We start from the raw sequence: 55789 nt of genomic DNA on the forward strand, positions 1-55789 counted from the left end.
CGGAACACGCGGATGTTCTGGAACGTGCGCGCCAGCCCAGCCCGGGTACGCTCATGCGGCGCTTTGCCGGTGATGTCGGTGCCGGCAAAGGCGATGCGGCCCGCGGTCGGGCGGTAGAGACCGGTCAGCACGTTGATGAAGGTGCTCTTGCCGGAGCCGTTCGGCCCGATCAGCGCATGAACCGTGCCGCGACGCACGGCCACGTCGACACCATCCAGTGCCTTCAGCCCGCCGAAATGCTTGGCCAGGCCCTCGATCTTGAGCACGACCTCCGCGGACGCGCCGGCCGTCTGCGACAACAGCGGCAGCGGCGCCACGCTCCCCTCGATACTGCGCGGACGCCGCGCATACCGGGCGGCGAGGCCCCACAGGCCATCGGGCAGGAACACCATGATCAGGATGACAGCGCCGCCGTAGACCGCCAGATAGATGCGCTGCAGGAACCGCAGCCATTCCGGCAGCATCACCAATAGCCCGGTGCCAAGTAGCGCGCCGAATGGCGACTGCACACCGCCCAGCAGTGCCATCGTCAGCAACACGATCGATTCGGCAAAGGAGAATTGATCGGGGCTGATATAGGCGAACGCACCCGCGAACAGGCCGCCGCCCAAGCCGCCCAGCACGGCGGAAATGCCGAACGCCAGCACCTTTGTCCGCAATATGTCGATGCCGCAGGTTCCGGCCGCGATCTCGTTATCACGCACCGCCTGCATCGCGCGGCCCAGGCTGCTGGTTTTCAGCCGCCATGCGTATAGCGTCACCGCAACGAGTGCGACGAGGCACAAGCTGAGATAGCCCGGCCCCGATGTAAGCCCGGCCGGCCGCGCGATGCCGCTGACGCCGTCGGGCCCATGCGTCAGCCCGATCCAGTTCGTGAGCACCAACGTCAGGATTTGCTGGAAGCTGATTGTGACCATGGCCAGGTAATGGCCGCCAAGGCGCAAGCTGGCGAAGCCCAGGATGAGTCCGAACACCCCGGCGATAAAGATGCCGATCAGGAACGCGACGAAGAACGGCAGGTGATAATCCACCACCCCTAGCGCCGTGCCATAAGCGCCCAACCCGAAGAACGCGGCCTGCGCGAGCGAGATCTGCCCGCAATAGCCCAGCACCACGACCAGCCCCGCCACTGCGATCGCATAGGTGACGGCCTGCATCATGATGTTCAGCGAATAACCGGAGCCCGGCGCCATCTGCGCCGCCGCTACCAGAATAATCGCCGCACCGATGGCAGGTACCACGCCGCGCCATGGGCGGGCCTGGGCAATAGCAGGGGCGCTCATGCTTTCTCCGCAATGCGTTCGCCGAAGATGCCCTGCGGGCGAACCAGCAGTACCAATAGTAGAAGGGCGAAGGCGAAGGCGTCTTTATACGGAACGGAGATGTAAGACGCGCCCATCGTCTCTGCCACGCCCAGCGCCAGGCCGCCGATGATGGCGCCCGGAATGCTGCCGAAACCGCCGATGATGTTGGCCGCGAACGCCTTCAACGCCACGACGGCGCCCATCTGCACGCTCACGAACAACACCGGCGCGACCAGAACGCCGGCAATGCCACCCAATGCCGCGCTGTAGGCGAAAGTGAACAGCACCATCAGCGCCACGGGAATTCCCAGCAGACTGGCCATCTCCTTGTCCTGGCTGGTCGCCTGCAGCTTCTTGCCTAGCAAGGTCTTCTCGAACACCAAGTATTGCAGCAGTACCAAGAGTGCCGTGATGACGATGATCGCCAAATACTGGCTGTCGATATAAACCTCGCCGATATCGAACCCGTTGTCGAAGATCGGCGGTAACACTTGCGGGCTGGGACCGTATGTCGCCAGCACGAAGTTGGCCAGGAAGATCGACGCGCCAATCGTGCTGATGATCACCGGCAATTGGCCGCGATGGCGCAGCGGCCAATATACGACGCCCGCAAACAGGATGCCGAACGCTGCCATTAGTATCACTGCAATCGGAATCGCGATGAAATAGGGCACGCCTAAATCATTGGCGAAGATCACCATGATGTACGCGCCCAACATGGAGAATTCGCCCTGGGCGAAGTTCACCACGCTGGCAGCACGGATCAGCAGCACGAACCCTAGGCTTACGAGGGCGTAAATGCTGCCAATCCCAAGCCCCGTGAATAGGAGCTGGAGAAAAAGTGCCAAGGTCTGCTCAGGCCTGGAAGTCTATGTGTTTGTCGAAAACGATCTTGCCGCTGTTGTTCTTCACGACGTTGTAGCCGTGCAGCCCGTCCCCGTTCTGGTCGAAATTATACGTACCCTCCGCCCCTTCCAAACCGCGGATCGCCAGGATGGCGGTGCGCAGCTTGTCGGGATCGGTGGAGCCAGCATCGTTCAGCGCCCTGCCCAGCACCACGACCGCGTCATGCGCCCAGGACGATTGATTGTCCGGCGGGTTCTTGCTCTGCATCTCGAACTTCGTGGCAAAGGTTTTCGCCGCCGGGCTTGAATCCACCGCGTAATCGGCCACACCGAATGTGCCGTAGAGGCTGGCGCCCGCCAGGTTCAGGGCGGAGGTGTTGGTGATGGAGGGCGAGCCGATCCAAGGCACCCGAACGCCGAGTTGGCGCAACTGCCGAGCGAACACACCGAGATCGGTCTCGAAGGTGAAGTAGCTGCCGAGCACATCCGCGCCAGACTGCCGCACGGCCAGCGCCACCGGGGTGAAGTCGGCCTGCTGGTTGGTGTAGCCCTGCACCAGCGAGGGCTCGATCCCGGCAGCCTTCAGGCTTTCGACCAGCGCCTTCATTCCGCCGGTGCCGAACGCGTCCGTGGAGTGGACGATGGCCCACTTCTTCTTGGCCAGCGTTTCAACGCCGTACTGCGCGATGACCTTGGCGGAATAGCTGTCGTTCGGACGGCAGCGAAACAGCCACCGATTGCCCAAATGGGTAAGCGCCGGGTCGGTGCCCCCGATCATCATGGGCTTGCCGATCTTCAGCACATCCGGCGCCATCGCGTGCACCTGGGTCGACCGGACGGAGCCGATGAACGCCACCATGGTCGGGTCGCCGGACATGCGGGAGAAAGCAAGCACAGCGCCGGGGTTGGTGGTCTGATCGTCCTCGATATGGAGTTCGACCTTGCGGCCGAGGACGCCCTTCTCGTTGACCTCCTCCACGCCGATCTTCGCACCGATGGTCATGAAGCCGCCGGACTCCGCTGCGGGGCCGGTGATGGGGACGGTCATGCCAATCTTGATAGGATCGGCGGCACGGGCCACGTAGGGCATGGCGAGCGTGCCGGCGGAAGCGAGTATGAGCGTACGACGGCTTATCGCCACGTGTTATTCTCCCCAGTGTAGCATCCGGATTGTTCCGGCCTCTTGGACGCCGCTATTCCGCGCACATGATCTGAGAAGATTCAAGCCGTTTGAGGATCGTGCGGGTTCTGACGCCTCACCCGGCAGAATTTGCTGGTGTTACAGCACGAGACCCGCTGCCAGGGGGACCAGCAAAGCGATAACGCAGATCACGTCCAGCACGCGGTGCAGGGGGGGAATCGTCCAGCGTACGCCGCCGAACACTGCCGCACCGACAACGAAACCCAGCGCCGCCTGCCAGAATTGCCAGTCATCCGGCAGCCAATCGTCCGTCAGGCTGAAGGAGAATGCTAAGGCCGCCACGATGGCAGCGCCGCCAGCGTACAATGCGATGTTGAACGCCAGCGTGTCGCGCAGCCGGTCGCGATTGCGCGCCCAGAACAGCCCGGTCGCAATCGAGAGGCAGATCCCGATCAGCAGCACTTGGGCTACCGGGTGCGGACCGTAGCTGATGTCCAATTCCGCTTTTAGCGGGCGCAGCGGATCGATCCGGGTTTCCAAAGCATACCAAGCATATTCCACGAGCCCGGTGAGTGCGGCTGCGACGGCACCCAGGCCCAAGATCGGCAGTGGTTCGCGGTCGGGGCCGGAGGGCAATAGGCGCCAGCCCATCATCCAGACGAACAGGCCGCCGATCAACGTCGCTTCCGCCACGTCGGCCTTGGACTGCAGGAAGAAGTGCAGCGTGGCCAGCGCCGCCAGCGCGTAGACGATCCGGTGCAGACGTTTCCAAGCATGCCCAAGCTGGCGCAGCGCCCGGTCGCTGGAGGTGACGCCCAGCACGCCCAGGCCAACCACGACGACGAAACCCACTTCCAGGTAGAAACGGCTCAGGATCTCCATTGCCACGTCGTGCAGGTTCCAGGCCTCGTCCTGCGCATACAGCGTCAGATGTCCCAGCGCGTAGAACAGCGCCGTCAGCCCCAATTGGCGCCGCACCAACACCAGCCGGTGCCAGTTGAAGATCGCCCGCGCCGGGCTGACCAGCAGCGAGATCATCAGGAAGCGGATCGCCCATAGGCCGGTCTGGTGAATGGCCTCGGTCACCGGGCGGGCGCCGAAGCGGTGGGTCAGCAGGGCAAAGACGATCCAGGCGGCGGGCGCCAGCTCCAGCACCAGCACCGCCGATTTCAACGTCGAGAACCGGCCGGAGCGATCATGCCACGGCCAGGGCGTCTTCTGCATCGGATGGGTGGATCGCGCGCGGCGGGGGTTCACCCGCTCCCGCACGGGCGCCGGCTCACTCACGGCCGGTCGCCGGAGACGTGGCGGAACCCGTCAGGCGGGGTGAAGTCCGCCGGGTTCTGGGTGGTGTAGCTGACGGACGACGCCTGGACCAAAACCTTGCCACCTTGGCTGGCGCGCAGCATGACGCCGTCCTCGGTCATGCAGATCAGCGTCTCTTGACCGCCGGCGTCGGCTGTCTGCCAGTCGGTGCAGGGTAGTCCGGCAATCTGGTCGGTGTCGCGGCGCGTGAAGCTGCCGGATTCGGCGCCGGGCAGGCCGGGGCCCGCGGTGGACACGTCCAGCACGGCGTGGTCTGCAACCTTCACCACGGACATCCGCTTCGCCCGGTAGTCGATAATCATGTAGATGCCGCCCGTTGGCGGATCCACCCGCAGCCGCCCGGCGCTCACGGACCAGCGCATTCGCTGGGTCAGCGCCGGGGCGCCTTCCTGTCGCTGCGCCATGGTGTAGGTGATGTCGACGTCGCGCTGCGGCGTCGTGGGCGGCCGGTCGGCGGCCCTGGCAGCGGAGGTCAGCAACAGTGCGGCCAGGACCAGCCGGATCATCGTGCGCCCATCATCGGCAAACGGAAGAACCCCGCGGGCGGGGTGAACTGCCCCGGTGGCACACGCCCCCGCGTCACCGACACCACCTGGAAGCTGCCCTGGCGCCCATCAAACAGCCCCTCCGCCCGCAGCACCACGCCGTCCGGCGTCACGCATCCGGTGCCATCCAGCTTGCGGGAGTGGATGGCCCATTCGGTGCAGTCCATTCCCAGCACCCGGCTTGCCCCCCGCCGGGTGAACCGGACGTCCGATCCGGCCAGCAGGGTCTGCGGATCGCCGACCCGCAGCGGCAGCTCCAGAAACGAGTTCTGGGCGGGAAACACGATATCGGCGACGTGCCGCTGCAGATCGGTGATGGCATACATCGGCCGGCCCACCGGTTCCGTCCGCAGGCGCTGGCCCATCGCGTCCCATTGCAAACGCACGCCATCGGGCGCGCCGCCAGGGATCTGGGTCGCAGCCGCGCCCGCTAGGCGGTAGACCAGGTCGACATCGCCCGATGGAACCAGCCTTGGCTGCGCCCATGCCACAACCGGTGTCGATAACAGGCACAGCAACAGAAGCAGCTTCATGACTCCACTTGGTCTCGCTTCGCCATCGCCTGGATCTCCGCCTGCACCTCGGCGCTATCTGCCTGCCATCGCCCCGGCTCGTCTACCGCCTCGGCCAGCAGAGCCTTGTAACGATCGCGGGGGATCTCCTCCGTGCCGAATTGCTGCAGATGGGATGTGACGAACTGGGTGTCCAGCAGCCGATAGCCGCCCACCCGCAACCGGGCCACCAAATGCACTAGGGCCACCTTGGACGCATCGCGCGCCGTGCTGAACATGCTCTCGCCAAAGAACGCGCCGCCCAGGCTCACGCCATACAGCCCGCCGACCAGCACCCCCTGCTCCCGGCACTCCACGCTATGGGCAAAGCCGGTGGCATGCAGGTCGCCGAACAACCGCTCGATATCACGGTTGATCCAGGTATCCTCCCGGCCCGGCATGGCGGTGGCGCAGGCGGCGATCACGGCGGGGAAATCCTGGTCGACCGCCACCTCATACGGTCCGCGCAGCACGGTGCGCAGCAGGCGGCGGGGCGCGTGGAACCGGTCCAGCGGCAGCACGCCACGGAACTCGGGATCCAGCCAGTATAGCCGATTGCCGCGCCGCGTTTCGGCCATGGGAAACAGGCCGACGCGATAGGCGCGGAGCAATAGCTCGGGCGTGACCTCGACAGTGCGGCGCGACATTGATGCGGACGGTATCATGGCTCGCCGCCGGGTTCACGCGTCAAACAGTATCCTAGACATCCAGCGTGACGGATACCGGCACGTGGTCGGACGTTTGAGGCCAGTCCCGTGCATCCTTGAGCACCGTCATGCTGCGCAGCCCGGCAGTCAGATCCGGCGTGACCCACACATGGTCCAACCGGCGGCCACGGTTGGACAGCCGCCAGTCCTTGTTGCGGTAGGACCACCAGGTGAACAACTTCTCCTCCGGCGGCACGAAGTGGCGTAGCGCGTCATACCAGCCGGCCTTCTGCCAGGCGACCATGTGCTCCACCTCAATCGGAGTATGGCTCACCACGCTCAGTAACTGCTTGTGGCTCCACACATCCTGCTCTAGCGGGGCGATGTTCAAATCGCCCACAAGCACTGCCCGGCGCAATCCGGTACGGGCGGCGAACCAGTCGGTTGCTTGCGACACGAAGGCGAGCTTGTGGGCGAATTTCGGGTTTGCCTCGGTATCGGGAATGTCGCCGCCGGCCGGCACGTAGAAATCGTGCAACTCCAGGGGGCCAGACGGTAATAGCAAAGCGACCTGCAAATGCCGGCAATCGCCCTTTTCGCACCAATCCGGCGCGTCCCAATCGGTCACCAACGGGATGCGGGACAGAATTGCCACGCCATTATAGCCCTTCATCCCCTTTCGCGCGACGTAGGGATACCCCAGCGCAGGCGGCCCGGCGTCCGGAAACAGCTCGTCCGGCACCTTGGTCTCCTGCAGGCATATGACGTCGGGGTCCAGCGCCGCCACCAGCCGTTCCAGCAACGGCAGGCGCAGGCGGAGGGAGTTGATGTTCCAGGTCGCGATTCGGAGGGAGGCCATGCGGCAATATGTCCCGCCCTGCCATCCCGACCAACCCGGCCCCGCTTGACCAACCTTATCGTTGGGATAGAAGTCCGGTCCAAGTCGAACCCCCGGGGATAGGAAATACCATGAATCGCAGGCACTTCGTCGCAGCCATGGCCGGCGTAATGGCACTGGCCGGAGCGGCCCGCGCGCAGGAGCCAGTGCAGCTCGGCTCGATTGAAATCCTGTCCGGGCCGAATGCCGCCTATGGCGTCGCCATCAAGGCCGGGCTGGAACTGGCGCTGGACGAGGTGAACGCCAAGGGCGTGCTGGGCGGCCGCAAGATCAACCTCATCGTGGAGGACAGCGCGGCCAATAAGGACCAGGCGATCAACGCCGCCCGCAAGCTGATCGGGCGCGACAAGGTCGTCGCCATCATCGGGCCAACCTTGTCCAACGAGATGTTCGCCGTCGGCCCCGTCGCCAACGAGCGCAAGATTCCCATCCTCGGCACGTCCACCACCGCCAACGGCATCACCGCCATGGGCGATTACGTGTTCCGCACCTCCCTGCCCGAAAGCGACGTCATCCCCGTCACGCTCAAGAAGGCGATGGACCGCGGCGTGAAGACCATCGCGCTGATGTATGCCAATGACGACGCGTTCTCGAAGTCCGGCTACGACGTGATGAAGTCTGCCGCCGAGAAGGCCGGGCTGAAGATCGTCGATATCGAGAGCTTCGGCAGCAAAGACAGCGACTTCTCGGCCCAACTGACCAAGATCAAGCAGTTGAAGCCGGACGCCGTCGGCATTTCCGCCCTGGTAGAACCAGTGTCTGGTGTGCTGCTGGCGGCGCGCCAACTTGGCTTCGGGCCAGAGACGCTGTTCATCGGCGGCAACGGCAGCAACTCGCCCAAGCTGGGGGAGATCGCTGGCAAGGCGGCGGATGGCCTGCTGGTCGGCAGCCCCTGGTTCGTGGGCAAGCCCACTGCGGTAAACACCAAGTTCGTGGCCGATTTCCAAAAGAAGTACAGCAAGGAACCGGACCAGTTCGCCGCCCAGGCTTATGACGCGATGAAGATCATGGCCGCCGCGATCGACCGTGCCGGGGCTGCCGAGCCAGCCATGGTGCGGGATGCATTGATGCAGACCAAATTCGAGGGCGTGATGGGCCCCTTCTCCTTCACCACCGGCCGCGACCCTGCGTCCGCTGAGGGCGTGGTGGTGCTGGTGATGCAAAATGGCAAGTTTGGTATCGCTCCGTAATACGAAAACGTCGGATTACGCCCTGGTCGAGCAATGAAGGGTTGACCAGGGGGGCCTCGCCGCCGCATTTCCGGGCGTCATATTCGTAGAGGCGACGTGAATGGCCGCGCCCGCTCGTGGCCATGACGGCTAGTTCGGAACCCAATGTTAGCCCAACAACTCGTCAACGGCGTCCTGCTTGGGGCGACCTACGCCTTGTTCGCCCTCGGCTTTACGCTGATGTTCGGCGTGCTGAAGGTCATCAATCTCACCTACGGCTTCTACTTCTCGGCCGGTGCCCTCGTGGCGTTGTGGCTGGTGCGTACGCTCGGTTTCGGCATTTGGACCGCCCTACCCGTCGCAGCCATGGCCGCCGGGCTGATCGCGGTGGTGGTGGATTGGCTACTGCTGACCCGGCTGCGCAGTGCCAAAGCGCCGGAACTTGCATCCCTCATGGTAACGTTGGGCGCGGTGCTGGCGCTGTATTCGGCGCTGACCGCCTGGCTCGGCTCCGACATCCGCCGTCTGCCGCCGGACGTGATCAGTGGCGAGGCCCTGCAGATCGGCTCCGTCCGGGTGACGCTTGCACAGTTGCTCATCCTGGGCGCCGTCGCCATCCTGATTGCGGCGCTGATCTGGCTGCTGCGCGGCACGAAGCTCGGCCTGGCGATCCGCGCTATGGCCGACCGGCCGGATGCTGCCGAGCTCATGGGCATCAACACCCTGCGTGCCGCCGCCATCGTCTCGTTCATATCCGGGTGCCTCGCCGGCGCTGGCGGCGTGCTAATCGGCCTGCAGCGCAACGCCATCCAGCCATATATGGGTGAGGAGATGATGCTTCGCGGCTTCGTCGTTATCATCGTTGGCGGCCTAGGCGACATTCGTGGCGCGGTGATTGCCGGCATGCTGCTGGGCCTGCTGGAGGTAATGACCGCCGGCTACGTCAGCTCGAACCTAAAGGAGGCAGTGGCTTTCCTGGTGCTGGTCGTCGTGTTGTGGACCCGGCCTTCCGGTCTGTTCGGCCGCGCCATGACCCGGCGTGCATAGGCAATCATGACCATCCCTCCCTGGCTGGACGATTTCCTGTGGACGTATGGCAACCTGGTACACGCATTGGGCGTCAACGGGCTGCTGGCGCTGTCCATGTATGTGGTGCTCGCTGTCGGCCAGCTTTCCCTGGGCCAGGCGGCATTCATGGGGCTAGGCGCCTATTCCTCCGTGCTGATGACGCAGCAGCTCGGCCTGCCGTTCTGGGCGGTGCTGCCGCTATCGGTGCTGGCGCCGGTGGTGTTCGCCCTGGTGATCGGCCTGCCGACGCTGCGGCTATCGGGCGTATACCTCGCCATTGCCACCATCGGGTTGGGCGAGGTGCTGCGTGCCGTTTACCTCAACGTCGATTTGTTCGGCGGCGCGCTGGGGCTGTCCGGCATCCCGGAGCGCGCCGACAACACCATGATCTACGGCCTGCTGCTCGCGGCCATCCTGGCGCTGTGGCTGGTCGGCCGCAGCGGCATCGGGCGCGCGATGGAGGCGATGCGGGAGGATGAAACCGCGGCCGCCGTCATGGGCGTGAACCTGCTGCGCTATAAAATGGGCGCGCTCGTTGCCTCCGCCGCATTGGCCGGGCTCGCAGGGTGCCTGAACGCCCACGTCTCCTCTTTCATCGGCCCGGGCGAATATGGGTTCGAGCCCGCGGTCACCATTCTGTCCTACGCCCTATTGGGCGGCATCGGGACGCCGATCGCCTCCGTGGTGGGTGCGTTCATTCTGACCCTGCTGCCCGAGTTGCTGCGGGAGCTGTCGGACCTACGGCTGGTGCTGAACGGCGTCATCATCGTGGTGGCCGTGCTGTTCCTGCCCGGCGGCGTACTCCCCTTCCGCTTGCGGCGGCGCGCGGCGTGACCAACCTGCTGGAGGTGTCGGGCCTGACCCGGAAATTTGCCGGCCTGGTCGCGGTGGACAATCTGGACATGCAGGTAGCAGCCGGCGGCATCCACGCCGTCATCGGGCCGAATGGCGCCGGCAAGACCACGCTGTTCAACCTCATCTCCGGACTGCTGCCGCCAACGTCCGGCCGTATCATCCTGGCCGGCCAGGATGTCACAAGGCTGCCCGCACATCGCCGTGCTGCCTTGGGCGTGGCGCGGACATTCCAGAATATACGGATCTTCGGCGCCATGACCGTGCTGGAGAACGTCCTTACCGGCCTGCACACGACCGCCCGCGCCACCCTGCCGGAGGTGATCTTCCGCCTGCCGCGTTTCCGCCGCCAGGAACGCGACGCGGTGGCGCAGGCGATGGCCGCGCTGGACCTGGTGGGGCTGCGCGACCAGGCGAACAGCCGGGCCGCCTCCCTCTCCTACGGCGACGCCCGCCGGCTGGAGATCGCCCGCGCCATGGCCGCGCGCCCCCGCTTGCTGCTACTGGACGAGCCGGCTGCCGGGCTGAACCCCGCCGAGACCACGCGCCTGGCCGACTTGGTGCGCACCATCCGCAGCGCCGGCACCACGGTGCTGCTGGTGGAGCACGACATGGGCTTCGTGATGGATATTTCGGAGGACGTCACCGTGCTCAGCTTCGGCCGTCGCATCTTCGGTGGGCCACCTTTGGCCGTCCGGCAGGATCCGGCAGTCATCGAGGCCTATCTGGGCCACAAGGTCGCCGCCAAACTTGCGGCCGGCGCCACCACCGGGGTGCGCGGCGCGTGAGCGGACTGAGGATCGAAGGGCTGGTCGTCGCCTACGGTCGCACCGTGGCGGTCAAGGGCATCGACCTGGTGGTCGAACCCGGACAGGTGGTGACGTTGATCGGCGCAAACGGCGCGGGCAAAACAACGGTCATGCGCGCCGTTTCCGGCCTGATCCGCGCGAAATCCGGCCGGGTGATCTTCGATGGCGTGGATATCGCCGGCCGCCGGGCACACGCCATTGCTGCCCTCGGGCTGCGCCAGGTGCCGGAGGGGCGGCAGGTCTTCGCCGACCTCACCGTGGCGGATAACCTCGCCCTCGGCGCCTACACCCTGTCCGATCGCGCCGAACTGGCCCGGCGGCGCGATGCGGTGCTCACCCGGTTCCCCCGCCTGCGGGAGCGACTGACGCAGTTGGCCGGCTCGATGTCCGGCGGGGAGCAGCAGATGCTCGCCTTCGGCCGCGCACTGATGGGCGCTCCACGGCTGTTGCTGATGGACGAGCCCTCCATGGGCCTTGCGCCGCTATTCGTGGAAGAGATCTTCAACGCCATCGCGGATCTACGCCGGGAAGGTATCACGATCTTACTGGTCGAACAGAACGCCTCGGCGGCGTTGGACGTGGCGGATTACGCCTATGTGCTGGAGACGGGACACATTGTTCTACAGGGCGAGGCTTCGGTCCTAGCGAACGATCCGGCGGTGACCGCAGCCTATCTCGGTGGGCACTGAGCGCGGGAATGTGATCGTGCGGCAAGTCCCCTTGCCGCAAAGATGCCATGGTCGACGCGTATATATGGTCACACGGTAAGTGAACGCGTCGTTTACACCGGATGTTTTTTGAGGAGCCCATCAATGAGCCCGAAACTCGGTTTGCTTGTTGCTGTTCCGGTGGCGATCGGCCTGCTTGCGGCCTCTACGCCGGCTAATGCGTATTGGAATCGCGGTGGATATCGCGGCGGCGGATACTACCGCGGTGGTGGCGTCGGCCCTGGCATTGCAGGCGCGATCGTTGGTCTGGGTGTCGGCGCGGCGATCGCGGGTGCCTATGCGCCCCGCTACTACGCGCCCCCAGTCTATTACGCCCCGCCGCCACCGGTCTACTACGCGCCGCCCCCGGCCTATTACGCTTACCCGGGCTACTACCGTTAAATTTGCAACCCAACGCCCTCTCCCATCCAGGAGAGGGCGTTGTCGTTTCTGCCTAGATGATCGTCGTTTTAACGATACCGACGCCGTCCAATGACCCTTCCAACACGTCGCCCTTGACGCAGGCCGCGACGCCCTCCGGCGTTCCGGTGAAGATGAGGTCGCCGGGCTGCAGTTCCACAAGCTTCGACAGGTAGGAAATGACTTCCGGCACGCTCCAGATCAGCATGTTGAGGTCGGAGGTCTGACGAATCTTGCCATTCACCTTCAGCTCGATATGACCCTTGCCGGGGTCGATATCGAAAGCCGGCACCAGATCGCTGATCGGGGCGGATTTATCGAATCCCTTCGCCATGTCCCAAGGACGGCCGAGCTTCTTGGCCTCGGCCTGCATGTCGCGCCGGGTCATGTCCAGGCCGCAGCCATAGCCCCAGACGTGGCTCATCGCCTCTGACTCGGCGATGTGCGAGCCTCCTTTGCCGATCGCGACGACTTGCTCCATCTCGTGGTGCAGGTCGGATGTCATGGTCGGATAAGGCATGTCGGCGCCGCCGGTGATCAGCGCATCGGCGGGTTTGGTGAAGAAGAATGGCGCTTCACGGTCCGGGTCGTGCCCCATCTCGCGCGCATGAGCGGCGTAGTTGCGGCCGACGCAGAAGATCCGGCGAACCGGGAACGTGCCGCCGCCGACGACGGGCACGGTGACGGGGGGAACGGGCGGGATAACGCTTTCGGCCATTTCGAACATCCTTCGGATCGACGACCCGCAACCTATCCCCGGCGCGGGGCCACGGCCACCCTTAGCCGGATGCCAGCCTCAACGGGCGCCGGCCCTAGTCGGCCACCGCGCCCAGCGCGCCAACGCGGGCGCGCACCGCATCACCAAACGAGGCAAGGATGGCGCGGGACACGGCGTCCGTCATCCAGTCGTATTCCGGGTGCCACTGCACCCCCACGGCGAAGCCCCGGGCAGTGGCGACCCGAACCGCCTCGACCGTGCCATCCGGGGCCGTGCCCTCCACCACCAGACCGGGCGCCAATCGGTCCATTCCCTGGTTGTGCAGCGAGTTGATGCCAATCGTCGTGGCGCCGGCTACGCGATGCAGCCAACTGCCGGGGACGACGCTGACAGAATGTGCCTTGCCGGTGCGCACCTTGCCGTTCGGCTGCATCGGCGTCGAATGATCCATGCGGCCGGGTAGATCCTGCAGCCGCTGATGCAGGGAGCCGCCCAGCGCCACGTTGAGTTCCTGCATGCCGCGACAGATCGCCAACACCGGCGTGCCGTTGCGAATGGCCGCGCGGATCAGCGGCAAGGTCATGCTGTCCCGTGCCGGATCTTCAGGCGTCCCCTCCGCATGGGGCGGACCGTCGTACAGACTCGGCTGGACGTTGGACCGGCTGCCCGTGAGGATGATGCCATCCAGTCGCGATAGGATCGTGTCGATGTCGCAGGCGTCGCCATTGGCGGGGATCAGCACCGGAACGGCGTTCACCACCTCATGGGTCGCGCGAATGTAGGTGTCGGATGCGGCATGATTCACCATGCCGAACGTGCCGAACAATTTGGTGCAGCAGGAAATCCCGACCAGCGGCTTCATGCTGCGATAATGGTCAGTCTGTGCGACGTTTTGAAGTCAATTCCGCGCCTATTGGCTGTTGTTCTGGAAAAACTTCGGATCGATGAAGGTGAACAGTTTCTGGTCGAACGTGCCGCCTAGCTGGACGTCGAACAGGGTGATCCGCGTCTCCTGCCGCTGCGCATCCACCACGGTCCAGGATCGCAGCGTCATCGGCTTATCAGCGAAAATCAGCGTCAGCGAGCCTTCCGATGGCGATGCGGTGCGCAAAAGCGTCACCTGGACTTGGCCTGGGAAGCGGGTGACCTTGGTCACCGTCACGTCGCCGGACAGGCGCAGATTGTCCTGTAACAGCAATCCCAGCGGGGTGCGCCCAAGTGGAATGTTGCTGGTCTGCTGCAATTGCGAGTCGTTGAACACCAGCAGGCCGTGCCCGGCGACCAAGAGGAACGGCGCCGGCGCATCGTATTGGAACCGCATACGGCCGGGCCGGTCCAGCCAGGCAGTTCCGCCGCTGATGCTGCCATTTGGCGCGATCTGCTGGAATCGTGCCTTCAGCGTATGGATGGCGTTCAGCGCGACCTCGGCCTGGGCGATATCCGCCTGATCTTGCGGGCTGAGCGCCTGGGCGTGCGCAAACGCGGGCAGCAGGAGCAACGGGGAAGCCAGGAACGAGCGACGATTCATGCCGCCGATATGCCCCCGCCAGCGCCCGGGTGAAACCCCTGCCCCGCGTTCGGCACCAGGTCGATGGCCACCGTCTTCACCAGCGCCAGAACCGGCGCCTCTGGGACGAGCGCCAGCCGCTGGATCGCATCCGGCAACCTGATGTTCCATCGGCACATCACCCCCTTGGATATCATCACTGCCCTAGCACTGTTGGTTGGACGGCGGCGTTGACCAGGCCATGCCCATAGAACCGGGTTTGTGGCAGCACACCCGCCACGAGTACCGCCAGTGGCAGGCTGAAGCCCACGGCATGCACCGCGACATCCAAGGTGAGCCAAATCGCCTGCCTGTCGTCGGGTGAAAGGCTCAGCACCGGGCAGGCAAGCCCAACTCAGCCGCCCTTGTCGTCCGAATTGACGCCCAATTGCTTCAGCTTGCGATGCAGCGCGCTGCGCTCCATCCCGACGAAGCCGGCGGTGCGGCTGATGTTGCCGCCGAATCGAACCAGTTGCGCCTGCAGATACTGCGTCTCGAACAAGTCACGCGCCTCCCGCAATGGCAGGGCCATGATGTCGGCGGTGGGGTCGAAATTCAGCAGCGCCGGGGCGCCCTGCCCAATTTCCGGCGGCAACATGTCGGCCCGTACGGCGTCGCTGGCGCCGCCAGGGGCCATGATCAACAGCCAGTCCATCAGGTTGCGCAACTGCCGCACATTGCCGGGCCAATCGTAAGCCTGCAGCGCCGCCAGCGTGTCCGCCGACAGCTCACGCGGGGACATGCCGGAGTTTTCCGCCGACCGAGTCATGAAGTGCCGGGCCAACTCGGGAATGTCCTCGCGCCGCTCACGCAGGCTGGGCATGCGCAGAGGGACGACGGCAAGGCGGTAGTAGAGATCCTCGCGGAACCGGCCGGCCGCGATCTCGGCCTGCAGATCCTTGTTGGTAATGGCGAGCACACGGACATCGACCTTCACCCGCGCATTGCCGCCCAGCCGCTCGAACGTCTGATCCTGGAGGGCGCGCACGATCTTGCCCTGGGTTTCCAGCGGCATGTCGGACACCTCGTCCAGCAGCAGCGTGCCGCCGTGCGCACGTTCCAGAACGCCCGCGCGCCGTGGCGAGGCGCTGGCGTCCGACCCGGCCTCGACTCCGAACAACTCCTCCTCGAACCGTCCCGGAGCGAGCGTCGCGCAGTTCAGCGCCACGAATGGCCCGTCGGACCGGCGAGAACGCGCGTGGATCATGCGCGCCGCCACTTCCTTGCCCGACCCGGCCGGCCCGTGGATCAGCACGCGGGAGCCGGTGGGCGCCACCCGCTCCACCCCGGCGCGCAGGGTCACGATCGCGCTGCTCTCGCCGGTTAGCGCCGTCTCGGCACCGACTCGCAGTCGCAACTCGGCATTTTCGCGTGCCAGTCGGGACGCTTCCAGCGCCCGACGGGCCTGCAGCAGCAATCGGTCGGACTTGAACGGCTTCTCCAGGAAATCGTATGCGCCGTGCTGGATGGCCGTGACTGCCATCTCAATCGTGCCGTGGCCCGAGATCATGACGACCGGAATATGCGGTTCCTCGACATGGAGGGCCTGGAGAATCCCCAACCCGTCGAGCTTCGAGTTCATCAACCAAACGTCCAGGATCACCATGGACGGGCGGCGCGCCCGGAACGCGGCTAACGCGCCGTCCGAATCGGCCGCCATGCGAGTCTCGTAGCCCTCGTCTCGTAGAATCCCCTCTATCAGCATCCGGATGTCGGGTTCGTCGTCGACGATCAGTATCTCATGCGCCATGCAGGGGTCTTTATACGTTAAGTCGAACGGGCGGAACCGGTCAGCTAATGCCGGCGGCTATGGGCAGAATGAGGCTTGCGACGGCGCCCGGGCCTCCAACCCGATCCTCCAACAACAGGCGACCTCCGTGATCTTCCATGATCTTCTTGACGATGGCGAGGCCGAGGCCAGTGCCTTTGGGCTTATGGGTGACATAAGGCTCCGTCAATCGATCACGATCTTCGGCTGGTAGCCCTACGCCGTCATCCGTGACAGATAGCGTCACGGTGTCGTGATCTGTGGCGACGGCTACCGTGATTGCGCCACTCCCCTCGCCTTCTTCTCGCGGACGCATGCCGGCGGCGTCGGCTGCGTTCATCAACAGATTGGTCAGCGCCTGCGTGATCAGCCGCCGGTCGCATGATGCCATCGGGCCCTGGTCCGGCAGGTTGATCGTCCACGCGATCTCCGAGTGCGCCTGCCGCTGCAGGACCAGCGACTCCCGCGCGATCCGGCCGATATCCTCTGGCTTGATTACCGGCTGCGGCATGCGGGCGAAGGCGCTGAACTCATCCACCATGCGGCCGATATCACCGACATGGCGCACTATGGTGTCCGCGCACTGGGCGAAGGTGACGGGGTCGGACTGAATCTCCTTGGTGAACCGCCGCTTCAGCCGTTCCGCCGCGAGTTGGATGGGGGTCAGCGGATTCTTGATCTCGTGCGCGATACGCCGGGCGACATCGGACCAGGCGGCCTTGCGCTGGGCCGCCACCAATTCGGTGACGTCGTCAAAGGTGACGACGAAGCCGTCGACTCCCTCGCCCTTCATCTCCGTCCCAATCCGCACCAGCAGGGTGCGGCGGTTGCCCGGCGGTCCAACCTGCACCTCCGCCGTTTTGGGCTTCTCTGGCGCTGCCTGCGCCTCCGCCAGCAACGTGGCGAATTCCGGCACGACCTGGGCGAGCGGCAGGCCGCTGGACGCCATGAGGTCGGTGCCCATCAGCTCGCTGGCCGCACGGTTCGGCAGGTCCACCCTGGTTTCACGATCCAGCCCAATCACTCCGGCGGAAACCCCTGCCAACACCGTCTCGGTGAAGCGCCGCCGCTCATCGATCTGGGAGTAGGCGTCCATCAGTTCCGCGCGTTGGGCGCTCAACTGGCCGGTCATGCGGTTGAATGCGCGGGACAATCCCGCGACCTCGTCCTCGCTGCGAACCTCCGGCACACGTACCGCCAGATCGCCAGCCCGCACCCGCTCCGCCGCATGGATCAACCGCCCCACAGGCCGGGCGATCTGGTTGGCGAGCACCAGCCCGGTCAGGACCGCTGCAAACAGCACCAGCAATGCCACCAGGGCGAAGATGACGGCGAAGGTGACCTGCAATTTCGTCCGGTTGTCGTCAAGCCGATGGTATTCGGCGACCAAGTTCTCCGTCCGTTGCACGGCGGCGATGATCTGCGTGTCCACCGGGCGGTCGACCATCAGCATCAGTTCGGGCGTGGAGCCCAGTTTCACCACGGCGCGCACGTGGTTGTCGCTGCCGCCGCCGATCACCGCGACGTCACCGCGCCGGGCCGGCTCGATCTCCTCATCGGTCGGCAACTCGACGAAATTCCCGCTAAGCACACCGGAGGACACAACGATTTCATGTGTGTAGGGGTCGTAGATCACGGCCTGGATCAGCCCGTGAAACGTGGTTTCCTGGTCCAGCACCTGCTGGAACAATTGCGGCCGATTGGCCAGGAACGCGCCGGCACGGTTCAGCGTGATGGCAACGCCCAGCGCGTCCGCCTTGATATTGTTGCGATGCTCCTCCAGCGAGGACCGGGCGGACGATAGGCTGGCATCCAACGCGTTGCGGATGCGGTCATCGAACCAGCTCTGGATGCCCAGGTTGAAGAACGCGACCGCGAACACCGCCACCACGATGGACGGGGTGACCGCGACCACGCCGAACATCAGCACCAGCCGCACATGCAACCGTGACCCGGCGGAGCCGCGCCGACGCTCGACCCAAACCCGCGTCAGCCGGCCCGCCAGCACCGCGCCCAGCAGCAGCAGCACCGCCGCGCTGGCCAGGATGGACACGAACACGACGTTCGGCCGCAACGTGATCGGCGCGCCGCCCGACAGCAAAACGAAGGTTGCGATGGCCAGCACCAAGGCCACCGCCGCCAATATCAGCGTCACGACCTTGCCCAGCAGGATGTCCATCACCCGACCGAGACGCGAGCGCGTCGGCACCGGGGGCTGCAGCGACATCAGGTTGGGCGTGCTGTCCATGGATTAGCCGATGCCACGGACGACCGGGATCTCCAGATCGCGGATCTTCTTGCGCAACGTATTTCGATTGAGGCCCAGCATGGCCGCGGCCTTGATCTGATTGCCCCGTGTTGCCGACAGAGTCATCTGGATCAGCGGACGCTCCACCTCGGCGATCACCCGGTCGTAGATGTCGCGCATTGGCATCCCGTCACCGGCCGTGGCCAGAAACCGGCGAATATGCCGCTCCACCGCGGCGGCAAGCGGCTCGGCATGGCTCGACTCGACCGGGGTCTCCATCTCCTCCCCGCTGTGGGACAACTCGGCGGCGATCACCTCCTCGCCGATCACCTCCTGCGGATACAGGGCGGCCAGGCGGCGCATGAGGTTTTCCAATTCGCGCACATTGCCGGGCCAGCGATAGGCACGCAGCCGGTCGAGCGCGCCCTGGTCCAGCGACTTGCCGGGCAGCCCCATTTCCTTCGCGCGATCCAGGAAGTGCCGGGCGAGCACGGGGATATCCTCCGTCCGCTCCCGCAGCGCCGGAAGGCGGATCGGCACGACGTTGAGGCGATAGAACAAATCTTCGCGGAACTGCCCGGCGCGAATCGCCTGGCGCAGGTCGCGGTGGGTGGCCGCGACGATGCGGACGTTGGCCTTGATGGGCTGGCGACCGCCGACGGTGGTGAATTCACCCTCCTGCAGCACCCGTAGCAGCCGCGTCTGCGCCTCGTGCGGCATGTCGCCGATCTCGTCCAGGAACAGCGTGCCGCCATGCGCCTGTTCGAACCGTCCCTGGTTGCGGTTGTGGGCACCGGTGAAGGCGCCGCGCTCGTGCCCAAACAGCTCGCTTTCGATCAATTCCCGTGGGATAGCGGCCATGTTGATGGCGACGAACGGGGCGGCGCGGCGGCGGCCGTAATCGTGCAGTGCGCGGGCCACCAGTTCCTTGCCGGTGCCGGACTCGCCGGTCACCATCACCGTCAAATCCGCCGTGGTCAGCCGGGCAATGCTGCGATAGATCTCCTGCATCGCGACCGAGCGGCCGATCAGCGGCAGCTTCTCCTCTTTCTCCACCGGGTCGGTTTCGGGCGGCAGTGGCGGCGGGGCGGCCAAGGCCCGGCCGACCACCGCGAGAAGTTCCTTCAGGTCGAATGGCTTGGGCAGGTATTCGAATGCCCCACGCTGGGCCGCCTTCACCGCCGTCATCAGCGTGGATTGGGCGCTCATCACCACCACGCGCAGATCCGGCCGGATGCGGCGGATGCGCGGGATCAGGTCCAGCCCGTTCTCGTCCGGCATCACCACGTCGGTGATGACCAGGTCGCCCTCCCCGTCTTCCACCCATCGCCACAGGGTGGCGGCATTGGAGCAGGAGCGGACCTGATAGCCGGATCGGCCCAACGCCTGGGTCAAGACGGTTCGGATGGAACGGTCGTCATCGGCAATCAGGACGGTCGGTATGGTCATGCACTACCTCGAAAAGACCGGGGCGCTGCCCCAAATCTGGCAAGGGACGGTCGTCCCTTGAAATGCGTCTTGGTGGCGGGGCTATTCCCCGTCGACGTCTTCGCTGATCACCGGCAAATGCAGCGCGAATTCGGTCCGCCCCGGCACGCTGTCAACCTCGATCAGCCCGCCATGGTCGGCGACGATTTTCGCCACCAATGCCAGCCCCAGCCCGCTACCGGACGGTTTCGACGTCACGAACGGCTCGAACAGATGCTGGCGCATATCCTCGGTGATACCGGGGCCATTATCCCGCACCGTCACCACCAATGGCAGATGCACCCGCTGCGTCGACCCGGGAATGGCCAAGCGAACGCCGTGCCGATAGGCAGTGGTTAACGTGATCTCGCCGTCATGCTCGTTGGCGGTGATCGATTCCGCAGCATTTTTTACCAGGTTCAGCAGCACCTGAACCAACTGATCCCGGTTGGCATACACCGGCGGCAACGACGGATCGTATGATTCGTTGAACCTCAAATGCGCGGCGAACCCGGTCTGCGCCAGACGCCGCACGTGTTCTAGAACGCGATGAATGTTCACCGCCCGGCGCTCGATCGGCTTCTCGCCGAACGCCTCCATCCGATCGACCAGCGCGCGGATGCGATCGGCCTCGTCGCGGATCAAAACCGCCAACTCCCGGTCGGCCTCGCTCACGCTGCCCTCCAGTAACTGGGCAGCGCCGCGAATGCCGGAGAGCGGGTTCTTCACCTCATGCGCCAGGATCGCGGCCATCCCGCTCACCGAGCGGGCGGCCGAGCGGAACACGGTTTGCCGGTCTAGCGCCCGGGCGGCCGAGGCGTCCTGCAGCGATAGCACGACGTTGCCGGGTTCCTCGTTCAACGGGGTGGCTTGAACGGCGATCGCCTGCTTGTGCAGCCGCGGGCTTTCCAGCGACAGATCGTGGTCGGCGATCGTGATGCCGTGCTGGCGCACCTGGCCGATCAGGTCGAATAGCGGGTGATCCTCGGGCAGCAGGTCTTTCAGCCCCATATGGGACAGTTGCTGCATCGACAGGCCAAGGAACTGCTCCGCCGCGTGGTTGGCAAAGCGGAAGCGATTGTCGGCGTCCAGCAGCACGACGGGCACCGGCAGCGCGCCCAGCATGGCGGCAGCGTCGATCTCTGGGCCGCGGGCGGGGGATTTACCGATGATTCGCAGGCCGCTGCGCGCCACCATTCCCATCATGCCGCAAGCGCCTCCGGCGCCTGCATCCGGCGGTCGTAGAACTCGTCGATCAAGCTGCGAACGGCGGACACTTCGTCGCACCGCATGACGGCGGCGCGAAATTCGGCGGATCCGTGCAAGCCGCGGGAATACCAGGCGACGTGCTTGCGCCCCAGCCGAAGCCCCGGCTGCACGCCAAAATGGGCGAGCATCGCCTCATAATGCTCGATCAGAATGGCTTTTTGCGTCGCCAGCGAGGGGTCCGCCAGGCGCCTGCCGCTGCGCAGGAACGCGGCCACTTGGGCCGGAAACCACGGCCGGCCGTAGCAGCCACGCCCGACCATCACACCATCGGCGCCGGACCTGGCCCGCGCCTCGGCCGCTTCCTCGACCGTGGTGATGTCGCCATTAGCAATCACCGGGATCGATACCGCTGCCTTCACGGTGGCAATGAAGTCCCAATCCGCGGTGCCTGTGTAGAATTGCTGCCGGGTGCGGCCATGCACTGTCACCATGGTGATGCCTGATTCCTCGGCAATCTTTGACAATCTAGGCGCGTTCAGCGTCGTGTGATCCCACCCCATACGCATCTTCAGGGTTACGGGAACAGGCACCGCGCGAACAGTTGCCTCCAGAATGCGGGCCGCACCTACCTCATCCCGCATCAGGGCGGAACCGGCGCTTTGGCCGACTGCGACTTTTTTTACCGGGCAGCCAAAATTAATGTCGATCAGATCGGCACCGCGGCCTTCGGCGATCCTGGCTGCCTCCGCCATGGCTGCTGGATCGCATCCGGCCAGTTGAATGGAGTTCGGACCAGCCGCCTCATCCACGCTCGCCATCCGCATCGTCGCCTGATTTTCGCGCACCATTGCCCACGATGCGATCATCTCCGACACGACAAGGCCGGTGCCTAACCGTTTGGCAAGACGACGAAATGGCAGATCGGTCACCCCGGACATCGGGGCAAGTATAACCGGCGTCTCGATCGTGACTGCCCGCGAACCGGCGCCCAAAGTCAAAGCTGGAAGATCATTGCCCATCATTTGAGCAAATTACGCGGAGGGCGGCAGCATAGCAATCGCGCGATCCTACTCATTGACGGGAGTGTCGCCGCCGCGCATTTCTCCGCCCCATGCGAATTGCCGCCATCTTGGTCGCTGCGGGCAGCGGCAGCCGCTTCGGCGGCGACATCCCCAAACAGTTCATCTTCCTCGCTGGAAAGCCAGTGATCCGCCACGCGGCGGAGGCGCTACTGGCCCATGTCTCCATCATCCAGCCCGTCGGCGATGCCGAGCCGATCGCCAACGCGTTGCGAGGCCTGGCCATTCTGCCTGCCGTGCCGGGTGGGACGACGCGGCAGGCGAGCGTGAATGCCGGGCTTCATGCCCTGGTGCCGCATGCGCCGGACATCGTGCTGGTGCATGACGCCGCGCGGCCGTTCGTGCCGGCAACCGTTATTCCGGCCCTGCTGATCGCCCTCCGCACACATGACGGCGCCATCCCCGCCGTGCCAGTCGCCGACACGCTGAAGCGCGTGCAATCCGGACGTATCGTCGCGACGGTGCCGCGGGACGGGCTGTATCGGGCACAGACCCCTCAGGGCTTCCGCTACCACCTGCTGCGCGCCCTGCATGCCACCGGCGACCGCGGCGCCACCGACGACGCCGCCCTGCTGGAAGCCGCGGGCCATCCGGTGGCGATCGTTCCCGGCGCTGACGACAACATCAAGCTGACCTTTCCGGAGGATATCGTGCGTCTGGAAAATGCTTTGGCCCCCGGGCTGATACCGCGTGTCGGCACCGGCTTCGACGTGCATGCGGTGGAGGCCGGGCGCCCGCTGGTGCTATGTGGCATTACCGTGCCGCATGATTGGGGCCTCGCGGGGCACTCTGATGCCGATGTCGGCATTCACGCTCTGTGCGATGCCATCTACGGCGCGTTGGCCGAGGGCGATATCGGACGCCATTTCCCCCCGAGCGAATCGGAGTGGAAAGATGCCGACAGCGCGCGCTTCCTGCGCCACGCAGCGGAGCGGATCGCCGCCCGCGGCGGCATGTTGGCGAATGCCGATGTCACGCTCATCTGCGAGCGTCCGAAGATCACCCCCCATGCCCCGGCGATGATCGCGCGCCTGGCCGAACTGATGGGTGTCGATATCGGCCGCATTTCCGTCAAGGCCACTACCACCGAGCGGCTGGGCTTTCCGGGCCGTGGCGAAGGCATCGCGGCGCAAGCCGTCGCGACGATCCTGCTGCCCGCGTAGCGCCCCCTTGCACGCCAGGTCCCAACGAATCAGGGTGGTGGCAAAGGAGACTTGCATGAACCGCATCGTGCCCGCTTTGGTCGCAACCATGCTCGTCGGCGCCTGCACCGCCCACGTCGCGTCCGCATACCCCGTTCCGCCGGCGCTTCCGGCAGAGACGATGCCGTTGCCGCCGGTGAGCAGCGAAACACTGGTCTGGCAGCCTGGCGATTGGGTCTTCACTGGTGGTTCGTATCGCTACGATGCCGGTCGCTACATTCCGGCTGCGGGGCACGGCCCGAACTGGGTGTTCGGTCACTGGATCGGCACGGACGGCAATTACGCTTGGGTGCCCGGCGGCTGGAACTAACCAGAGTCGCGCGGAGCACTTAGCTGACCGGTATTCAAATGGTATTCTCAACAACGCTTGAGGCCGTTAGAAGACGCCCATGAATGCACGCAAGAATGAGACTGTCAGCGACCGACTAACCTCCGCGGCGAAAGCCAAGCAGGCGATGCTGGAGAGGTTCAAGTCCCGACCCGGTCTAGATGACCCGGCGGTTCAAGAGCGGCTGGAGGCACAGAAGGCGATCATCGCCGCCCGTGAAGCCCGCGCCGCCGAGCGCAAGGCCGCTGCGGAAGCCGAAGAAGCCCGCATCGCCGCTGAAAAGGCCGAGCAGGCACGGCTGGCAGCGCTCGAGGCCCAGGCCGAGGCAGAACGCGAAGCCCGTCGTGCCGAAGAAGTCGCCGCCGCGGATGCCGATTACAAATCCCGCGCCCTTGCTTTGGCTGCCGAGCAGAAGGCCGCCCGCGACGCCCGCTACGCCCGCCGCAAGGCGCGCTGATCCGCCTGACGATACGCGGGGCGACTTGTGCGCCCCGCTTGCCGCCGCTTCTGGGGTACTGGCGGCCCCCGCTCCACACCAATGATCCACGCGGCATGTGGCCCCACGGTCGACCGTAGCCGCCGGTGCCGGAACACCCGGCGCGCCTTGGCCGCTACGGCCGCCAGGATGAATTCCGCCAGATCGGCCGCCTGAAACGGCACTGGCAGATCGAACTCCAGCACCAGTTCATCGGTGGCGACGTTGCGCCCGACGATATGGAACCCGAACCGGTTATAAAGATGCAGCGCCCGACTGTTCTCGGGCGCCACCAGGAGCCGTATGCGGCGGCAACCCTCCACGCCACGGAGCCGGGCCATTGCCGCCAGCAAGGCGCTGCGGCCGTAACCGCCTCCCTCCTGCCGACGGTCGATCGCGAGCCAGCCAAGCCACCAGCAGGCGCCGTCGCGCCGGTCGGGGTGAACGACATAGAACCCGATCAAACCCTCGCTCGCCTCGATGGCGATCAGGGAAGAGGCCGGGTTGCGTTTGACACTTGTGAGAATGTCGCCGATCGGCCCGATGAACCGGTCCGCCCGCGAAGGGTCGAATTCGATTTGGCGAATGGCATCCAATTCGGACGATAGCAGTCGTCGGTAAGATGGGGGCGCGAAGCCCCTAAGGGATAGCATGAAACTCTCTGATTTGGAGAAACGGGAGCGAACGCTCTGCTGCCGGGTAAACCGGCCAACAACCGCTTTAGGTGCACGCCCGGATACTATCCGGGCTAAAAACCTCTCTCATGGGCACACAGTAGTCTTTGTGCCCCCGGGCCAGCAAGCGAATTGCGATGAGGTAGACGCCGAGGTTGCAAACGCTTGGTCGCCAGAATCGGGCAGGCGGGATTCGAACCCACGACCCTCAGTCCCCCAGACTGATGCGCTACCAGGCTGCGCTACTGCCCGCTACTCTGATGATCCGGGATCGAGATCCACGGGTAGTGCGCCTCGACCGGGGAAGCCGATGCGCCGCGTTGCGATACTGCTCTGCGATGCGGCACCGTGTAGCAGTCGGTTCGTCGCACCGCAACGCCGCAGGTGCAGATCAGCGCGGCAACAACGCGCGCAAGGCCTCCAGTTCCTCCAGCGCATGATGCAACAGTGCCCGCAGCCGCTGGATCTCGACACCGTCGGACGGGTCGTTGCGCTGGATGGGTGCGGGTGGCATCGGCATGATGCCGGGCAGTGACAACAGGGTCGGCTGCTCCGCCTGCGTCGCGCGCTCGGCAGCGGCGGCGGCACGCTCGGCCTCCGTGGCCGGCGGGATGTCGTCGGACAGCTTGCCACCGCCTTCCCGCAACAAGCGCTGGACGCCCTTGATCGTGTAGCCCTGGATATACAGCAGGTCGGAAATGCGCCGCAGCAGCGAGATGTCGTCCGGGCGATAGTAGCGCCGTCCGCCCCCGCGCTTCAGCGGCTTCACCTGGGGAAACTTGGTTTCCCAAAATCGCAGAACATGCTGTGGTATGTGCAGTTCATCCGCCACCTCGCTGATTGTGCGAAATGCGTTCGGGGCTTTCTTCGGCTTCGCGCGGGCCTCCGCCAACTCATCCATGGGCGCGCCCGCAAGCATCATTCTTCATCGCCTGCGAACTCATCACCAGTGGGGACTGCGGTGCCATTGACGTGGGCCTTCAGCACTTGGCTCGGCCGAAACACCAGCACCCGGCGGGGCAGGATAGGCACTTCGATACCGGTTTTGGGGTTGCGCCCGATACGACGACCCTTTTGTCGGACCGAAAACGTTCCGAACCCACTGATTTTCACGGATTCTCCGCTCTCCAGAGAGCGTGCCAGGCGGTCCAAGACCGTTTCCAGCAGATCCGCAGACTCGTTCCGGGAAAGCCCAACCTGGGTATAGATACGTTCGGCCAGGTGCGCGCGGGTTACTGTGTTCATCCGCCGCACGCTATGCGGCGACGCTTGGAAGCGTCAAGCAAACGCCCTGGAATTAAACAAAACCTGGTCGGCTGTGGCGCTAGAGTCGCACCAGAGCGGATCCCCATGTCAACCCGCCACCCAGGGCCTCCAGCACCAGCAGGTCGCCACGCTGCATGCGGCCACTATGCCAGGCCTCCGACAAGGCCAGCGGGATAGACGCGGCCGAGGTGTTGGCGTGCCGATCGACCGTGACGACCACCCGATCCGGCGCCAGGCCCAGCTTGCGGCCCATGGCGTCGATGATGCGCAAATTGGCCTGATGCGGCACCAGCCAATTGACATCGGCACTGTGCATGCCATTGGCCGCCAGCGCTTCGTCCACCGCAGAAGCGAGCTTGCTGACCGCATGGCGAAAGATCTCCCGCCCATTCATCTTCAAATGGCCGCTGAGTTCCGGCCGGCCAACGGCGCCATCCACATACAAGAGCGGCCCCAGCGAGCCCTGGGAATGCAGATGGGTCGATAGGATGCCACGCCCGGCGGAACCCTCCGGCTGCTCCTCTGCTCGCAGGAACACCGCGCCCGCTCCGTCCCCGAACAGGACGCAGGTGCCGCGGTCGTTCCAGTCGAGGATGCGGGAATAGACCTCCGACCCTATCACCAGCGCACCGCGGACCTGGCCGCTGCGGATCATCGCATCGGCGATGCTCAGCCCGTAGACGAAGCCGCTGCAGGCTGCCGAAACGTCGAAGCCAAACCCGCCTGTGCCCAACTCGGCTTGCACGGCGACGGCCGTCGCCGGGAATGCCTGGTCCGGCGTGCTGGTGCCGAGAATGATGACGTCCACATCCGAGGCCTTGGCGCCGGCATGAGCCAGCGCAGCCGCAGCGGCGCGCGTGCCCATATACGCCGCGGTCTCATGCGGGCCGGCAATATGGCGCTGGCGGATGCCGGTGCGCTCGATGATCCATTCGTCGGATGTGTCGATCCGATCGGCCAGTTCGGCATTGGTGACGATGCGTTCCGGCAGATACGACCCGGCGCCCGCCAAAACGGCACGCAGCGTCATCAACGGGCCGCCGCCAATTGGGGGCCAGTTGCAGCAGGCAGGGCGATTTTGCTGAGGCCATCGCGGATGCGATCGTTGAACCGGTGCTCGACCATGTCGATGGCCACGTCGGTCGCATAGGCGAACTGCTCTGCATCGGTGCCGCCATGGGATTTCACCACGACGCCGTTCAGACCCAACATGATTGCTCCGTTATATCGCCGCGGATCAACCCACTCGCGCAGACGCTCCAATGCCGGGCGTGCCAATAAATACGCGACACGGCCGGCCCAGCTACTGCTGAACACCTGCTTCAGCATGGTGAAGACGAGCTTCAACGCGCCCTCCCCCATCTTCAGCGCGACATTGCCGGTAAAGCCGTCGGTGACGACCACGTCGGTCTTGCCGCCGGGGATGTCGTCACCCTCAACGAAGCCGTGGAACTGAGGTCCGAGGTAGCTGGCACGCAGCGTTTCCGCAGCCTTCTGCACGCGCTCGTCGCCCTTCAGCTCCTCCGACCCGATATTCACCAGGCCGATCGTGGGGAATGGCAGCCCCAACACGGCGCGCGCGAAGACATCGCCCATCACCGCGAATTCGACCAGGTTGCGCGAGTCGCACTGCGTGTTGGCGCCCAGGTCCAACATGATGACATCACCCTTCGCCGATGGGCAGAGCGCCGCTAGCGCAGGCCGATCGATCCCGGGCAGAGTCTTGATGACGATCTTTGCCAGCGCCAGTAGCGCGCCGGTGTTACCAGCCGAGATCACGCCGGCCGCCTCTCCAGTAGCGACCGCGTCGATCGCCACCCGCATGGACGCATTGCGGAGCCGCAGGGCCGCAGTCGGCTTCATCTCACCGCTGATGACGTCGGGTGCGTGCCGCAACGTGCAGGACGTCGACAATCTCTTGGCAGCCATCAAAGGCGCCAGGCGGGCTTCGTCGCCCACGACAAGAAATCGAGCTGCTGGATGGCGCTCGACCGCTATTGCCAGCCCGTCGATCACCACCTCAGGTGCCCGATCGCCGCCCATGGCATCGACGGCAAGCGTAAACACCCCCGGCGCCGTGCCAGATACGGCTGGCTTGGAGGTGCTTGTGCTCATGTCGGCATTGCTCGTCCGGCGGGGAGCCGGCAGATCAGACGCGGACAGCGCCCTTCAGGGGCTTGCCGGCGGCGATGACTTCACGGCCGTCGTAATGGCCGCAATGCGCGCACACATTGTGCGGGCGCTTCAGCTCACCGCAATTCTTGCAATCCGCGAACGCTTGGATGGTCAAAGCATGGTGGCTCCGACGCATGCCCATACGGGATTGCGAGGTCTTCTTCTTAGGAACGGCCATGGGCAGGTGCCCTCCGACTGTGGTGACGCCGGCTGCGGCCGGAAGCCGGCTCGGCACAGCATCACATATTGCAATAGCTTAGGGCGCGCCCTCTAGCAGACGCACCAATCCCCCGCAAGCGCTACAAGGATTACTCTTCCGGCTTCCATTTTGCTAGCGCGGCGAACGGGTTGACCGGGGCGTCACCGGCCTCCTCCGGCAATACGGCGCCCGGCTTGCGGGGGTAGGGATCCAACGCCAGGGCCAGTTGCTCGACTGTTGCCTCGCCGAGTTCGAGCGAGTCGTTCAGCATCACCAATTCGTCCGGTTCATCAGGGTCTTCGGAGGGTTCGCCTTCCCGGCCGGGCGGCACGAAGCGGACGGCAAACTCCTCCACCATCTCCACGACAAACGCATCTAGCGATACGACACACTCCTGGTGCAGCCGCGCGGTGAGCGAGCCCTCGGCTTCCACAACTCCGCCCCGCGCTGGACGCAGGGCCCAGCGACAGTGCACGCTCTGGACGGAGGGGATCAGCAATCGCTTGGCAATGGCCTCGCATTCGGCCGGAGTCGCATCCACCGTCACGACCAGCCCGCCGCCCACCCGGTCGGCTGGTATCGGGCGCATCATCTCGAGGTCGGTCATGCCAACACCGGCGAAGCGAACCGAAAATGGCCGGCAAGCAGCTCGGCCGCGGGCGCGGCCTGCAGAGCCGCAAGTTGGGTGCGGGTGTAGTTAGCCAGCTGCGCCGCACCCGGCGCCTCTCCGCCGCGCCACACGTTGCGCGCCAGGGCCATCTGCAACGCCGCCGGGTCCGGATCGTCGATCGCGGCCTCGTAGGCGGTCGCCCGGCCATGGAAGGCTTCCCACATGGCACGAACGTTGCGGGCGACGGTCATATCGCCGACGCCCAACTCTCGAAGATTGATATCCATGTCGGAGAACATGGCATCAAACAACGCCTGTGCCACTGCCTGGCCCGGCGCAGGCAGGGTGCGCAGCCGGCGGATCAGCAGACATGCATGCAGGCCCACCAGGTCGAACCGGCCATCCAGCGTGTCCGGCACCCCCAATTCGGCATAGAAATACGGCGACCGCGCCGCGGCGACTGCGCCGTTGTAGAGTTCGAAACCCCGTCGCTCGTAGCGACTGCGCCCCAACAAGCCGAAGAAGGCCATGTTTCGTCCTAATCCCCAACCATTGACATCCAATCGTTGACACCAGCCCGTCCGGCGTGACACCCCCACGCCATGCGAACCCGGTGCCCCGGCGCCATTCTACCCCGGCACATAACGCGGCAGGCCGCCGGGTCAATGTACCCGCCGCTATCCAGGATCTTTCACGTGCGACGTTACGCTCCTGCCCTGCTCCTCGCCGCAAGCCTTCTCGGTGCCTGCTCCGTGCTGGAGGCGCCACCCCAGGTGCGCGGCAACAAGGTCGACGCCGACCAACTGAAAGAATTGATCCCTGGCACCGCCACCCGGGCGGACGTGACCAGCTTGCTGGGCTCGCCCACGGCGAAGGCAACGTTCGACGACAATACCTGGATCTACATCAGTGAGGTAACGCAGCCCCGGGTCGGGCGCGTGCAGGGCATTAACAGCCAGGATGTGGTGACGGCCGTGTTCGACGATCGCGGCGTGCTGCAATCGCTGACGCACAAGACCAAGGACGACGCCAAGTCCGTCAGCGTGGTAGCGCGGGCGACCCCTTCGCCGGGCAGCGACAGCACGTTCATGCAGCAGCTTCTGGGCAACGTCGGCAAGTTCACGGCTGGCCCGACCGCAGGCGGCAATTCTTCGGGCGGCGACAGCGGCGCCACCTTCGGCGCGAAATAACTAGCGAAATCAGCCCTCCCACACGGGGAGGGCTGACCGGTCGCGTTAGGCGTGGGGCATTCCAGTTTCGATCGGCAGCGCCGGGTCGCGGCTCCACTCGTTCCATGAGCCGAAATACATCCGCACGTCCTTGATCCCGGCTTCGTGCAACGCGACCAGGGAGTTGGAGGCGCGAGCTCCCTTGAAGCAGTAGAGGTAAACCGGCGTCTCCGGCTTCACCCCGACCGTATGCAACTCAGCCAACAGCTCGTCCTTCGACTTGAACATCGGCCCGGCGGCGGTCGGCTTCATAAGGCGATACCACTCCAGCCATTTGGCGCCGGGGATCCGGCCTTTGCGCGGCGCGAAATCTGGCCCGTAGGGGGAGGACGACGTGCCGATCCACTCGTCCACGTCCCGCACATCCAGCTTGACGATTGCTGCATTCTCAAGCGCCTGCAGCATATCCTCCTTGTCAAGCATCATGTGCTCGCCTGCGGTGGACTCCGGGAACGACTTTGCCGCCGGGGACGGCACCTCCGTCGTCACCTCTAACCCGGCCGCCTGCCACGCCGCCAGCCCGCCGTGCAGGATATGCGCCTTGGAGTAGCCCAGGAAGCTCAGCAAGTAGTAACCGCGGCACGACATCCCGAAGCCCGAGTTCATTGAGCCCTCGTAGAACACCACCGTCTCGTCCCCGCCAATCCCGGCGGCACCAAAAGCGGCGGTGAACTTGTCCTTCAGTTCGGCCATGCCCTCCTTCGTGGACATCGCCAGGTAGGTGAAGATGTCGAACATGTTCACCGCGCCCGCAATGTGCCCGGCGGCGTAGTTCTCTGGCGACCGCGTGTCGATCAACACGGTGCCACCGGCGGCAATCAGGTCCGTCAGCTCGGCCGGCGAAATCAGGATCTTGTCGGGCATTGTGCTCGCTCCGGTTGGAAGTGGGGGCCTAGTTCGCAGCCACCCGGCTTAGTTCTTGGGTTAGGTGCCGGCTGGAAGGTGTTATCATCGCGACGAAATATCCCTCGCGAAGGCGACGCTGAACTGGCGCGCCGACGATGAAGGCGCGGGCGCCGGTGTGCAGCATCGCCGCCTCGGTCGCTTGCAGGGTCAGCTCGCCGACGCGCAGCCGCGCCTCCAGCACCAGCCGCACGTAATCGGGCGAGCCGTCTCGGGGCGTGGCGGCAAGCGTCAGGATGGCGTCCTGCTGGCTGGCCAACTCGGCCTCGAAATAGTCAGGCCGCCGAGGCAGGAAGCGATTGGTGGCGGCATGGGTCTGGTCGGCCTGCACCATCGCATCGATGCTGGCGCGGATGACGCCGAGGCCCATCCCGGTCTGCAGCAGCACGAAGCCCGGGCGTATGCGCGCGACCATGTCGCCCAGCGGCTCGGCCAGCATCATCTCATCCGCGATGAACGCCCGGCGGAACCGCACCGAGTAGGTGCCGGTGCCCTCCAGCGTGGAGAACTTCACGTTCTGGCGAATTTCAACGCCGGGCTGGCCGCATTGCACCATCGCCATCATGCGGTGCGCAGGGTTATCGGCATCCTCGAACACGGTGCCCAGCCAATGCCCGTCGCTCAAATTGCTCACCCAGGGGAGCACACCGGTCACGCTGAAGCCGCCCGACACTCGGGTGGCGCGCAGGGCAAATCGCTCCATGCCCGCCAGCGCCTTGATCGGGTTCGACAGCCCTGTACCGCCCAACAGGGCGCCGGTGGCGATGCCGGGCTGCAGGCGATCGCGCAGCGCTGTATTGTCGGTGTTCTCCAGATACCAGCCGCATGCGTCCTGGCACCAGGTGCAGAAGGCGGTCGACATGCAGACCGCAGCCACCTCCGCCATGGCGGTAATTGCGCCCGCTAAATCCTGTCCGCCAGACCGGGCAAGGTGGTGGCTGAACACCCCCGCCTCGCCCAACCGGCGCATCGCGTCGGCCGGATACAATCCCTCGTCGATCTGGTTCACCAGGGGCGCCAGCTCCGCAGCCAATACACCGGGCAGATCCGGGGTGGCGGCAGCGGGGTGGGCGACGTCGAGCAATTGGCTCATGCGGGCGCTCCCTGGTGAATGGTGGATCAGACCGTCTCGCAGTTGACGGGAACGGGCTTGCTGAAGGTGTTGGCGACCGGCGACCAGGTGCGCGCATGGGCAACGAGTTCGTCCAACTCTGCCTTTGGGGCGTCGGCATCCAGATGCACCTTCACCCGCACCGCATCGAAGCCGACCGGCTTGGGGCTGGTATCACCGGTCCCCCAAACGGCGGTGATGTTGATGTCCGCCTCCAACTCCAACTCCAGCGAGCGAACGGTGATCCCGCGGGCCACTGCGTTGGCGTGGATGCCGACTGCCAGGCACGAGCCGAGTGCCGCCAAGGATGCCTCGGACGGGTTGGGTGCGGTGTCGTCACCCAGTAGGCCCGGCGGCTCGTCGACGATGTAGGGCGGCAGGTCACGGATCATATTCAGATGGCGGAAGCGGCCTTCCGCGATGGTCTTGCACTTCAGCGTCTTGATTGCCTGCGGATTGGCGCGGCCCTTCGCGATTAGGTCGTCCAGCCCATTTTTGTCGATTGGGGCGAGGCATCCAGTCATGGCGCCGGGGCCGGCGGCTGGCTTGATGACGGTGGCGCTCATTGGCGGTCTCCTTGGTTCTTGACGGACCGGGCGATGGCTCGGCCGCTTAGATCAGGGCATATACAGAATGGTCTGTCTATCTGAACGCCACTGAAGCAAAGAATGTGCCACGCTGTAGCGGGTTGCGAATATATCCGCTGACTGCGAGACTCCGCCTGTGAGCAACGCTGCCCTTCATTCCCCCAAGCCGCACCCTGCGCATGAACGGATCGTGGAGGCGGCGCGTGACCTCTTCTGCCGCCAGGGCATCCACGCCACGGGGATCGACACCATTCTCGCCGCCGCCGGGGCGTCGAAGATGACTCTCTACGGCCGGTTTGGATCGAAAGACGCTTTGCTGCGCGAAGTGCTGTCGCGTGAGGGAGCCGATTGGCGGGAGGTATTCTTTGCCGCCGTTACCGCTGCGGCCGACAACCCACTGGCGCAGCTCACCGCGATCCCCGCTGCGTTGGACCACTGGTATCAGGGCGGTCGCCTGTATGGCTGCGCCTTCATGAACGCGATCGCAGAGCATGATAAGACCGAGCAATGGCTGCGGCAGATCACCGCCGACCATCACCGCATGGTGCTCGCATTTTTCGCCGGGCTCGCGACCCAGGCTCAGTTTGCCGAACCCGAAATCCTGGCCCGCCAACTGCTTCTGCTCATAGACGGGGCAAATGCTGCCCTAATGGTCACCAACGACCCATCGGTTCTGGAAATCACCCAGCGCAATTTGGATGCTGTCTTGGCCATGGCCCGACGGACCTGCCAGGGCTAGGTCGCGGGAGACGCGGCGATCAACCGTTCGATCGGATCCCACGCGTAGGCGGTCTGCGGCACCGAAACCCCAGCGACCCTCGTATCCGACTCGGCGACCGGCCGGCCGCCGAGGCGTTGATAGAACCAGCGGCTGGGATTATTCCGCAGCACCCACAGAAACGCCGTCCGGCTGCCCGCCGCCGCGAGATGCGCCGCGCCAGTGCGGATCAGGCGCCGGCCGACGCCACGCTCCCGCCAGTCATCCAGAACGTAGAGCGTTTCGATCTCGCCATCGGCCTGCAAGCCGCTTGGTAACGTGGCGTCTGTGCTGCGTCCAACGGTGGTGTAGCCGACCACGCGCGGTCCATCGCCGCGCGGCACGTCCTGGCCGGATGCGATGGCGACATACACCCCTGCGCCCGCCCGAATCTGCCGGTCGTAGAACGCAGCCTGCCGGGTGACGGACAGGCCGGCCAGATAATCCTCCGGCAAGATCCCGGGATAGGCGCTGCGCCAGGCCGCAACGTGGACCGCTCCGATCAGCGGCGCGTCCGACGGGCGGGCCCGGCGCACCGCGATCATTCGACCGTTGCCCGCCGCTCCAGCACGGCGCCGAAGAACCCATCCGTCCCGTGTGTCCGTGGCGTCAGCGACAAATAGGGGCCAGGACCTGGCGGCGAGCCTGGCAATGTCCAGGCCCGATCCAACGGGACGACGACGAACTCCGGGTGACGCGCCACGAACGCTTCCACTTGGGCCTCGTTCTCTTCCGACAGCAGCGAACAAGTGGCGAACACCAGCCGACCGCCAGCGCGCACCAGACGAGACGCATCGTCCAAGATCGCGGCCTGTTTGGGAAGCAACTCTTGTAGGTCGATCGGTCGCAATCGCGCACGTGCATCCGGGTTGCGCCGCCAGGTTCCTGTGCCCGTGCAGGGGGCATCCACCAGCACCCGGTCGAACGTGCCGGCCCGGCGCTTCGCCCATTTGTCGCCCACCGCAATCAGGTGGCGCTCCACGTTATGCACCCCGGCCCGGCGTAGACGACGCACCGCGCCCTCCAGCCGTTTATCGTGTACATCGCAGGCGACGATGTGGCCGTGGTTCTCCATCGTCATCGCGATTGCCAGCGTCTTGCCGCCCGCGCCGGCGCACCAATCCGCCACCCGCATCTGCGGCCCGGCGCCAACAAGCGCGGCCACCAATTGGCTGCCCTCGTCCTGAATCTCGACCAGGCCGGACTGGAACGCGGCGCCGGTCGTCACCGCCCGCCGCCCCTCGATCCGGAGCCCCCAGGGCGAAATCGGCGTCGGTTCGGAGGGAATGCCCTCCGCCAGCAGCGCCACCCGGGCTTGCTCCCGCGTGCCACGCAGCAGGTTCACCCGCAAATCCAGCGGGGCTTCCTCCTCCATGGCGAGCAATTCGGGATCCAGGGCGTTACCGAATCGCGCCGCGACATGCGGCAGCAGCCAGTCCGGCATTTCCAGCCGCACGGCGTCCGGCATTTGCGGGTGGTCCAGCGTGTGACCGGCCAGTTGCCCAGCAGCCTCGATCTCCTGCGCCAACATCGGCGCCGGGCCGTACTGGCCGCCGGAATAGGATTGCTGAACGCCGGGTACGGTCCACCCTTCCAGCAGCAGCGACGCGGCGACCAGCATGCGCGGGGTCGGCGCCGTGCCAGCCCGCTCCAACCACCAGGACAGGCGGCGCCGGGTGCGCAGGATGCGCCACGCCCGCTCGGACACGGCTCGGCGGTCACCCGACCCGATGAAGCGGCGGTTGCGGAAAAACTCGTTGGCGACGGCGTCGGCGGGGCGGCGCGGAAACGTGTCCACCTCCACCAAAAGCTCGATTGCGGCAGCAAGCCGTGCGGCTGGTGTCACGCTCGGGTTGTCATCTCGGCCATCGTCTCGAAGGACACTTCAGCCCTCCTGACGGTAATTCGGCGCTTCGCGGGTGATTGCGACGTCGTGCACGTGGCTCTCCCGTAGGCCGGCGCCGGTGATGCGGCGGAAGCGGGTGTTCACCTGCAGATCCTCCACGGTGGCGCTGCCGGTGTAACCCATGCCGGCGCGTAGCCCGCCGACCAACTGGTGCACGACCGCGGACACCGGCCCTTTATAGCCGACCCGGCCCTCGATCCCCTCCGGCACCAGCTTCAGCGTGTCCTTGATCTCCTGCTGGAAATACCGGTCCGCCGACCCGCGCGCCATCGCGCCGATGCTGCCCATGCCGCGATAGGATTTGTAGCTGCGCCCCTGGTACAGGAACACCTCGCCAGGCGCCTCGTCGGTGCCGGCCAGCAGGCTGCCCACCATCACCGCATCCGCGCCGGCGCCGATCGCCTTGACGATGTCGCCGCTGGTGCGCACGCCGCCATCGGCGATCGCGGGCACGCCATGCTCCCGGCACGCCGCCGCCGTTTCCAGCACCGCCGTGAATTGCGGCACGCCGACGCCCGCCACCACACGGGTGGTGCAGATGCTGCCCGGTCCGATGCCGATCTTCACCGCGTCGGCCCCAGCCTCGATCAGCGCCAGCGCGCCCTCGGGCGTCGCCACGTTGCCCGCCACGACCTGCACCGAGTTCGACATCTGCTTGATCTTCTCGACCGCGGCCATGACGCCGGCGGAGTGGCCGTGCGCCGTATCCACCACCAATACGTCGATCTCCGCATCGATCAGCGCGCGGGAGCGGATGAGTCCGTCCTCCCCCACACCTACGGCAGCGGCAACCCGCAGCCGCCCCAGCTCGTCCTTGTTGGCGATCGGGTGGGCCTGGGCCTTCTCCATATCCTTTACGGTGATCAGCCCGACGCAGCGGTATTCGCTATCCACCACCAGCAGTTTTTCCAGCCGATGCTTGTGCAGCAGTCGCTTCGCCTCGGTCGGCGGCACGCCACTCTGCACCGTCACCAGGTCTTCCCGGGTCATCAGTTCGAACACCTTGACCGACGGATCGGTGGCGAACCGGACGTCGCGGTTGGTGAGGATGCCGACCAGCCGCCCCGTCCCCCGCTCCACCACCGGCACGCCGCTAATGTGGTGCGCGTCCATCAGCACCCGCGCATCCGCCAGCGTCTGGTCCGGGTGGATCGTCAGCGGGTTCACCACCATGCCCGATTCGAACTTCTTCACCCGGCGAACCTGCAGGGCCTGCTCCTGCGGGGTGAGGTTCTTGTGGATCACCCCGATCCCGCCGAGTTGCGCCATGGCGATCGCCATCGCCCCCTCCGTCACCGTATCCATCGCGGACGACACCAGCGGGATGTTCAGCGAAATGGTGCGGGTGAACCGTGTGAGCGTGTTCGCCGCGTGCGGCAAAACCTCGGAGAAGCCCGGGACCACCAGGACGTCGTCAAAGGTCAGCGCCTCGCGGATGATCGAGTCACCACGGGTGGATCGTATTGCAAGGGGGGTTGTGTCGGGTGCCATGGCGATGATCTCTCCGGCGGGAGCGGGTCCCGCGCCTTGGCAACTCGACATAGGGCGCAGTGCCACAGGAAGCAAGTTACGTGCGCACGACACTGCCCGGCGTGTGGCGAAAGCCTTTGGCAACGACGTACATCTCGCTGGAGTCCTTGCGACTCGCCGGCGGCTTGGCGTGGCGCACGCTGGCAAAGGCCCGCTTCATCGGGTCCAGCAACTGCTTTTCCGACCCGCCCTGCAGCACCTTGGCAATGAAGCTGCCGCCGGGCGCCAGGGTCTGCAGTGCAAAGTCCAGCGCCAGTTCCGCCAGTGCCACGATGCGGACGTGGTCGGTCATCGTGTGACCGGTGGTGTTCGGCGCCATGTCCGACATCACCAGATCCGCCGGGCCGCCCAGTTCGGCGCGCAGCCGGTCGGGCATGTCTGGATCCATGAAGTCGCCATGGATGAACCGGACCCCGGTAACGCTGGGGATCTCCAGCAAGTCCACACCGACGATCGCGCCGCAGCCGCGCTTCACCGCAACCTGGCTCCACCCGCCAGGGGCCGCGCCCAGATCGATGATGCGTGAGCCGCGATGGATCAACGAATAGCGGTCGTCCAACTCCATCAGCTTGAACGCGGCGCGCGACCGCCAGCCCTGCGCCTGGGCGGCGCGAACATACGGATCGTTCAACTGCCGCTGCAGCCAGCCTTGCTGCGTAGTGGTTCGCCCGCGGGCGGTCCGCAGCCGGACCTCCAAGCCACGGGGAGCGGCCGGGGTCTTGCTGCCCGGGCCTTTCGTCGTCTTCGTCAAAATACTTCGCCTACGAACGAGCGGCGCGGTGCCGGGCGTGCCGGATCAGCCGGAGCAACATCCCTTCCCGCAGGCCGCGGTCGGCGACGGTCACTTCCGGCACCGACCACATGGTGTGGATTGCAGTATATATGGCGCAACCCGCCAGCACGAAATCCGCCCGCTCCGGGCCGACGCACGGATGCGCCGCCAAACCATCCCGGCCCATCCGCCGCAGCGCCGCCACCGCACCGGCCGCAGCCTCCCGCGACAGAACCTGACCATCCACATACACCCGGCGATACCGCTCCAGCGCCAACACTTCACCCGCCAACGTCGTGACGGTGCCGCTGGTGCCCAGCAGCCGCACCCCACCATGGCGCAGTTCCTGGGTAATGCGATGGATTCCCTCGAACCCATGCAGACGGGCGGTCACGTCCGCCACCATGGTGGTGAACCCGCGCTCCGTGAACGCGGCGGCGCCGTATTGCTCAGACAGGCCGACGACGCCGACGGGCATCGACATCGTGCCGATCAGTTCAGGCCGCTGGTCCTGCGCCAGGCGCACCCACACAAGTTCGGTCGAGCCCCCGCCAATATCGAACAGCAGCGCCCGCCGCCCCTCGCCCGCCAGCAGCGGCGCGCAGCTTTCCAGCGCTAGCGTGGCCTCTTCCCGGGTGGAGATCACGTCCAACTGTAAACCGGTTTGCCGGGCGACGCGGGCCACGAACTCGCCGCTATTGGTCGCCTGACGGCAAGCCTCGGTGGCGATGGCGCGCATACCGCTCATCCGGCGGCGGGCCAGACGGTCGGCGCAGGCCTGCAGCGCCTCGACCGCCCGATCCATCGCCTGCGGGCTCAAACACCCGGATTGGCGCAGGCCTTCGCCCAGGCGAACCACGCGGCTGAAGCTCTCCAGCACGCGAAACCCCTCAGCCGTCGGGGTCCCAACGAGCAGCCGGCAATTATTCGTGCCGAGATCGAGCGCCGCGTAGGTCATGGACCCGGAATGCCGGGCCGAGGTGCTGTCCGCCAGTTGCATTGCAACATCACTGTCAACCGAGCGGGCGGGAATGGGAAGTCTTTTACGCGCGAGTCGGTCACATCAGCGCGGAGAGGCTGGTTGGGGCGGGAGGGATCGAACCTCCGAATGGCGGAATCAAAATCCGCTGCCTTACCGCTTGGCGACGCCCCAGCTAGCTGCCTGTCAATACGGTGTGGGTCGAGGGTTCGTAAAGGGGGCCGGCACTGCGCCACCACGAGGCCGGCAATGCATCGGCGCCCGCTTGCGCCATCGCCGGGTCGGCAAACAGGCCGAAACAGGTGGCGCCGGAGCCGCTCATTCGCGCCAGCAGGCAACCTGGCAGCATCCGGATCGCGCCCAGCACGTCGCCGATCGAGGGTGCGACCGTCAGCGCCGGCGCCTCCAGATCATTGCCGAGCGCCGCCAGTGCCGCCGCCAACGCCGCCACATCCGGCCACGACTCCGGCAGCGCGGCCGGGGACGAGAACGCGGCCTTGCGAGCACGAAATACGTCGGCTGTCGCCACCGCGATGCCTTGGTTCACCAGCAGCAACCCGCAACTCGGAATCACTGGCAGCGGCGATAGCGCCTCTCCCACCCCCTGCATGCGCGCCGGCCGGCTTGCAACGCACACTGGCACATCGGCGCCCAACCCCAGCGCCAGCCCGGCAAGCACCTCGGCAGACGGCGTCAGCCCCCATAACCGGGATAACACTCGCAGCGCCGCTGCCGCATCGGCCGACCCGCCGCCAATGCCGGACGCAACTGGCAAATTCTTTTCCAGCACCAATGCCGCCACGGCCGGGCGCCCAGCCCAATCCGCCAGCCCCCGCGCGGCACGAAGCACCAGGTTATCCGGCTCTGCCGTCAGTCCTGCCGCGAACGGACCCTCGACGCACAGCGAGAGCCGATCCGCCGGGCTGGCATGAAGCCGGTCCGCGGCGGGTCCGAACACGACCAGACTATCCAACAGATGATAGCCGTCGGCCCGGCGCCCCGTGACGAGAAGGCTCAGATTGACTTTGGCCGGCGCAGTCTCGGTCAGCCTCACTCCACCCGATGCTCCGGCGTGGCGCTGGCTGCAGCGGGCGCAGCGGGCGTGGTGGCCGCCGATAGTTTGGATTGCAGGCCGGGAATTTCCTGTGGGTCGGGATTCAGGATCAGTGCCCGGCGCCACTGCACCTCCGCCTCCCGCCGCCGCCCCACAGCCATGTAGGCGTCGCCGAGGTGGCCGTTCACGGTGGCATCTTCGGGCAGCAATTCCACCGCCCGTTCCAGAAAGCGCACCGCCCCCGCCTTGTCGCCCTGCCGCAGCAGCACCCAACCGAGGCTATCCACGATCGAGCCCTCATTCGGCTGCTGTTCCACCGCCTGTTCGATCATTTGGCGGGCGCGCGCCAGGTTGCGCCCTTGCTCGGTCCAAGCGTAGCCGAGGTAGTTCAGCACATAGGGCTGGTTCGGCGACAACTCCAGCGCGCGGAGCAGATCGGCCTCCGCATGCGGCCAATCATGGGCTCGGTCGTAGGCCATGCCACGCTGGTAGAACAGGCTCCAATTGGCCGCTGTCGGCTGCGAAATCCGGTCGATGGCGCGGCCATAGGTCTCCGCCGCCTCGCTGAAATGGTTGGCGGAGCGCTGCATGTTCGCCAGCAACGCCAAGGGCTCCGGCCGCTGCTTATACTGGTCGGCCAGTTGCTCCAGTTGCCTCTGCGCCTCCTGCAGGTGACCTTCGCGGTCGGCGTATTGCGCCCGGCGCAACTGCACCACCGCGATCAGAGGATCGCTGTTCGCCACCGCGGCCAGCGTCGCCGTAGCGGCGTCTGGCTGGTGATTCGCGGTTTGGATCTCCGCCATCAGCAAACGTGCAGCCGTGAAGTCGGGCCGCAGGTCCAGCGCCAAGCGCAGTAGCAGTAGCGAGAAATCCGAAGCGTCCTGCCGCTGCAGCGTTGCCGCCAGGGCCAAATAGGCCTCCGCCACGCCGTCCGCGGCCGAGGAGATTTGCGGCGTCGACACTGCCAGTTGCATCGCTGGTTCCGCGATCGACAGATCGGGACTGGCCTGGGCGGTGGCGCGGACCGTTGCGCGCGCCTCCGCCTCCTGCCCGCTGCGGGCCTGCCAACTGCCGATGACCATGCCCAGGCGCAAGTTCAGCGCACCATACTCTACCGTCGCGATCCGGTAGAGCCGGGCAGCGTCGGCGGTGCGGCCGGCAAGGTCGTTGATCATGGCGGCATGCAGCGCGAAGACGCCGCGATAGCGCGTTCCCTCCACGAACGGACGCAGCGTGTTCAGCGCTTCATCGGTAGCGCCGGCACCCTGCTCGGCCCAGGCGCGCAACAGGGGCTGTAGCACCTGGGTGGCGCCGATGGTGGGAAGACTGGCGAATTTCGCCTCCGCAGCCCGCCAATTACCGGCCTTCACGTCCGTATTGCCCAGCACCAAGATCGCCGCCGGGCTGGATGGCAGATCGGTGGCCAGCGCCACCGATTCCGGCCGCCCGGCCATGACCGTCGCGATAAAGGCTTGCTGTTGGAGATCGGCGTTTTGCGGATCGGATTTTAGCGCCGCGATAAAGTCATCGGATGCGGTCGTCACATCCGTCTGCGCCATCGCGAATCGCCCGACCAGGATTTGCCCGGACGTACCCGCCAACGGCCGGGACTCGGGCCCGGGAATTTCGGCCGGGTCTGCCGCGGCGCAGGCCGATAGCAGACAAAGGACAAGCAAGGTGGCGTGCGGGCGCTGCAACATAGGCCAGTATTATCGCCCGCACGTCCTCAATGCCAGAGCGTAGAATTACATGCCGCCGGGGTAGTTCGGCCCGCCGCCACCCTCCGGCACCGCCCAGTCGATATTCTGCGTCGGGTCCTTGATGTCGCAGGTCTTGCAGTGGACGCAGTTCTGCGCGTTGATCTGCAACCTCGGTTCACCCTCCTCCACACCCACCGCTTCATAGACGCCGGCAGGGCAATAACGGCTTTCCGGGCTGCGATACTCGTCCCAGTTAACACCCTTCCACAGCGAAGGATCCCGCAGGCGCAGATGCACTGGTTGGTTTTCCTCGTGGTTGGTGTTGCTGATGAACACGGAAGACAGGCGATCGAAGGTCAGCTTCCCGTCCGGCTTCGGGTAGGCGATAGGCCGCACCTTCGCTGCATCCACCAGCGTCTCGTTATCATTGTGCCTGTGGCGCATCGTCCACGGCGCCTTGCCCCGCAGGATGAACGTGTCCAATGCCGAATACGCGATGCCGCCATACAAGCCGAACTTGCTGAACGCCGGGCGGATGTTGCGGCAGGCGCTCAACTCCTCCCACACCCAGCTCGCCTTGATCTTGTCGGTGAATGCGGTGGGTTCGATCGGCTTGTTGCCCGCCAGCGCTTCTGCCAAGGCCTCCGCCGCGACCATGCCGGACTTCATCGCCGTGTGGGTGCCCTTGATCTTGGGCACGTTCAAGAACCCGGCGCTGTCGCCGATCAACGCGCCACCCGGGAAGGTCAGTTTCGGGATCGACTGAAACCCGCCTTCGCTCAGCGCCCGCGCACCGTAACTGATCCGCCGGCCGCCTTCGAAATGTTTGCGCACGTCAGGATGGGTCTTGAATCGCTGCATCTCGTCGAACGGGGATAGCCATGGGTTCTTATAGTCCAATCCTACGACGAAACCGTAGGACACCATCCGGTCACCCCAATGATACAGCCAGGATCCGCCATACGTACCGGCGTTCAAAGGCCAGCCAACACTGTGCTCGATTAGGCCAGGCCTATGCACCTCGGCTGGCACTTCCCACAGTTCCTTGATCCCGAGCCCATAGGTCGGCGGGTCACTTTCGGCCCGTAGGTCGAAGCGTTCGATCAGCTTCTTCGTCAGCGACCCACGGCAGCCTTCGCCGAACAGCGTATAGGTTGCGCGTAATTCCATGCCGGGCTGATAGTTCGGTCCGGGTTCTCCGCCTTTTTCAACACCCATATCGCCGGTGGCGACGCCGACGATGCGGCCGTCTTCTTCCAGCAATTCGGCTGCTGCGAAGCCGGGGTAGATTTCCACGCCCAACTCCTCCGCCTGCTGCCCCAGCCAACGCACCACGTTGCCGAGCGAGACGATGTAGTTGCCCTGGTTGTGCATCTGCGGCGGCGTGGGCAGACGGATGGATCGCGTGGCGGTCAGGAAGATGAACCGGTCTTCGCCGGCCGGAGTGGTCAACGGTGCCCCGCGCTCTTGCCAATCGGGCAGCAATTCGGCCAGGGCCCGCGGCTCGATCACAGCGCCGGACAGGATGTGCGCCCCGACTTCGCCGCCCTTCTCCACCACGCAAACGGTCGCTTCCGGCGCGAGCTGCTTCAGTCGGATCGCCGCGGCGAGGCCGGCCGGCCCTGCCCCCACGATCACCACATCGAATTCCATCGCCTCGCGTTCAGACATCGATATCCTCCCTGTGTGGGTTAAAGTAGGAACGATTTGCGGGGCACGCCACCCATGGCAGCGTTGCACCCGGCTCGAATGCGGCGGAGAACCACGCCATGGACGCGCTAGGATGGCTGAAACTTCAGATCGAATGGGGCGCCGACGAGGCGCTAGCTGACGACCCGATCGACCGCCGGTCGTCCCTGGCAATGCCGGATGCGCCGCCGCCACCCCCGGCGACGCCCGCGATCGTCCAGCCCCTGCCCGTCATCAAGCCCGCAGGCCCGGTGCGGGTTCCGCCGGTCGCCGGGCCAGGCGGGGTGGCCGACGCCCAGGCGCTTGCCCAAGCAGCGACCACCATCGCCGAACTCCAGGCCGCGGTGGCTGCGTTCGAGGGCTGCGCCCTATGTGCCACCGCCACCAACATGGTCTTCGGCGAAGGCGACCACTCTGCCCATTTGGTGCTGATCGGCGACGTGCCCGGCGCGGCAGAGGACCGGGCTGGAACGCCCTTCGCCGGCCCTGCCGGGCTATTCCTGGACCGGATGCTGGTGTCCGCCGGGCTGGACCGCGGCGGTTGGCGCTCCACCAGCCTGCTGCCCTGGCGCCCCCCCGGTGACCGAAAGCCCACGGAGGCGGAGATTCAGCTGTGCCTGCCCTTCCTGCACCGCCATCTGCAATTGCTGCGGCCCGTTCGCGCGGTGCTGCTGGGCAACCTTGCCGCGCGTACTCTGTTGTCTGGCGGCACTCGGCGCCCCCGCGGCGTGTGGCATATGATGGTCGTTCCGGGGATAGATGCGCCGATCCCGACCCTTGCCCTACCATCACCGGGACATATCCAAGTCACCGCTTCAGCAAAACGCGATGCTTGGGCCGACCTACTGCGACTCCGACGCGCTCTTTCTGAATAAATTTATCATCACAATTTGTTTATACGATATGTAACCTCCGCAACTTAACCGTGATTCTGCTCATACGACATTAACTAAACTCTTTCTTAGTGATTGCCACCGCGATCCTTAGCGTGTAGCCGCCCCTCCCATGCGAGGAGTCGGCCATACGCTCTCCCGCCTTCCCGCCGCCACGGCCTTGATTGCCGGGGCCGCGATCCTGTCGGGGACAGTACCGACGGGAGACGTGCGCGCGGCGGCGGTGAGCGAGGACACAGCGTTCGCGAACCCGAGGATTGGCCCGGCGATTCCTGGCGGCGGTCTCGACGGATCCGGGCTACCGCAACCACTGACGCCCAGCGACGCCTCCAGCCTGCGGCGGATCTTTGGCCTGCAGGATGCCGGGAAAATCGAGGCCGCTTTGGCCCAGATGGGCTCGGTGCTGGACCCGGTGCTGAATGGCCATGTCCTGGCGCAGCGCTATCTCGGCCCGCACACACAGGCGCCGGCCGCCGATCTGGCCAGTTGGCTCGCCCGATATCCCGACCATCCGGACAGCGCTGCGATCCACAAGCTGCTGCTCTCCCGCCTCGCCATCGGCGCCACGCCGCCGCCAGAGCCGGCAGTGACCATGCTGCCGCCCGACGCTCCCGCGGCTGCCGCGCCCGAGGAGGCTGAGCCCGCCCAACGCCGCTTGTCGCGCAATCCGCTGCTGGATCGAACCATCCACGAACGCGCACGCGCCGGAAATGCCGATAGCGCGCTGCACTTGTTGACCCGTACCAAGGGGCTCGATGCGCTCTACGGCAGCCAACTCCGGGCGGAGATCGCCCAGACGCTTTTCACCCAGGGCCGCGACGAGCAGGCGCTGCGGCTTGCCCAGGGCGCGTTGCGCCAATCCGGCGACCGGATCGGCCTTGCCGGTTACATCGGCGGCCTGGCCGCCTGGCGGCTGCAACGGACCGAAGACGCCCAAACCTTGTTCGAGGCAGCGAGCCGGTCGGAGATCGCCTCCACCAGCCTGCGCAGCGCCGCGTCGTTCTGGGCTGCCCGCGCGCATCTGCGCAACGGCGATCCGGCAGGCTACCGCCCCTGGATGCGCCAGGCCGCCAACGCCCAACGCACTTTCTACGGGCTGCTGGCGCGTCGCATCCTCGGCCTCGGCACCGCCACGCAGGACGGCCGGGAAACCCTGGGCGCCGCCGACACCGACGCGCTGATGGTCAACCCGCACGGTCGCCGCGCCTTCGCCCTATTGCAGATCGGCCAAACCCGGCGGGCAGAGGCGGAGCTACGCTGCCTATGGCCCGAAATCGCATCCGACCCGGCGCTGCGGGGTGCAACTTTGCGCGTCGCCGAAGCTGCGGGGCTGGTGGATCTGTCGGCCCAGCTCGCCGGACTGATCGAGACCGCAGAAGGCCGGCCGCATGACGACGCGCGCTTCCCCATTCCCCCCTTGAAGCCGACTGGCGGGTTCCGGATGGACCCTTCCATGGTCTACGCATTGACCCGGCTGGAATCGAACTTCGACAGCACCGCCGTCTCCGCCGTGGGGGCGCGAGGGCTGATGCAGGTGATGCCGATGACTGCCAGCTACATGACTGGCCACGGCGACGCCGCCACCGATCTCTATACCCGCCGGCTGCACGACCCAGCCACAAACCTGTCGATTGGCCAAAGCTACGTGATGTATCTTGCCAAGATGGATGGGGTCGATAATGACCTGATCCGCCTGCTGGCCAGCTACAACGCCGGCCCGACCAGCTTCGCTCGCATGGCCGGCGCCATTCCGCAATCCGATGACCCATTGTTGTTCATCGAAAGCATCCCCAATGAGGAGACACGCGGGTTCGTTCCCCGCGCGCTCACTTACACCTGGATCTACGCCGCTCGCCTGCACCTGCCCGCCCCGAGCCTGGACGAACTCGCTGCGGGCGCCTGGCCGGTCTTCCACGCGCAGTTTTCGCGGCGGGAGGCCGTGCCCCGACTGCATTGAAGGAGGCCCGCTTGGCTATCGACCAGACCCGCCGCTTCGTTCCCGTCTCCATTGCCGTGCTCACCGTGTCCGACACGCGCACCGCCGCCAACGACACCTCCGGCGACACGCTGGCCGCCCGGGTGCAAGCCGCCGGTCACACACTGGCCGACCGTGCCATCGCCCGTGATGACGTTCCGGCCATCGAGGCCTATCTGCGCCGCTGGATCGCCGACCCGGCGGTCGATGTCGTCATCACCACCGGCGGGACCGGCATCACCGGCCGCGACGTAACCCCCGAAGCATTCGAGCGCGTGATGGAAAAGCGGATCGAGGGGTTCGGTGAGTTGTTCCGCATGATCAGCTTCAGCAAGATCGGCACCTCTACCATGCAATCCCGCGCGATCGGTGGCGTGGCCGGTGGGACGTATTTGTTTGCGCTACCCGGCAGCACCGGGGCGGTAAAGGATGGTTGGGACGATATCCTCGTCTCTCAACTCGACAGCCGCTTCCGCCCCTGCAACCTGGTGGAACTCATGCCCCGGTTGCAGGAACATCTGAACGCGGCCGAGTAGAAGGTCAGCCGGGCACGGACAGATCCGTCAGCCGCCGATGCTCGTCCACGGCGAAGCGATCGGTCATCCCGGCGATGTAATCCCCCACCGTCAGCGCCGCTCGCCGTGGGTCCGACTCACCAGCCCGGCCGCGCCATTCATCCGGCAGGGTTGATACGTCCTCCACCAGGAGGTGGAACAGATGCTCGGTGACCCGGCGCGCCTTCGCGGTCATCCGGTTCACTCGCCAATGCCGGTACATCCGCGCCAGCAAAAAATCCTTGATCGCCCGGTTGGCATCCCCCATCGCCGGGCTGAAGGCGACCACGGGGTGCTTGGACCGGCGCACCGCGTTGCAATCTGCCGGGTCCAGCTTAGTCAGCCGACGCTTCGTCTCGGTCGCGAGGTCGGTCGCTAGCTGGTTGATCACCCGGCGGATCGTCTCGTGCCGCAGCCGGGGCGGCGGGACGTCCAGGCTGGACAGCCGGGCCTCCCGCAGCGCGTCGCCCACGATCGGCAGGTGACTGATCTCCTCCGGCCCGAACAGCCCGGCGCGCATGCCGTCGTCCAGATCGTGGCTGTGATACGCGATGTCGTCTGCCGCGGCGGCAATCTGCGCCTCGACCCCCGGCTGGGTGTGCAAATCCAGCTTATGGCGAGCGTCGTACTCGACGATGTAAGGCGGCGGCTTGGACAGCGGGCCGTTATGCTTGGCCAGCCCCTCGAGCGTCTCCCACGTCAGGTTCAGCCCGTCGAACGCGGCGTAGCGGCTTTCCAGCAAGGTCACGATCCGCATCGCCTGGGCGTTGTGGTCGAACCCGCCCCAGGCCTTCATGCCCCGGTTCAGCCCTTCCTCCCCCGCATGGCCAAACGGCGGATGGCCGAGGTCGTGCGCCAAGGCCAGCGCTTCCGTCAGGTCCTCATCGACCTGTAATTCCCGCGCCAGCGACCGTGCGATCTGCGCCACCTCGATCGTGTGCGTCAGCCGGGTGCGAAAATAATCGCCCTCGTGATTGACGAAGACCTGCGTCTTATATTGCAGCTTGCGGAAGGCGGACGAGTGGATGATCCGGTCGCGATCCCGCTGCCAGGGGCTGCGCGTTGGCGCCTCCGGTTCCGGGTGCAGCCGCCCACGGGCGGTTTCGGGCCGAACGGCGTAGGGTGCGAGGGCCATGCTCCGGCGTAGCACTCGCATCGGTGCCTCTTCAATCGGGGGCGCGGTTACCCTATGTTCACGCCATGGAACAAGCATTCGCCGTCAGCGCCCGAGCCGCCGAGCAGATCGCCGCAATCGTGGCCGCACAAGCCCGCCCCGCCGCCCTGCGCGTGGCGGTGCTGGCCGGCGGGTGCAGTGGCTTCCAATACAAGTTCGAACTGGACGAAATCGTCCAGCCGGACGATCTGATCGTCGAATCCGGCACCGCCCGCGTCCTGGTCGACCCGGCCAGCCTGGACCTGCTCGCTGGTTCGCAACTCGACTACACCGACGAGCTGATGGGCAGCCACTTCACCGTGCGCAACCCGAACGCCACCAGCGCCTGCGGCTGCGGGACCAGCTTCGCCGTCGACTGATCCCAGACCGTGAAGATCGCCACCTGGAACGTCAACTCGGTCCGTATACGCGAGCCGCATGTGTGTCGCTGGCTGCAACGCGTCGAACCCGACGTGCTGTTGCTGCAAGAGATCAAGTGCGAGGAAAAGCAATTCCCCGCCCCGGCGTTCAAGGCGCTCGGCTACGATAGCGTGGTCGCCGGGCAGAAATCCTACAATGGCGTCGCCATCCTCAGCCGCATCCCGCTGGACGTGCACCACGTTACCCTGCCGGGCTTGCCGCCCGAGGATGCGCAGGCGCGGTATCTGGAGATCGCGGCCGCGGGCGTGACGATCGGCAATTTATACCTGCCGAACGGTAATTCGGGCGGCGAGGCTGGATTTGCCTACAAAATGGCCTGGATGGATCGGCTGGCCGACCGCGCGCAGGCGCTGTTGGATTCGGACACGCCGTTCGTGCTGGCCGGCGATTACAACGTGGCGCCAGCCGACGTGGACTACGCCACGGGCACGCTGCCCACCGACGACGCGCTGGTCCGGCCGGAAACCCGGGCCCGCTTCCGCCGCATGCTGTGGGCCGGGCTGACGGACGCGGTGCGCGTCACCACCCCAACCGGACCGATCTATACCTTCTGGGACTATCAGGGCGGCGCCTTCCAGCGCGATCGCGGCCTACGGATAGACCACGCTCTGCTGTCCCCCGTCATGGCCGACCGTTTGATTTCGGCGGCACCCGACAAGAATGTACGTGCGGAGGACCAACCCTCCGACCATGTGCCGGTACTCGTCACGTTCGAGGATTAGCTGGTTCGTGACGATGGTTCGATCGCTTCTGCACGGCCTGCTGGGCCTGATGGCGCTGCCCGCGGCGGCGCTTGCCGCCACCCCATCGGCTCCGCCCCCGCCGAATTGGCTGCAAGTACAGAGCGCGCAGTGCGAGGCTGCCATCTCGGCTGCCGAGACGAAGTATGGCTTGCCCCACGCCCTGCTGGGCAGCATCGCCAAGGTGGAAAGCGGCCGGCCAATCACCGGCATGGGCGACATACGCGCTTGGCCATGGACCATCAATGCGGACGGCACGGGGTTGTTCCTGGACAGCAAAGCCGCCGCGATTGCGTGGGTGAACCATGCCCAGGCGACCGGGCAGCATCACTTCATCGATGTCGGTTGCATGCAGGTGGATCTGCCGATGCATCCCACCGCATTCCACAACCTGGACGAGGCGTTCGACCCGGTGATCAACGCCGATTATGCCGCGCGCTACCTGCGGTCCCTGCAGACCGAGGCGAAGGGCGATTGGAACGTTGCAGTCGGCCTGTATCACTCGCACACGCCGGATCTTGCGGCAGATTACCGCAACCGCGTGGCGGCAGTGGGCGCTGGAATTTTGACGGGGATCGGAGGACCCGAACCGCTCTACGCCCGTGCCATCCGGCAGGGCAATCTACGCCTAGCGTTGGCCGGCGGCGGTATTCTGCAGATAAACGTGCGTCGCCAGCCACGGCTGCGCCCACAAAGGGTGATGTCGCGCTGTCAAATCGCTGCGGTTTTGAACCCGCTGCTGGCTCGCAAGGTCACAGGCTGCGGCCAGCGGGGTTGATCCCCGCGGCGCAGCAGCATCGAATTCGCCGAGACTACTTGATCTTGGCTTCCTTGAACGGCACGTGCTTGCGAACGACCGGGTCGTACTTGCTCAGTTCGAGCTTGCCGGTCGCGGAGCGGGCATTCTTCTTCGTGACGTAGAAATAGCCCGTGTCGGCGGTGGAGACGAGACGGATCTGGACGACGTTGGACTTGGCCATAGTGCTTCTCTGCTGGTAGGCGATATGCCGTAGCCGCGGAAAATGCGCATGCCGGGCCGCCGGGTCAAGTCCGACGTGCCCCTGCCATTGGGGAAACCCGTTCTCAGATCCTTAACAGATCACTGCCTACCCTGCCCCGATCGTTTCAGCAGGAGGCTGAACTGCGTACCCAAAATGGGGCTGCGGCCCAACAGACCTACCGTCAGGCCTCGCCGATCCAGGGCTTCCTGCGAGCCAAATACCAGGAAGGCTGCGCGCTACAGGCCAAGGGCCGGCATGAGGATGCAGCTGCCGCCTTCACCGCCGCCATCGCCGCCGCCCCCGATTTCGCCGACGCGCTGCAGAACCTTGGTTTCTGCATGTTCTCCCTCGGCCGATTCGGCGAGGCCGCTAGAGCCTCGGCCAAGCTAACGCAGCTGCGTCCGCGCGACGCCGGGGCACATTTCAACCTCGGTATGGCCCTGCTGTCGAATAACCGGCCGGAGGAAGCAGTGTCTGTCCTGCAAACCGCTATCCGGCTGGATAGCAAGCAAGCCAAGCACCACCACGCCCTAGGCCGTGCCCTGTCGGTCACGAACCGCAAGCCGGAAGCCGCCGCCGCCATGATTAAGGCGACGGAACTGGACCCCGAGGACGTCGCATCCCTCCTCGCCCTGTCAGCCATCCTGATCGAGACGGGCGAACTGAACGCAGCCGTCGGCGCGGCGCTGACGGCAATCCAGAAGCAGCCCGAGAATGGCCGCGCCCACGGCAACCTGGCCAGCGCGCTGCACGAGTTAGGCAAGACGGCAGAGGCATTGCCGCCCGCTCGCGCTTGCGTGCGTCTATCCCCTGGTAATGCCGGTGCATTCGCCACGCTGGGCGCTATTCTGTACACGCTGGGGCACCATGCGGAGGCGCTGGAGCGATCCCGTCAGGCTCTCCGCATCACCCCGTCGCTGTATCAGGCACGGATGAATGAGGCTCTGGCGCTCGAAGCATTGGGCCAGCTGGAGGAGGCCGAGATCGCCGGTAGAGCCGCCATTGAACTGGCCCCGGCCGACAACCCCGACACCCGGCATAACTTGGCCGCGATGCTGCTCGCATCCGGCCGCTTGGGCGATGAGACCTGGGCGCTATACGATTGCCGGCTGCGCCTGAACGCGAATCTGCGCCGCCTGGCCGACAAGCCGCGGTGGCAGGGCGAGGACATCGCCGGCAAGACCATCCTAATCCATTGCGAACAAGGCTTCGGCGACACTATCCAGTTCCTGCGCTACGCCCCGATGGTCACCGCGCTTGGGGCCCGGGTCATCCTGGTGGTCCAGCCCGAGCTGCACAGCCTGCTGAAAGATCTGCCCGGGGTGCACGCTGTCATCCCCGCCGGCACGGACATGCCGCCGCACGATGCATTCTGCCCGTTGTTGAGCGTACCGCGCGCCTTTGGCACGACGCTGGACACGATCCCATCCGGCGCCGCCTATATTCAGCCACCCGCCGACCGTATCGCGCAGTGGCAATTGCCGGACGCGCCGGGTTTGAAAGTGGGCCTGGTTTGGGCCGGCAGCACCGTCTTCGTCCACGACACCGCCCGCTCGGTCGCGCCGGAGCTCCTGGCTCCGCTGGCGACCGTCCCCGGCGTCGAATTCCACAGCCTGCAGAAGCCCGTACGCGACATCGACAGCCTTCCCGTGATCGACCGCATGGCAGAGGCGAAGGATTTCGCCGATACGGCTGCCATCATCGCCGGGCTGGACTTGGTGATTTCCGTGGATTCCGGCGTGGCGCATCTGGCTGCCGCTATGGGAAAGGAAGTCTGGTTGCTGTCCCGCTTCGTCGGTTGCTGGCGCTGGCTGCGCAATCGGGCTGACTCCCCGTGGTATCCGACCATGCGGGTCTTCGGGCAATCCGCGCCGAACGACTGGACCGGCGTGATCGACCGCGTGCGCATCGCCCTGGCCGAACGCGTGGGCCAGCCCATGCCGCACCAACCCGCCGCCACGGTCCGCCAACCGGTCCCGAACGCGCTGGCTGGCCTGTGTCTACCCGCCGACGCCCCTCGCACCATCGTCGCCATCGTCGGCGACAACGAGAACGGCACACTGCGCACCGTCTCGCAGGATTTCATGGGTCTACTGCCGGCCCACGGCTTCGACCCGCATGTGATCGAGCTCTCGGACCCAATCTGGCTGGATAGGTTGGGTAGCCTGCTGCAAAACGGTGTGCTGTTCGCCTGGGGCGCGGCTGGCGCAGGCGCCCGGCTGCCGCACCCGGAGGGGCTGCTCTGGGAGACGCTTCGCGTGCCGTTCATCTCGGTGCTGGCCGACTCGCCATGCTGGATGCCGGCGAACCATCACGTGCCATCCCGCTACATCGCCAACGGCTACGTCTATCGCGACTGGCTGACCATGCAGCGCCGCCTGATTCAATCGCCGCAGATCTCCAGCCTGCTGCCGCATGGCGTACTGCCCAACCCGGACCGCGACACGGTGCCGTGGTCGAGGCGGCGCAATCGCATGGTGTTCGTCAAAACCGGCTGCGACCCCGCGCAGCACGAGGCGGAATGGGCCGCCCTGCCCGCACGCTTCCGCACCGTCGTAGCCGAGTCAGCCACCGCCTGCCTCAAACAACCCGTGGGCGACATCAGCGAAACGGTGCTGCGTTGCATGGCGGCGCATGATCTCTACGTGGAAAAGCGGCCGGACATCCTGTTCGCCCTCATGCGCCATGTGGACGTCTACGTGCGCGACGTCCGCTCAAGCAATCTGGTGACGGCACTGCTCGACCTACCTGTGGACATCTTGGGCCGTGGCTGGGACCATCTGGCAGCCAAGGGCGGCCGGGCGGAGTTCCACGCCCCGGTCGATGCCTCCGCCCTGCCCGGCATCTACGCCGACACGCAATTCCTGCTAAACACCATGCCGAACGTCTCCGCCGGCACGCACGAGCGGGTGGCCGCCGGGTTCGACGCAAAATGCTGCGTGGTGACGAATGAGAACGCCGAGATGAAGGCCCGCTTCAGCGCACTGCCCAGCTATTTCGGCATCGATACCGAAGCTGCCAACCTGCCCGATCGCCTAGCCGCGCTGTTCCACGACACACATTGCTACGACGACGATCTGGAACCGGCCGTCGAGATCGCGCGCACTGAGTTCAGCCCGGAGGGCTTCATGCGTGGCCTGATCGATCTGGCGCTGGAAATGCGCAGCGCCGCCTCGTTCGCGGCGTTCGGATACTGACCGTGGGGCGTTAGGCAACACCATATTTGCGGAACCAGGCGTGCATCTTCTCCCACCCATCCATGGCGGCATCGCGCACGTAGCTGGGGCGATAATCGGCGTGAAAGGCGTGGGCGGCGGTGGGATATTCGATGATCTCGACCGCATTGCCGCTGGTGCGGGCGACGGCCGCCGCAGCCTCCACCGCAGGGGGCGGAATGCCCGGGTCCCTCGCGCCGTACAGGCCTAGCACCGGGCACTTGATGGTGGCGGCCACGTCCATCACGGATTGCGGCTGCAATGGGTTTGGATCCCCGCCGACCGGGCCATACCAAGCCACCGCCGCCTTCAGTTTCGGGTTGTGCGTGGCATACAGCCACACCGCCCGGCCGCCGCGGCAAAACCCGGTAATGCCCAGCCGGTTGGAATCACCGGCATTGTCGTAGGCCCAGGATGCCAGCGCATCGATGTCGGTCATCACGGTCGCATCCGGCGCACGACCGACGATGGCCATGATGTCCTTCATGTCGGTCACCTTCGACAGATCACCTTGGCGGGCATACAATTCCACCGTCACGGCGCAGTAGCCGAGCTTAGCCAGCCGGCGGCAAGTGTCTTTGATGTATTCGTGCACGCCGAACACTTCCTCCACCACGACCACGGTGGGAAATGGGCCGTTGCCGACCGGCCTTGCGAAATAGCCGGGCAGCGTGCCGTCGGAAACCGGCACCTGCATTTCGCCGGCAACAAGGCCATCGGAATTGGTGTGGATCGCCTGCGCCTCCACCCGTTCAGTCGCCATGGTGAAGCCGGCGATCAGGCTCGTCATCATGAAGCCACGCCGGGCGAGCGGTGCCGGCATCAGTCCCTGCAGACCATCCATTCTACCACTCCCCCGCGTGTTGTCGGCATAGGCTCAGGCCATTGCAACCTTCAGATTCGCGTCGACCTTGGACAGGATGGTTTGGGTACTGAGGTAAGGCTGATCCTTGCCGATCAGCACCGCCAGGTCCTTGGTCATAAACCCGCTGTCGACGGTCGCAATGCAAATCTTTTCCAGCGTCTCGGCGAAGGCGATCACGTCGGGCGTTTTCACCTTGATCTTGGCCACAAGCGTCCTCGGATAGTTGTTTTTGCCCACCTACCGCGCGCTGGACCATCGCACCAGCACCTTGCCGCAGCAAGCCACCAGGGCATATTCGCTCGCATCCCTCACCCCTTCGGCGCTACGTGAAGGGGAAAGGATCCGCTGTGGCAGCCCAAGGCCGGACACTCAGAAGCAAAACCCTGAAGGGCGTCGTGATCGCCGCAGCCATCATCATGGCGATGGCGGCATGGATCGCAGTCCTAGTGGTCACCGACCTGGATCGCGAACAGCAGTTCCGCCAAGCGCAGTCCCGGGCCAGTAACCTGGCCCTGGCGTTCGAGGAACAGGTTTACAGGCAGATCCTGGCGGTCGACCAGAACCTGCGCGTGTTGAAATCGGATTGGGAGCGCGACCCCGCGAAGTTCGACTACACGGCCCTACAACGTCGCGCGACCTCGGTCTCGGACGTGATTTCCCAACTGATGATGATCGATTCACGCGGCAAAGTGGTGGCGACGACCCGGCGTGAACAGAACGAAAGTGACATGTCCGGTCGCCGCTATTTCGAGGCGCATCGCAGCACCAGGATTGCCGGGCCGCTGCTGACTGGACCGTTCCAATACAATGGCGCCTGGTTCCTGAATTTCTCACGCCGGCTGGATCTGCCAGGCGGTGGGTTCGGTGGTGTCGTGGCGGCGTCCTACGACCTCAATACCCTCACCCAAGACATGTCACAGGCAGATCTGGGGCCTCGCGGCATGATCATGCTGGTGGGCCGCGACGGCATCATCCGGGCGCTTTCCATCCGCGGCAAGCTGGATCCAGGGGGTGATATCCGCAACACCGACCTGTATCACGCCATGTTCGACGGAGAGGCCGAGGGCTGGGTCGGTGTGTCCGGCCCCGACCGGGACACCCGCATCCATGCCTGGCGGATGATACCGGGCCAGAGCATGGCTCTGGTGGTGGGCCTGGACCGGGACGCCGCGCTCACTGCTGCGGCTACTCGCAAGAACCAGGCTGTACTGGGGGCGACAGCCGTCACCCTGCTGGTGCTGATCCTGGCCGCTGGCGTCGCCAGCACCATTTCCGCCGCCGCCACCCGGGAGCAACGACTGGCCGCGGACCGCGCGATCTTGGAGGCGGCGAACCGCCAATTGGACGAGGCGCGCGAGCGTGCCGACGAAAAGAGCCTCCAATTGGGCATGACCCTCGCCGGCATGTCGGACGGCATTTCCATGTTCGACGCCGATCTGCGCCTGGTGCAATGGAACGATCGCTATGCCGACCTCAATGGGCTGCCGCG

59 protein-coding genes, 2 tRNA genes and 1 pseudogene (1 of these 62 cut by a window edge) are annotated in these 55789 nt (G+C 65.6%); 19 read left to right on the forward strand and 43 right to left on the reverse strand.

The features are described from left to right. The 8 genes from GSQ76_RS14415 to GSQ76_RS14450 all read right to left on the reverse strand — a co-directional run. Positions 1-1283 (reverse strand): ABC transporter permease subunit (locus tag GSQ76_RS14415; protein WP_216851063.1); only part of this gene is annotated, 1283 nt, incomplete at its 3' end. Next, complete coding sequence (locus GSQ76_RS14420) at positions 1280-2152, reverse strand: branched-chain amino acid ABC transporter permease (RefSeq protein ID WP_158744606.1); 873 nt, start codon at positions 2150-2152, stop codon at positions 1280-1282. The genes GSQ76_RS14415 and GSQ76_RS14420, both read right to left, overlap by 4 nt. 7 nt (positions 2153-2159) lie before the next feature. Further along, on the reverse strand, positions 2160-3290 hold the full coding sequence (locus GSQ76_RS14425; protein ID WP_216851064.1) for an ABC transporter substrate-binding protein: 1131 nt from the start codon (positions 3288-3290) through the stop codon (positions 2160-2162). A gap of 138 nt (positions 3291-3428) precedes the next feature. Further along, the gene (locus GSQ76_RS14430) at positions 3429-4577 is read right to left on the reverse strand and encodes a sulfite oxidase heme-binding subunit YedZ (RefSeq protein ID WP_216851065.1); all 1149 of its coding nucleotides are present in this window, start codon (positions 4575-4577) and stop codon (positions 3429-3431) included. Further along, positions 4574-5122, reverse strand: a complete 549-nt coding sequence (locus GSQ76_RS14435) for a hypothetical protein (protein WP_158744607.1) — start codon at positions 5120-5122, stop codon at positions 4574-4576. Before GSQ76_RS14435 ends, GSQ76_RS14430 begins: the two co-directional genes overlap by 4 nt. Beyond that, positions 5119-5694 (reverse strand): hypothetical protein, encoded by a 576-nt coding sequence (locus tag GSQ76_RS14440; RefSeq protein WP_158744608.1) that lies wholly within the window; start codon positions 5692-5694, stop codon positions 5119-5121. Before GSQ76_RS14440 ends, GSQ76_RS14435 begins: the two co-directional genes overlap by 4 nt. Further along, positions 5691-6359, reverse strand: a complete 669-nt coding sequence (aat, locus tag GSQ76_RS14445) for a leucyl/phenylalanyl-tRNA--protein transferase (protein ID WP_158744609.1) — start codon at positions 6357-6359, stop codon at positions 5691-5693. Before aat ends, GSQ76_RS14440 begins: the two co-directional genes overlap by 4 nt. 52 nt (positions 6360-6411) lie before the next feature. Further along, on the reverse strand, positions 6412-7218 hold the full coding sequence (locus GSQ76_RS14450) for an exodeoxyribonuclease III (protein WP_158744610.1): 807 nt from the start codon (positions 7216-7218) through the stop codon (positions 6412-6414). Positions 7219-7328: 110 nt separating this feature from the next. On the opposite strand from GSQ76_RS14450, the gene GSQ76_RS14455 reads away from it, so the two are divergent. The 6 genes from GSQ76_RS14455 (at position 7329) to GSQ76_RS14480 (ending at position 12264) form a co-directional block, all read left to right on the forward strand. Continuing rightward, positions 7329-8447, forward strand: coding sequence for an ABC transporter substrate-binding protein (locus GSQ76_RS14455; protein WP_158744611.1), 1119 nt, complete (start codon positions 7329-7331; stop codon positions 8445-8447). 144 nt (positions 8448-8591) lie between these two features. Further along, positions 8592-9473 (forward strand): branched-chain amino acid ABC transporter permease, encoded by an 882-nt coding sequence (locus GSQ76_RS14460; protein WP_158744612.1) that lies wholly within the window; start codon positions 8592-8594, stop codon positions 9471-9473. Between the two features lie 6 nt (positions 9474-9479). Continuing rightward, positions 9480-10328 (forward strand): branched-chain amino acid ABC transporter permease, encoded by an 849-nt coding sequence (locus tag GSQ76_RS14465; protein ID WP_158744613.1) that lies wholly within the window; start codon positions 9480-9482, stop codon positions 10326-10328. Then, positions 10325-11134, forward strand: coding sequence for an ABC transporter ATP-binding protein (locus GSQ76_RS14470; RefSeq protein ID WP_254070412.1), 810 nt, complete (start codon positions 10325-10327; stop codon positions 11132-11134). Before GSQ76_RS14465 ends, GSQ76_RS14470 begins: the two co-directional genes overlap by 4 nt. Continuing rightward, the gene (locus GSQ76_RS14475) at positions 11131-11844 is read left to right on the forward strand and encodes an ABC transporter ATP-binding protein (protein ID WP_158744614.1); all 714 of its coding nucleotides are present in this window, start codon (positions 11131-11133) and stop codon (positions 11842-11844) included. The genes GSQ76_RS14470 and GSQ76_RS14475 overlap by 4 nt, the downstream gene beginning before the upstream one ends. 123 nt (positions 11845-11967) lie before the next feature. Next, positions 11968-12264 carry a hypothetical protein gene (locus tag GSQ76_RS14480; RefSeq protein ID WP_158744615.1) on the forward strand — a complete coding sequence of 99 codons (297 nt, stop codon included), beginning with the start codon at positions 11968-11970 and terminating at the stop codon, positions 12262-12264. Between the two features lie 52 nt (positions 12265-12316). On the opposite strand, the gene GSQ76_RS14485 is transcribed toward GSQ76_RS14480, so the two are convergent. The 10 genes from GSQ76_RS14485 to dusB all read right to left on the reverse strand — a co-directional run bounded on the left by GSQ76_RS14485 (position 12317) and on the right by dusB (position 22260). Further along, positions 12317-13000 carry a fumarylacetoacetate hydrolase family protein gene (locus GSQ76_RS14485; protein ID WP_158744616.1) on the reverse strand — a complete coding sequence of 228 codons (684 nt, stop codon included), beginning with the start codon at positions 12998-13000 and terminating at the stop codon, positions 12317-12319. Positions 13001-13094: 94 nt separating this feature from the next. After that, positions 13095-13862, reverse strand: coding sequence for a gamma-glutamyl-gamma-aminobutyrate hydrolase family protein (locus GSQ76_RS14490; RefSeq protein ID WP_158744617.1), 768 nt, complete (start codon positions 13860-13862; stop codon positions 13095-13097). Between the two features lie 48 nt (positions 13863-13910). Continuing rightward, a complete protein-coding gene (locus tag GSQ76_RS14495) occupies positions 13911-14528 on the reverse strand; it encodes an outer membrane lipoprotein carrier protein LolA (RefSeq protein ID WP_158744618.1) in 618 nt (205 codons plus the stop codon). Then, entirely contained in the window at positions 14525-14665 is a 141-nt protein-coding gene (locus GSQ76_RS14500; protein ID WP_158744619.1) for a hypothetical protein, read from the reverse strand. Before GSQ76_RS14500 ends, GSQ76_RS14495 begins: the two co-directional genes overlap by 4 nt. 38 nt (positions 14666-14703) lie before the next feature. Next, the gene (locus GSQ76_RS14505; protein ID WP_158744620.1) at positions 14704-14883 is read right to left on the reverse strand and encodes a hypothetical protein; all 180 of its coding nucleotides are present in this window, start codon (positions 14881-14883) and stop codon (positions 14704-14706) included. Between the two features lie 18 nt (positions 14884-14901). Then, positions 14902-16296: a sigma-54 dependent transcriptional regulator gene (locus tag GSQ76_RS14510; RefSeq protein WP_158744621.1), complete on the reverse strand. Its 1395-nt coding sequence runs from the start codon at positions 16294-16296 to the stop codon at positions 14902-14904. A 40-nt stretch (positions 16297-16336) separates the two neighbouring features. Beyond that, positions 16337-18562: an ATP-binding protein gene (locus GSQ76_RS14515; protein WP_408836644.1), complete on the reverse strand. Its 2226-nt coding sequence runs from the start codon at positions 18560-18562 to the stop codon at positions 16337-16339. Between the two features lie 3 nt (positions 18563-18565). Then, positions 18566-20011 carry a nitrogen regulation protein NR(I) gene (ntrC, locus tag GSQ76_RS14520; RefSeq protein ID WP_158744622.1) on the reverse strand — a complete coding sequence of 482 codons (1446 nt, stop codon included), beginning with the start codon at positions 20009-20011 and terminating at the stop codon, positions 18566-18568. An 81-nt stretch (positions 20012-20092) separates the two neighbouring features. Next, positions 20093-21235, reverse strand: coding sequence for a two-component system sensor histidine kinase NtrB (locus GSQ76_RS14525; RefSeq protein WP_408836646.1), 1143 nt, complete (start codon positions 21233-21235; stop codon positions 20093-20095). Beyond that, the gene (dusB, locus tag GSQ76_RS14530) at positions 21232-22260 is read right to left on the reverse strand and encodes a tRNA dihydrouridine synthase DusB (RefSeq protein ID WP_158744623.1); all 1029 of its coding nucleotides are present in this window, start codon (positions 22258-22260) and stop codon (positions 21232-21234) included. The genes GSQ76_RS14525 and dusB overlap by 4 nt, the downstream gene beginning before the upstream one ends. A gap of 89 nt (positions 22261-22349) precedes the next feature. Between dusB and GSQ76_RS14535 the strand changes: the two genes are divergently transcribed. From GSQ76_RS14535 to GSQ76_RS14545, 3 genes are all read left to right on the forward strand, one after another. Beyond that, on the forward strand, positions 22350-23480 hold the full coding sequence (locus GSQ76_RS14535; RefSeq protein ID WP_158744624.1) for a bifunctional 2-C-methyl-D-erythritol 4-phosphate cytidylyltransferase/2-C-methyl-D-erythritol 2,4-cyclodiphosphate synthase: 1131 nt from the start codon (positions 22350-22352) through the stop codon (positions 23478-23480). A 55-nt stretch (positions 23481-23535) separates the two neighbouring features. Further along, complete coding sequence (locus GSQ76_RS14540; protein ID WP_158744625.1) at positions 23536-23829, forward strand: hypothetical protein; 294 nt, start codon at positions 23536-23538, stop codon at positions 23827-23829. Between the two features lie 79 nt (positions 23830-23908). After that, positions 23909-24304, forward strand: coding sequence for a DUF6481 family protein (locus GSQ76_RS14545; protein WP_158744626.1), 396 nt, complete (start codon positions 23909-23911; stop codon positions 24302-24304). Here the strand turns inward: GSQ76_RS14545 and GSQ76_RS14550 are convergent. The 9 genes from GSQ76_RS14550 to GSQ76_RS14590 all read right to left on the reverse strand — a co-directional run bounded on the left by GSQ76_RS14550 (position 24280) and on the right by GSQ76_RS14590 (position 29776). Beyond that, entirely contained in the window at positions 24280-24975 is a 696-nt protein-coding gene (locus tag GSQ76_RS14550) for a GNAT family N-acetyltransferase (RefSeq protein ID WP_158744627.1), read from the reverse strand. The two genes, GSQ76_RS14545 and GSQ76_RS14550, sit on opposite strands and share 25 nt — an antisense overlap. Before the next feature lie 199 nt (positions 24976-25174). Continuing rightward, positions 25175-25248, reverse strand: a tRNA-Pro gene (locus GSQ76_RS14555). A 139-nt stretch (positions 25249-25387) separates the two neighbouring features. After that, on the reverse strand, positions 25388-25915 hold the full coding sequence (locus GSQ76_RS14560) for a MerR family transcriptional regulator (protein WP_408836656.1): 528 nt from the start codon (positions 25913-25915) through the stop codon (positions 25388-25390). Continuing rightward, on the reverse strand, positions 25915-26241 hold the full coding sequence (locus GSQ76_RS14565) for an integration host factor subunit alpha (protein ID WP_158744629.1): 327 nt from the start codon (positions 26239-26241) through the stop codon (positions 25915-25917). Before GSQ76_RS14565 ends, GSQ76_RS14560 begins: the two co-directional genes overlap by 1 nt. 79 nt (positions 26242-26320) lie before the next feature. After that, a complete protein-coding gene (locus GSQ76_RS14570) occupies positions 26321-27292 on the reverse strand; it encodes a beta-ketoacyl-ACP synthase III (RefSeq protein ID WP_158744630.1) in 972 nt (323 codons plus the stop codon). Next, the gene (plsX, locus tag GSQ76_RS14575; protein WP_158744631.1) at positions 27292-28377 is read right to left on the reverse strand and encodes a phosphate acyltransferase PlsX; all 1086 of its coding nucleotides are present in this window, start codon (positions 28375-28377) and stop codon (positions 27292-27294) included. The genes GSQ76_RS14570 and plsX overlap by 1 nt, the downstream gene beginning before the upstream one ends. A gap of 34 nt (positions 28378-28411) precedes the next feature. Further along, entirely contained in the window at positions 28412-28615 is a 204-nt protein-coding gene (rpmF, locus tag GSQ76_RS14580; RefSeq protein ID WP_158744632.1) for a 50S ribosomal protein L32, read from the reverse strand. Between the two features lie 130 nt (positions 28616-28745). Further along, positions 28746-29243, reverse strand: coding sequence for a DUF177 domain-containing protein (locus GSQ76_RS14585; protein ID WP_158744633.1), 498 nt, complete (start codon positions 29241-29243; stop codon positions 28746-28748). After that, complete coding sequence (locus GSQ76_RS14590; protein WP_158744634.1) at positions 29240-29776, reverse strand: ubiquinol-cytochrome C chaperone family protein; 537 nt, start codon at positions 29774-29776, stop codon at positions 29240-29242. Before GSQ76_RS14590 ends, GSQ76_RS14585 begins: the two co-directional genes overlap by 4 nt. 165 nt (positions 29777-29941) lie before the next feature. On the opposite strand from GSQ76_RS14590, the gene GSQ76_RS14595 reads away from it, so the two are divergent. Then, positions 29942-30436 carry an outer membrane protein assembly factor BamE gene (locus GSQ76_RS14595; RefSeq protein ID WP_158744635.1) on the forward strand — a complete coding sequence of 165 codons (495 nt, stop codon included), beginning with the start codon at positions 29942-29944 and terminating at the stop codon, positions 30434-30436. Between the two features lie 45 nt (positions 30437-30481). Here GSQ76_RS14595 and GSQ76_RS14600 read toward each other — a convergent pair whose 3' ends face one another. Genes GSQ76_RS14600 through GSQ76_RS14610 form a run of 3 tightly spaced genes read right to left on the reverse strand, consistent with a single transcriptional unit; the run spans position 30482 to position 33055 of the window. Continuing rightward, positions 30482-31339, reverse strand: coding sequence for a sulfurtransferase (locus tag GSQ76_RS14600; RefSeq protein WP_158744636.1), 858 nt, complete (start codon positions 31337-31339; stop codon positions 30482-30484). Between the two features lie 28 nt (positions 31340-31367). Then, entirely contained in the window at positions 31368-32471 is a 1104-nt protein-coding gene (locus GSQ76_RS14605) for an acyl-CoA dehydrogenase family protein (protein ID WP_158744637.1), read from the reverse strand. A 26-nt stretch (positions 32472-32497) separates the two neighbouring features. Next, positions 32498-33055: an OsmC family protein gene (locus GSQ76_RS14610; protein ID WP_174247350.1), complete on the reverse strand. Its 558-nt coding sequence runs from the start codon at positions 33053-33055 to the stop codon at positions 32498-32500. A gap of 157 nt (positions 33056-33212) precedes the next feature. Here GSQ76_RS14610 and GSQ76_RS14615 point away from each other — a divergent pair, with 157 nt between their 5' ends. Beyond that, complete coding sequence (locus tag GSQ76_RS14615; protein ID WP_158744638.1) at positions 33213-33815, forward strand: TetR/AcrR family transcriptional regulator; 603 nt, start codon at positions 33213-33215, stop codon at positions 33813-33815. Here the strand turns inward: GSQ76_RS14615 and GSQ76_RS14620 are convergent. The 9 genes from GSQ76_RS14620 to GSQ76_RS14660 form a co-directional block, all read right to left on the reverse strand. Continuing rightward, a complete protein-coding gene (locus GSQ76_RS14620) occupies positions 33812-34378 on the reverse strand; it encodes a GNAT family N-acetyltransferase (protein ID WP_158744639.1) in 567 nt (188 codons plus the stop codon). The genes GSQ76_RS14615 and GSQ76_RS14620 overlap by 4 nt on opposite strands. After that, the gene (locus GSQ76_RS14625; RefSeq protein ID WP_158744640.1) at positions 34375-35679 is read right to left on the reverse strand and encodes an RsmB/NOP family class I SAM-dependent RNA methyltransferase; all 1305 of its coding nucleotides are present in this window, start codon (positions 35677-35679) and stop codon (positions 34375-34377) included. Before GSQ76_RS14625 ends, GSQ76_RS14620 begins: the two co-directional genes overlap by 4 nt. Before the next feature lie 39 nt (positions 35680-35718). Beyond that, positions 35719-37230, reverse strand: a complete 1512-nt coding sequence (gene guaB / locus GSQ76_RS14630; protein WP_158744641.1) for an IMP dehydrogenase — start codon at positions 37228-37230, stop codon at positions 35719-35721. 76 nt (positions 37231-37306) lie between these two features. Beyond that, a complete protein-coding gene (locus tag GSQ76_RS14635) occupies positions 37307-38020 on the reverse strand; it encodes an RlmE family RNA methyltransferase (protein ID WP_254070413.1) in 714 nt (237 codons plus the stop codon). Positions 38021-38030: 10 nt separating this feature from the next. Next, positions 38031-39041 carry a Ppx/GppA phosphatase family protein gene (locus GSQ76_RS14640; protein ID WP_158744642.1) on the reverse strand — a complete coding sequence of 337 codons (1011 nt, stop codon included), beginning with the start codon at positions 39039-39041 and terminating at the stop codon, positions 38031-38033. A 78-nt stretch (positions 39042-39119) separates the two neighbouring features. Further along, a tRNA-Gln gene (locus GSQ76_RS14645) sits at positions 39120-39194 on the reverse strand. Position 39195: 1 nt separating this feature from the next. Then, entirely contained in the window at positions 39196-40074 is an 879-nt protein-coding gene (locus tag GSQ76_RS14650) for a 4-(cytidine 5'-diphospho)-2-C-methyl-D-erythritol kinase (protein ID WP_158744643.1), read from the reverse strand. After that, positions 40071-41633, reverse strand: a complete 1563-nt coding sequence (locus GSQ76_RS14655; protein WP_158744644.1) for a tetratricopeptide repeat protein — start codon at positions 41631-41633, stop codon at positions 40071-40073. Before GSQ76_RS14655 ends, GSQ76_RS14650 begins: the two co-directional genes overlap by 4 nt. A 186-nt stretch (positions 41634-41819) precedes the next feature. Further along, positions 41820-43445: an electron transfer flavoprotein-ubiquinone oxidoreductase gene (locus GSQ76_RS14660; RefSeq protein WP_174247351.1), complete on the reverse strand. Its 1626-nt coding sequence runs from the start codon at positions 43443-43445 to the stop codon at positions 41820-41822. Positions 43446-43543: 98 nt separating this feature from the next. On the opposite strand from GSQ76_RS14660, the gene GSQ76_RS14665 reads away from it, so the two are divergent. The 3 genes from GSQ76_RS14665 to moaB all read left to right on the forward strand — a co-directional run bounded on the left by GSQ76_RS14665 (position 43544) and on the right by moaB (position 46867). Next, positions 43544-44338 carry a uracil-DNA glycosylase family protein gene (locus GSQ76_RS14665; protein ID WP_158744645.1) on the forward strand — a complete coding sequence of 265 codons (795 nt, stop codon included), beginning with the start codon at positions 43544-43546 and terminating at the stop codon, positions 44336-44338. A gap of 130 nt (positions 44339-44468) precedes the next feature. Next, positions 44469-46313 carry a lytic transglycosylase domain-containing protein gene (locus tag GSQ76_RS14670; protein WP_158744646.1) on the forward strand — a complete coding sequence of 615 codons (1845 nt, stop codon included), beginning with the start codon at positions 44469-44471 and terminating at the stop codon, positions 46311-46313. A gap of 11 nt (positions 46314-46324) precedes the next feature. Beyond that, positions 46325-46867 (forward strand): molybdenum cofactor biosynthesis protein B, encoded by a 543-nt coding sequence (moaB, locus tag GSQ76_RS14675; RefSeq protein WP_158744647.1) that lies wholly within the window; start codon positions 46325-46327, stop codon positions 46865-46867. 4 nt (positions 46868-46871) lie between these two features. On the opposite strand, the gene GSQ76_RS14680 is transcribed toward moaB, so the two are convergent. After that, positions 46872-48020 (reverse strand): deoxyguanosinetriphosphate triphosphohydrolase, encoded by a 1149-nt coding sequence (locus GSQ76_RS14680; protein ID WP_158744671.1) that lies wholly within the window; start codon positions 48018-48020, stop codon positions 46872-46874. 65 nt (positions 48021-48085) lie between these two features. On the opposite strand from GSQ76_RS14680, the gene erpA reads away from it, so the two are divergent. Genes erpA through GSQ76_RS14695 form a run of 3 tightly spaced genes read left to right on the forward strand, consistent with a single transcriptional unit; the run spans position 48086 to position 49997 of the window. Beyond that, a complete protein-coding gene (gene erpA / locus GSQ76_RS14685) occupies positions 48086-48418 on the forward strand; it encodes an iron-sulfur cluster insertion protein ErpA (protein WP_158744648.1) in 333 nt (110 codons plus the stop codon). 9 nt (positions 48419-48427) lie between these two features. Beyond that, the gene (xth, locus tag GSQ76_RS14690) at positions 48428-49201 is read left to right on the forward strand and encodes an exodeoxyribonuclease III (RefSeq protein ID WP_158744649.1); all 774 of its coding nucleotides are present in this window, start codon (positions 48428-48430) and stop codon (positions 49199-49201) included. A gap of 13 nt (positions 49202-49214) precedes the next feature. Continuing rightward, on the forward strand, positions 49215-49997 hold the full coding sequence (locus GSQ76_RS14695) for a transglycosylase SLT domain-containing protein (protein ID WP_158744650.1): 783 nt from the start codon (positions 49215-49217) through the stop codon (positions 49995-49997). Positions 49998-50031: 34 nt separating this feature from the next. On the opposite strand, the gene rpmG is transcribed toward GSQ76_RS14695, so the two are convergent. Continuing rightward, a complete protein-coding gene (gene rpmG / locus GSQ76_RS14700; protein WP_158744651.1) occupies positions 50032-50199 on the reverse strand; it encodes a 50S ribosomal protein L33 in 168 nt (55 codons plus the stop codon). Between the two features lie 227 nt (positions 50200-50426). Between rpmG and GSQ76_RS14705 the strand changes: the two genes are divergently transcribed. Continuing rightward, complete coding sequence (locus GSQ76_RS14705) at positions 50427-53417, forward strand: tetratricopeptide repeat protein (RefSeq protein ID WP_256366985.1); 2991 nt, start codon at positions 50427-50429, stop codon at positions 53415-53417. A 10-nt stretch (positions 53418-53427) separates the two neighbouring features. On the opposite strand, the gene GSQ76_RS14710 is transcribed toward GSQ76_RS14705, so the two are convergent. Both GSQ76_RS14710 and GSQ76_RS14715 read right to left on the reverse strand, forming a co-directional pair. Beyond that, positions 53428-54279, reverse strand: coding sequence for a dienelactone hydrolase family protein (locus GSQ76_RS14710; protein ID WP_216851066.1), 852 nt, complete (start codon positions 54277-54279; stop codon positions 53428-53430). Positions 54280-54312: 33 nt separating this feature from the next. After that, positions 54313-54486: pseudogene (locus GSQ76_RS14715) on the reverse strand (NADP-dependent isocitrate dehydrogenase); the annotation flags it as partial. A 161-nt stretch (positions 54487-54647) separates the two neighbouring features. Here GSQ76_RS14715 and GSQ76_RS14720 point away from each other — a divergent pair. Next, on the forward strand, positions 54648-55789 hold the start of the coding sequence (locus tag GSQ76_RS14720) for a PAS-domain containing protein (protein ID WP_158744653.1). Its footprint extends 1813 nt past the window's final position; 1142 of the gene's 2955 nt are visible here — the first part of the coding sequence; its start codon is at positions 54648-54650; its stop codon lies beyond the right edge, outside the window.

Origin of the sequence: Acidisphaera sp. L21 (assembly GCF_009765685.1) — a bacterium.
Taxonomy (GTDB): Bacteria; Pseudomonadota; Alphaproteobacteria; order Acetobacterales; family Acetobacteraceae; genus LMUY01.

Bases quoted from the DNA above. Each gene is read 5' to 3' on its own strand.
- GSQ76_RS14435 (WP_158744607.1), bottom strand. From the start codon at position 5,122: ATGATCCGGCTGGTCCTGGCCGCACTGTTGCTGACCTCCGCTGCCAGG.
- GSQ76_RS14440 (WP_158744608.1), bottom strand. From the start codon at position 5,694: ATGAAGCTGCTTCTGTTGCTGTGCCTGTTATCGACACCGGTTGTGGCA.
- aat (WP_158744609.1), bottom strand. From the start codon at position 6,359: ATGTCGCGCCGCACTGTCGAGGTCACGCCCGAGCTATTGCTCCGCGCC.
- GSQ76_RS14450 (WP_158744610.1), bottom strand. From the start codon at position 7,218: ATGGCCTCCCTCCGAATCGCGACCTGGAACATCAACTCCCTCCGCCTG.
- GSQ76_RS14455 (WP_158744611.1), top strand. From the start codon at position 7,329: ATGAATCGCAGGCACTTCGTCGCAGCCATGGCCGGCGTAATGGCACTG.
- GSQ76_RS14460 (WP_158744612.1), top strand. From the start codon at position 8,592: ATGTTAGCCCAACAACTCGTCAACGGCGTCCTGCTTGGGGCGACCTAC.
- GSQ76_RS14465 (WP_158744613.1), top strand. From the start codon at position 9,480: ATGACCATCCCTCCCTGGCTGGACGATTTCCTGTGGACGTATGGCAAC.
- GSQ76_RS14480 (WP_158744615.1), top strand. From the start codon at position 11,968: ATGAGCCCGAAACTCGGTTTGCTTGTTGCTGTTCCGGTGGCGATCGGC.
- GSQ76_RS14485 (WP_158744616.1), bottom strand. From the start codon at position 13,000: ATGGCCGAAAGCGTTATCCCGCCCGTTCCCCCCGTCACCGTGCCCGTC.
- GSQ76_RS14490 (WP_158744617.1), bottom strand. From the start codon at position 13,862: ATGAAGCCGCTGGTCGGGATTTCCTGCTGCACCAAATTGTTCGGCACG.
- GSQ76_RS14495 (WP_158744618.1), bottom strand. From the start codon at position 14,528: ATGAATCGTCGCTCGTTCCTGGCTTCCCCGTTGCTCCTGCTGCCCGCG.
- GSQ76_RS14510 (WP_158744621.1), bottom strand. From the start codon at position 16,296: ATGGCGCATGAGATACTGATCGTCGACGACGAACCCGACATCCGGATG.
- GSQ76_RS14515 (WP_408836644.1), bottom strand. From the start codon at position 18,562: ATGGACAGCACGCCCAACCTGATGTCGCTGCAGCCCCCGGTGCCGACG.
- ntrC (WP_158744622.1), bottom strand. From the start codon at position 20,011: ATGACCATACCGACCGTCCTGATTGCCGATGACGACCGTTCCATCCGA.
- GSQ76_RS14525 (WP_408836646.1), bottom strand. From the start codon at position 21,235: ATGATGGGAATGGTGGCGCGCAGCGGCCTGCGAATCATCGGTAAATCC.
- dusB (WP_158744623.1), bottom strand. From the start codon at position 22,260: ATGATGGGCAATGATCTTCCAGCTTTGACTTTGGGCGCCGGTTCGCGG.
- GSQ76_RS14535 (WP_158744624.1), top strand. From the start codon at position 22,350: ATGCGAATTGCCGCCATCTTGGTCGCTGCGGGCAGCGGCAGCCGCTTC.
- GSQ76_RS14540 (WP_158744625.1), top strand. From the start codon at position 23,536: ATGAACCGCATCGTGCCCGCTTTGGTCGCAACCATGCTCGTCGGCGCC.
- GSQ76_RS14545 (WP_158744626.1), top strand. From the start codon at position 23,909: ATGAATGCACGCAAGAATGAGACTGTCAGCGACCGACTAACCTCCGCG.
- GSQ76_RS14550 (WP_158744627.1), bottom strand. From the start codon at position 24,975: ATGCTATCCCTTAGGGGCTTCGCGCCCCCATCTTACCGACGACTGCTA.
- GSQ76_RS14560 (WP_408836656.1), bottom strand. From the start codon at position 25,915: ATGCTTGCGGGCGCGCCCATGGATGAGTTGGCGGAGGCCCGCGCGAAG.
- GSQ76_RS14565 (WP_158744629.1), bottom strand. From the start codon at position 26,241: ATGAACACAGTAACCCGCGCGCACCTGGCCGAACGTATCTATACCCAG.
- GSQ76_RS14570 (WP_158744630.1), bottom strand. From the start codon at position 27,292: ATGACGCTGCGTGCCGTTTTGGCGGGCGCCGGGTCGTATCTGCCGGAA.
- plsX (WP_158744631.1), bottom strand. From the start codon at position 28,377: ATGAGCACAAGCACCTCCAAGCCAGCCGTATCTGGCACGGCGCCGGGG.
- rpmF (WP_158744632.1), bottom strand. From the start codon at position 28,615: ATGGCCGTTCCTAAGAAGAAGACCTCGCAATCCCGTATGGGCATGCGT.
- GSQ76_RS14585 (WP_158744633.1), bottom strand. From the start codon at position 29,243: ATGACCGACCTCGAGATGATGCGCCCGATACCAGCCGACCGGGTGGGC.
- GSQ76_RS14590 (WP_158744634.1), bottom strand. From the start codon at position 29,776: ATGGCCTTCTTCGGCTTGTTGGGGCGCAGTCGCTACGAGCGACGGGGT.
- GSQ76_RS14600 (WP_158744636.1), bottom strand. From the start codon at position 31,339: ATGCCCGACAAGATCCTGATTTCGCCGGCCGAGCTGACGGACCTGATT.
- GSQ76_RS14605 (WP_158744637.1), bottom strand. From the start codon at position 32,471: ATGAGCCAATTGCTCGACGTCGCCCACCCCGCTGCCGCCACCCCGGAT.
- GSQ76_RS14610 (WP_174247350.1), bottom strand. From the start codon at position 33,055: ATGAGCGCCACCGTCATCAAGCCAGCCGCCGGCCCCGGCGCCATGACT.
- GSQ76_RS14620 (WP_158744639.1), bottom strand. From the start codon at position 34,378: ATGATCGCGGTGCGCCGGGCCCGCCCGTCGGACGCGCCGCTGATCGGA.
- guaB (WP_158744641.1), bottom strand. From the start codon at position 37,230: ATGGCACCCGACACAACCCCCCTTGCAATACGATCCACCCGTGGTGAC.
- GSQ76_RS14640 (WP_158744642.1), bottom strand. From the start codon at position 39,041: ATGCAACTGGCGGACAGCACCTCGGCCCGGCATTCCGGGTCCATGACC.
- GSQ76_RS14655 (WP_158744644.1), bottom strand. From the start codon at position 41,633: ATGGCGCAGACGGATGTGACGACCGCATCCGATGACTTTATCGCGGCG.
- GSQ76_RS14660 (WP_174247351.1), bottom strand. From the start codon at position 43,445: ATGTCTGAACGCGAGGCGATGGAATTCGATGTGGTGATCGTGGGGGCA.
- GSQ76_RS14665 (WP_158744645.1), top strand. From the start codon at position 43,544: ATGGACGCGCTAGGATGGCTGAAACTTCAGATCGAATGGGGCGCCGAC.
- GSQ76_RS14670 (WP_158744646.1), top strand. From the start codon at position 44,469: ATGCGAGGAGTCGGCCATACGCTCTCCCGCCTTCCCGCCGCCACGGCC.
- GSQ76_RS14680 (WP_158744671.1), bottom strand. From the start codon at position 48,020: ATGGCCCTCGCACCCTACGCCGTTCGGCCCGAAACCGCCCGTGGGCGG.
- erpA (WP_158744648.1), top strand. From the start codon at position 48,086: ATGGAACAAGCATTCGCCGTCAGCGCCCGAGCCGCCGAGCAGATCGCC.
- GSQ76_RS14695 (WP_158744650.1), top strand. From the start codon at position 49,215: ATGGTTCGATCGCTTCTGCACGGCCTGCTGGGCCTGATGGCGCTGCCC.
- rpmG (WP_158744651.1), bottom strand. From the start codon at position 50,199: ATGGCCAAGTCCAACGTCGTCCAGATCCGTCTCGTCTCCACCGCCGAC.
- GSQ76_RS14710 (WP_216851066.1), bottom strand. From the start codon at position 54,279: ATGGATGGTCTGCAGGGACTGATGCCGGCACCGCTCGCCCGGCGTGGC.